Source organism: Acetobacter papayae, assembly GCF_047721125.1.
In the GTDB taxonomy this organism is placed as follows: domain Bacteria; phylum Pseudomonadota; class Alphaproteobacteria; order Acetobacterales; family Acetobacteraceae; genus Acetobacter; species Acetobacter papayae.
Map to the genome: position 1 here is coordinate 55576 of NZ_JBDNWF010000007.1, position 42505 is coordinate 98080.

Annotated in this window: 31 protein-coding genes and 1 pseudogene (1 of these 32 cut by a window edge); 26 read left to right on the forward strand and 6 right to left on the reverse strand. The window is 55.9% G+C overall.

The window, feature by feature from the left end:
• Both ABF757_RS04020 and ABF757_RS04025 read left to right on the forward strand, forming a co-directional pair.
• A protein-coding gene (locus ABF757_RS04020; RefSeq protein ID WP_415481024.1) for a TonB-dependent receptor crosses the window boundary here: on the forward strand, positions 1-657 show its final stretch. 1581 nt of this gene lie to the left of the window's left edge; only the last 657 of its 2238 coding nucleotides appear in the window; its start codon lies beyond the left edge, outside the window; its stop codon occupies positions 655-657.
• A gap of 96 nt (positions 658-753) precedes the next feature.
• On the forward strand, positions 754-1896 hold the full coding sequence (locus tag ABF757_RS04025; RefSeq protein WP_415481025.1) for an acyl-CoA dehydrogenase family protein: 1143 nt from the start codon (positions 754-756) through the stop codon (positions 1894-1896).
• Between the two features lie 346 nt (positions 1897-2242).
• On the opposite strand, the gene ABF757_RS04030 is transcribed toward ABF757_RS04025, so the two are convergent.
• Positions 2243-2896, reverse strand: a complete 654-nt coding sequence (locus ABF757_RS04030) for a 2-hydroxychromene-2-carboxylate isomerase (RefSeq protein ID WP_415481026.1) — start codon at positions 2894-2896, stop codon at positions 2243-2245.
• 450 nt (positions 2897-3346) lie between these two features.
• Between ABF757_RS04030 and ABF757_RS04035 the strand changes: the two genes are divergently transcribed.
• Genes ABF757_RS04035 through ABF757_RS04075 form a run of 9 tightly spaced genes read left to right on the forward strand, consistent with a single transcriptional unit; the run spans position 3347 to position 14465 of the window.
• The gene (locus ABF757_RS04035) at positions 3347-5740 is read left to right on the forward strand and encodes a TonB-dependent receptor (protein ID WP_415481028.1); all 2394 of its coding nucleotides are present in this window, start codon (positions 3347-3349) and stop codon (positions 5738-5740) included.
• A 6-nt stretch (positions 5741-5746) separates the two neighbouring features.
• Positions 5747-6724 carry a LysR substrate-binding domain-containing protein gene (locus tag ABF757_RS04040; RefSeq protein ID WP_035370311.1) on the forward strand — a complete coding sequence of 326 codons (978 nt, stop codon included), beginning with the start codon at positions 5747-5749 and terminating at the stop codon, positions 6722-6724.
• Positions 6711-8168, forward strand: coding sequence for an NAD(P)-binding domain-containing protein (locus tag ABF757_RS04045; protein WP_415481029.1), 1458 nt, complete (start codon positions 6711-6713; stop codon positions 8166-8168). The genes ABF757_RS04040 and ABF757_RS04045 overlap by 14 nt, the downstream gene beginning before the upstream one ends.
• A complete protein-coding gene (locus tag ABF757_RS04050) occupies positions 8165-9169 on the forward strand; it encodes a membrane dipeptidase (RefSeq protein ID WP_415481030.1) in 1005 nt (334 codons plus the stop codon). The genes ABF757_RS04045 and ABF757_RS04050 overlap by 4 nt, the downstream gene beginning before the upstream one ends.
• Positions 9166-10227, forward strand: a complete 1062-nt coding sequence (locus ABF757_RS04055; protein WP_415481031.1) for an extracellular solute-binding protein — start codon at positions 9166-9168, stop codon at positions 10225-10227. Before ABF757_RS04050 ends, ABF757_RS04055 begins: the two co-directional genes overlap by 4 nt.
• Positions 10220-11296, forward strand: coding sequence for an ABC transporter ATP-binding protein (locus ABF757_RS04060; protein ID WP_415481032.1), 1077 nt, complete (start codon positions 10220-10222; stop codon positions 11294-11296). Before ABF757_RS04055 ends, ABF757_RS04060 begins: the two co-directional genes overlap by 8 nt.
• On the forward strand, positions 11293-12159 hold the full coding sequence (locus ABF757_RS04065; protein ID WP_025859791.1) for an ABC transporter permease: 867 nt from the start codon (positions 11293-11295) through the stop codon (positions 12157-12159). Before ABF757_RS04060 ends, ABF757_RS04065 begins: the two co-directional genes overlap by 4 nt.
• Complete coding sequence (locus ABF757_RS04070) at positions 12156-12950, forward strand: ABC transporter permease (RefSeq protein ID WP_415481033.1); 795 nt, start codon at positions 12156-12158, stop codon at positions 12948-12950. Before ABF757_RS04065 ends, ABF757_RS04070 begins: the two co-directional genes overlap by 4 nt.
• Positions 12951-12971: 21 nt before the next feature.
• Positions 12972-14465 carry a carboxylesterase/lipase family protein gene (locus ABF757_RS04075; RefSeq protein WP_415481034.1) on the forward strand — a complete coding sequence of 498 codons (1494 nt, stop codon included), beginning with the start codon at positions 12972-12974 and terminating at the stop codon, positions 14463-14465.
• A gap of 249 nt (positions 14466-14714) precedes the next feature.
• Here the strand turns inward: ABF757_RS04075 and ABF757_RS04080 are convergent, their stop codons facing one another.
• Together ABF757_RS04080 and ABF757_RS04085 are read right to left on the reverse strand one after the other, a co-directional pair.
• Positions 14715-16160, reverse strand: a complete 1446-nt coding sequence (locus tag ABF757_RS04080; RefSeq protein WP_415481035.1) for a sensor histidine kinase — start codon at positions 16158-16160, stop codon at positions 14715-14717.
• A gap of 1 nt (position 16161) precedes the next feature.
• Positions 16162-16860, reverse strand: a complete 699-nt coding sequence (locus ABF757_RS04085; RefSeq protein WP_415481036.1) for a response regulator transcription factor — start codon at positions 16858-16860, stop codon at positions 16162-16164.
• Between the two features lie 587 nt (positions 16861-17447).
• Here ABF757_RS04085 and ABF757_RS04090 point away from each other — a divergent pair.
• The 3 genes from ABF757_RS04090 to ABF757_RS04100 all read left to right on the forward strand — a co-directional run bounded on the left by ABF757_RS04090 (position 17448) and on the right by ABF757_RS04100 (position 22764).
• Entirely contained in the window at positions 17448-19733 is a 2286-nt protein-coding gene (locus ABF757_RS04090) for a TonB-dependent receptor (protein ID WP_415481037.1), read from the forward strand.
• Between the two features lie 524 nt (positions 19734-20257).
• Positions 20258-21775: an amino acid permease gene (locus ABF757_RS04095; protein WP_415481038.1), complete on the forward strand. Its 1518-nt coding sequence runs from the start codon at positions 20258-20260 to the stop codon at positions 21773-21775.
• A 50-nt stretch (positions 21776-21825) separates the two neighbouring features.
• A complete protein-coding gene (locus ABF757_RS04100; RefSeq protein ID WP_415481052.1) occupies positions 21826-22764 on the forward strand; it encodes a hypothetical protein in 939 nt (312 codons plus the stop codon).
• On the opposite strand, the gene ABF757_RS04105 is transcribed toward ABF757_RS04100, so the two are convergent.
• Positions 22748-23875: a multidrug resistance efflux transporter family protein gene (locus ABF757_RS04105; protein ID WP_415481039.1), complete on the reverse strand. Its 1128-nt coding sequence runs from the start codon at positions 23873-23875 to the stop codon at positions 22748-22750. The genes ABF757_RS04100 and ABF757_RS04105 overlap by 17 nt on opposite strands.
• A 161-nt stretch (positions 23876-24036) precedes the next feature.
• On the opposite strand from ABF757_RS04105, the gene ABF757_RS04110 reads away from it, so the two are divergent.
• The 3 genes and pseudogenes from ABF757_RS04110 (at position 24037) to ABF757_RS04120 (ending at position 28523) form a co-directional block, all read left to right on the forward strand.
• Positions 24037-24501: an Lrp/AsnC family transcriptional regulator gene (locus ABF757_RS04110; RefSeq protein WP_025859796.1), complete on the forward strand. Its 465-nt coding sequence runs from the start codon at positions 24037-24039 to the stop codon at positions 24499-24501.
• A gap of 184 nt (positions 24502-24685) precedes the next feature.
• A complete protein-coding gene (locus ABF757_RS04115) occupies positions 24686-26068 on the forward strand; it encodes an NRAMP family divalent metal transporter (RefSeq protein ID WP_415481040.1) in 1383 nt (460 codons plus the stop codon).
• A 247-nt stretch (positions 26069-26315) separates the two neighbouring features.
• Positions 26316-28523: pseudogene (locus ABF757_RS04120) on the forward strand (TonB-dependent receptor).
• Positions 28524-28564: 41 nt separating this feature from the next.
• Here the strand turns inward: ABF757_RS04120 and ABF757_RS04125 are convergent.
• Entirely contained in the window at positions 28565-29476 is a 912-nt protein-coding gene (locus ABF757_RS04125; RefSeq protein WP_415481041.1) for a LysR family transcriptional regulator, read from the reverse strand.
• Between the two features lie 242 nt (positions 29477-29718).
• Between ABF757_RS04125 and ABF757_RS04130 the strand changes: the two genes are divergently transcribed.
• The 9 genes from ABF757_RS04130 to ABF757_RS04170 all read left to right on the forward strand — a co-directional run bounded on the left by ABF757_RS04130 (position 29719) and on the right by ABF757_RS04170 (position 41239).
• Positions 29719-30198: a lipocalin-like domain-containing protein gene (locus ABF757_RS04130; RefSeq protein ID WP_415481042.1), complete on the forward strand. Its 480-nt coding sequence runs from the start codon at positions 29719-29721 to the stop codon at positions 30196-30198.
• A 478-nt stretch (positions 30199-30676) separates the two neighbouring features.
• The gene (locus ABF757_RS04135) at positions 30677-31636 is read left to right on the forward strand and encodes an ABC transporter permease (protein WP_415481043.1); all 960 of its coding nucleotides are present in this window, start codon (positions 30677-30679) and stop codon (positions 31634-31636) included.
• Complete coding sequence (locus ABF757_RS04140) at positions 31636-32547, forward strand: ABC transporter ATP-binding protein (RefSeq protein WP_035370312.1); 912 nt, start codon at positions 31636-31638, stop codon at positions 32545-32547. Before ABF757_RS04135 ends, ABF757_RS04140 begins: the two co-directional genes overlap by 1 nt.
• 15 nt (positions 32548-32562) lie before the next feature.
• Entirely contained in the window at positions 32563-33042 is a 480-nt protein-coding gene (locus ABF757_RS04145) for a CopG family ribbon-helix-helix protein (RefSeq protein ID WP_025859799.1), read from the forward strand.
• 71 nt (positions 33043-33113) lie between these two features.
• Positions 33114-33917, forward strand: a complete 804-nt coding sequence (locus tag ABF757_RS04150; protein WP_025859800.1) for an urea amidolyase associated protein UAAP1 — start codon at positions 33114-33116, stop codon at positions 33915-33917.
• Positions 33918-33937: 20 nt separating this feature from the next.
• The gene (locus tag ABF757_RS04155) at positions 33938-34567 is read left to right on the forward strand and encodes an urea amidolyase associated protein UAAP2 (protein WP_415481044.1); all 630 of its coding nucleotides are present in this window, start codon (positions 33938-33940) and stop codon (positions 34565-34567) included.
• Between the two features lie 45 nt (positions 34568-34612).
• A complete protein-coding gene (gene uca, locus ABF757_RS04160) occupies positions 34613-38152 on the forward strand; it encodes an urea carboxylase (protein WP_415481045.1) in 3540 nt (1179 codons plus the stop codon).
• 62 nt (positions 38153-38214) lie between these two features.
• Positions 38215-40026 (forward strand): allophanate hydrolase, encoded by a 1812-nt coding sequence (gene atzF, locus ABF757_RS04165; RefSeq protein ID WP_415481046.1) that lies wholly within the window; start codon positions 38215-38217, stop codon positions 40024-40026.
• 244 nt (positions 40027-40270) lie between these two features.
• A complete protein-coding gene (locus ABF757_RS04170; protein ID WP_035370325.1) occupies positions 40271-41239 on the forward strand; it encodes an ABC transporter substrate-binding protein in 969 nt (322 codons plus the stop codon).
• Between the two features lie 70 nt (positions 41240-41309).
• Here the strand turns inward: ABF757_RS04170 and ABF757_RS04175 are convergent.
• A partial coding sequence (locus ABF757_RS04175) for a PQQ-dependent sugar dehydrogenase (RefSeq protein ID WP_415481047.1) occupies positions 41310-42505 on the reverse strand: 1196 nt, incomplete at its 5' end.

Consider the following 42505-nt stretch of genomic DNA (forward strand, 5'->3'; position numbering starts at 1 on the left):
CGCGTACGTTTTAACGGTGCCATCTTCTGGAACCAGTTTGACGATATTCAGCTGACCGTACCCAATGCGCTGACAGGCCTGACCCAGCGCTATAATGCAGGTAATGGACATTCGGCCGGTGCCGAAATTGAAACCTCCATCAAGATTACAAAAGATCTCGACCTGCATTATACCGCCTCTTACCTCTATGCTGTTCTCGACAGCTACTCGGGAACGAGGCAACAGGTTACGCTGGCCAGCGGTCAGGTTTACAATACAACACCCTATGCCGGGGCTGCCCTGCCTTATTCTCCCCGTTTCCAGACAATGGGTGCGCTGACCTACCACATTCCGCTTAACCTGCCCGGACGGTTCGAAATTGGTGCGGATGTTTCCTTCCAGACTGCCGCCTATACCAGTTCGGCCATTAATCCGCAGACCCGGATCGCGCCACAGACTTATATCAATGCCATGGCCAGTTGGAGCAGCCCTGACAGGCGCTGGAGTGTTCAGGCGACAGGCCGCAACCTGCTCGATCACAGATATATCCAGTCTGAAAGCCTTGGGTTGATGAAGGAAACAACAAAAACCGGCGCCACTGTGTATGCACCGTATTACGAGGGCGTGTATTTTGCTGATCCACGCACGATTTTTGTATCAGCCAAATATTCATTTTGAACGTCAGATGGAATTTCTGAACCTGTCTGGCATGCACAAAACCGTTTTGACAGAAAATGGATCAATGGCAGTATGAACGGACCATGGATCAATACAATGCCTGATATTGCAAGCGATGTGCCAGATGAACTGGTAAGGCGCTTCGCCTCGCGCGCAGCCGATTCCGACCGTAAAGGTGAGATCGGGTTCGAAAATATCGAAGACCTGCGCAAGGGGGGGTATCTCGCTTTGGCTGTGCCACGGCAACAGGGCGGCGGCGGTGCCTCATTGCGCGAAATTGCGACTGTTGTGGGAAAGGTAGCGGAAGGTGACCCTTCCACGGCGCTTATTCTCGCCATGCAGTATCTTCAGACCGTCGCTATCGTGCGGTCTGAAAGATGGCCGGGCACCGTGCGTGACGAAGTTATTGAAACCATTGTCCGTTCCGGTGCGCTGCTCAACGCATTGCGGGTCGAGCCGGAGTTAGGAACCCCGGCACGCGGTGGTATTCCGGCTACGCGGATACGCAGGGATAAGAACCGTTATCTGCTTTCAGGCAGCAAGATTTTTTCCACCGGCTCCTCGGCGCTGCATTGGGGAGTCGTCTGGGCCGCCACAGCGGAAGAGACCCCACGCATTGGTCAGGTTCTGGTGCCGCTTGCCTCGCCGGGCATAAGGATAGAGAAAAGCTGGCACCATCTTGGGATGCGCGCTACCGGCAGCGACACCATTATTTTCGAAGATGTAGAAGTGCCCGAGCGCTATCTCATCAATTTCGAAAGCAATCATATCAATCCGGAAACCCCTGCGCTGGCGACCTGGCACATGGTTATTGTTCCTGTTCTGTATGATGCAATCGCACGTTCAGCCCGCAACTGGTTGATAGACTTTCTCGAAAGTCGCGTGCCGACTGCGCTGGGGCACCCGCTTTCGACACTACCGCGTTTTCATGCTGTGCTGGGAGAAATCGACGGGTTGCTGCTTACCAACCGTGCCTTGCTGGAATTCGCATTGGCACGGGCAGAAAATCTTATGATCAGTCCAAGCGAAGCCGCGCAAGTCAAGCGCCTGACAACTGAAAACGCCATTACGGCTGTTGCTCGGGCTGTTGAGGTGACAGGCAACCCCGGTCTCAGTCAGGACAATCCGCTCGAACGCCACTACCGTAATGTTTTGTGTGGGCGTATTCATACGCCCCAGGCGGATGCCGTTCTTGAAGGGGCCGGACGAGCTGTATTTGAAAACCAGCGCGGCAACTGAACAAGGGCAGGGGGCAGCCTGTTAGTCAGTGGACGTTACGGCAAAAAGGAATGGCTGGTGCCGTCCAAAACGGTAGCTTTCGTGTTCATTTTTCCTGCGTGTCTGCTCGGGAATGAGGTGAGTGGTTTATTTATGAATAATAGAGAATATATGTATAGAATGAAATTTATGGTGGGATTGAGTTGACAGAATACTTATTAAGTTTTGGTATTTTTCTCGGATTGTAATGAGCAAAATTCCAATTATATATTCAATACCTGGGGGTTTTATTGCTCTTTGTATTGCGTAGTTCCGACTTTGCGGTAAGCAAAGTCGGAGCGGGTATCGAACAAACACCTCGAAATGCTCAAACAGTATTTTCTTTTTCCATATCCGCATGACTGAGTGTTTTCATGCTCTGCAATTTACGCTGTAAAAAGTCCAAACGGTCCTGACCCCAGAACAGTTCATTATCCAAAACGTAAGTGGGCGTGCCAAAAATGCCCAGATGTTCAGCATCTTCAAGGTTTTTGAGCCACGCTTTCATGACTTCTGGTGTGTCTGATGCTGCCAGAAGGGTTTTCCCATCTGTACCCGTTGTTTCCTCCACCAATGCGCAGAGTGTCTCAGGGTCTGCTATGTCCCGGTCTTGCGCCCATAGTGCGGACTGGATGCCCCATGAAAGTCCGGCTCCATCCAGTCCCTGCAGATCAGCCGCAATAACCAGACGTGCAGCGGGTTCGATGGTTCGGCACGGATAAAACTTCGGGTCCAGATTCAGGGGGAGATTCAGGAAGTCACGCCACCGACGTAATTCCACACGGTGATATTCCTGACGTGCGACAGGCCTTGTGCGCAGAGGAATGCCTCCATTAGCCTGAATAATACGGATAGGCCGCAGAATCAGACTGGCTCCTTCCTGCGCAACGATCTGCCTGAGCTTGGGGAACCCCAAATATGCCCATGGGGAAGAGATGCCATAAAACGCTTCTACCACAGGGCGTGTATCGGTTTTGTTCATGATGGATGTCCTTATCATTACAGAAGACATTGTCTGAAGGGCGTGTATTCTTGCGTGGTTGAACGACTCCTTGCGTGAATTACCGCTGTTTGTCGCCCCCTCGCTTTTGCAGCCTCTGCCTCAAAGTGTTCGGTTCATAGTTTTGCCAGGCGTTTTGAACCTTCTTTTCATACAAAATAATCTTGGCATATAGATTCAGTGCAACACAATTACACTAATTAATAACGCATTAATATTTTGTAACTGTATGTTATAATTGTATTTTTTATGAAAAAATGACCCATTTCGTTTTCGATCCTCAACTGGGATGTGCCACGTATGTGCTTCCAGCGCATGAGGTTATTGAATTTATGTTGGCATGTCATTCATAAACATCATATACGTATGACGAAGGTGTATTGTTGATTTATATATTCACTAATTGTGAATGTGTTTTGTGGAGCCTGTGCCATGGTCTTTGTTACCGCGAAAGTGCATTTCATACCGGTAGCGTTCGCCCTTACTTGCGTAAGCTCGGTAGCGCTGGCGACCACGGCACCTACGAAAAAATCGGGAACAGACAAGATCAGCCATCCGGCGCATCGCACCGCGTCAGGTGTCGGGAACGCACATCCCAAGCCGGTTAACGGCCGCCAGGAAGATCTGTTTGTCGTGTCTAGCCGTGCGCCGAATGGTGTAAGCAATACCACGCCTGGTGGTGGGCTTTTGCCTATACAGACCGCGCCGCGGCTGCAAAGCGGTGTAACGCGGGATTTCATAGCCAAACAGGCGCAGACATCCAACGCGCTGAGTCTTCTCCAGATGTCACCCGGGGCCGTTGTCGGTAGTGCCGATCCTTTGGGCCTGTCAGATCATGCCGGTATCAGCGTACGTGGGATGGATGTCAGTGAACTGGGGCTTGTTTTTGAAGGTATGCCGGCTGGCGATCCAATTTATGGCATTGCTGACACTGCGGAATGGGCAGATACGGAAAATATCTCCCGTATTACTCTGACACAGGGCAGCAGTGATATCGCAACCCCGTCCTACAGTGCGGTTGGTGGGCAGATTTCTGCAGAACTTCGGAACCCTTCAAGAAGGCGCGGTGGCTTTCTGGAACTGAGCGGTGGCACCCATGCCACGAACAAGGATTTCCTGCGTTTTGACACGGGCGAACTAGGGCATTCCGGTGTATATGCTTTTGTTTCAGGCTCTTATACCCGTAACAACAACTGGCGTGGCCCCGGCACAAACCGCCGTTATCATGTGGATGCCAAGCTGACCAAGAGCTGGGGTGAGGGAAGTCATACTGCTGTAGTGTTTACGTGGAACACGGTAGATGAATCCCCCACACGTTACCTGTCGCTGTCTCAGTGGCAGCAATATGGCCGGTCCTATAACTACGCAGGACAGTACACCCCCGGTTCCACGGATTATTACCGGCAATTCCAGTACGACCGTACATCGGTCATGATCAGCGCGCCAACGCATTTCGTACTGACCAACAGCCTGAGCGCCGATGTTACGCCCTATTATCAGTGGATGAGCGGTTCTGTCCCCAGTGCGACAACGCTAAGCCCGGGCAAGATCTATTATGGCAACGAATCTGCCGGAACGATTGATTTTCCGACCGTTTACGACGGCAAAGCCGCCGTTGCGGCCATAGCGGGTTCCAATAGCTATAATGCAGGGTTCACGGGTAATCTTGCCCTGCATACTGGTATCAATACGCTGCGTGCTGGTTACTGGTATGGAAATCTGAATAAGAACTCCCTGTACGATTACGCTCCGATCAGCAGTAACGGCAACATTATGGATGGCACTATCCGCACCCAGTCCGGAGCCGTGCTGGCGACAAAGAATTTCCATCTTATGCAGCAGGTCAACGGTTTTTATATCGAAGATACACTCTCCCTGCTCGATCACCGTCTGGATATTACGGCTGGTTTTAAGGAAGTTCTGATGTCCCGGTCCGGCACGAACAATATTCCCGGGGCAACATATAGCTGGTCCACCAACACGGCTACGCCGCTGCCGCGCATGTCTGTCAGTTACAAGATCACGCCGCAGGATACGGTGTTCTTCAATGCCTCCACCGGCTTTCATGCGCCTGCGTCCGACGTGCCCTATTATGACGCATTCAACATGTCTACCGGCAAGCTTGCTACCCGCGGTCGTACCGATCTGAAAAATGAATATGCAATCAGCGAGGAACTGGGTTTCAGGCATACGGGGCTGGTCAATGTTTCCGTCGGTCTGTTTAACTATAACTTCACGAACCGTCAGGTATCCAGCTCAGTGTATGTCGATGGTGCCTTGACCACCAATTTCATCAACGCAGGCGGGCAGACAACCCGCGGTGCTCAGGCTGAACTCGCGCTGCGGCCATGGCACCATTTCAGCCCTTATGTGTCCGGGCAGTATCTGCATGCCACTCTCGACAACAATCTTGCCGTCGGGAACGATTATCTGCCGACAAAAGGCAAGACAGCGATCATGAGCCCCAAGTTTACGGCATCAATCGGCATCTCCTATGATGATGGTCGCTTTTTCGGGAATGTCTATTTCAATTATGTCGACTCCCAGTATTCGACATTCATGAACGATGAGAGCATTCCCGCTTACAAGACTGCCAACGCCACACTGGGCTATCGCATGAAATCCTTTGGCTTCCTGCGTAGTCCGCAGATTATGGTTAATCTGATCAATATCGGAGACAGCAATTACCTGTCGGGGGTTTATTCGGCAAAGACCAATGCCAAGACAACCCGGGGTATCTATGGTACATCCATCGCCGGGAGTGCTCCCACCTATTACCTTGGTGGTGGTTTTGCGACTGTTGTTGGAATTAGCACAGGCTTTTGATATTTCATGATAACGATGCGGCAAATCGAGGCGTTCCATGCTGTCATATCCATTGGCAGTATGACAGGGGCTGCAAAATATCTGGGACGAACGCAGTCCGCTGTCAGCCGCCTCATACTGGAACTGGAACAGGCTACGGGGCTGACGCTGTTCCAGCGCTCTGGTACACGGCTTCGCGCGTCGGAAGATGCCATGCTGCTTTACGAGGAAGTCCGGCGTTCGTTTATCGGCCTGCGCTCTATCGAGGACAAGGTGCGCGAAATTGCCAGCGGCGTGGGCCGCAGGCGGATTAATGTCGGGGCAACGCCGGCCCTTGCAAGTGGGATCGTTCCACGGGCCATAGCCCGCATGAATGATGACAGCACAACCACCCTGACAGCCATGACATCGGAAAGTGTATGCCATGCCGTGGCTGATGGCGGGATCGACCTCGGACTGGTCACGTTGCCTCTGGAGCATGAAAACGTGCACCTGCACTGGATCGGAGAAGCACCCTGTGTGGCGGTTCTGTCAGAGCAGGATCCGCTGGCACAAGAAGCCGTTATCTCGCTTAAACATCTTTCTAACCGGCAGATACTGACAGTCGCCAATCCTTTCCGGCTCAGGGGCGTGGTTGACGTTGCGCTGAAAGCCAACGGCATCAGCACACAGGCCAAGCTTGAAACCAACACCTCCCTGACAGCCGTTTTAGCGGCAAGGGAAAATCTGGGTATTGCACTGGTTGAGCCGGTTACGGCTTACGGTATTCCCGTGCAGGGTACGGTGGTGCGACCACTGGCCGAAATCATACCTTGGGTCTGGAGTGTTCTGACCCCTGTTTTCAGGCCCTTGAATACCGAGGTCGAACGTCTGATCGAAAGTATCGGCAGCCTTGCGGAAGACTTGATCCCGGGCTTTCACCGGCATCCGCCTGAAGATCTGGAAAAACTTCAAAAGCGACTGTTCAGAGCAGGCGCGGAGGACAAAGCTCGTGGCACACGATAATGGCCTGACCAGACTGGAAGAGCGGCTGAAACGTGAAATGGAAGAGCTGAATCTTCCTGCTCGTTCATGGGTTTCCCAGACAAGCCAAGCAAACAAGCCTGATTATGATGTCATTGTCATTGGTGGCGGTATGCTGGGGCTGTCTGCCACTGCGGCCTTGCTTTTTCAGGGCATAACATCCGTGATCTGCCTCGACCGTGCGGAGCAGGGGCGTGAAGGGCCGTGGTTGAATTACGCCCGCATGCCTACCCTACGAACCCCTAAAACTGCTGTGGGGCCAGCGCTCGGTGTTCCTGCCCTGACATTTCGTGCGTGGTTCAGTGCGCAATATGGTGCCGAGGCCTGGAACGCGCTGGATAAAATTCCAACCCCGATGTGGATGGCGTATCTTTGCTGGTACCGTAAGGTTCTGGATTTGCCAGTGCGCAACCAGACAAACGTGACGGATATCGCCTTTTGTGACAATGGGCTGATAGCAGTCTCGGTCAGGGGCAGTGACGCACCGCTGACGGCCCGCCGTGTCGTGATTGCTACCGGAATTGACGGGCTGGGTCAGCCCGCTCTGCCGCCGGTAAGCAGTAAAATGTCTAGGAAATTTTACGCACATTCATCTGACATGGTGAATTTCGAAGCCCTGCAGGGTAAACGGGTTGGCGTGGTGGGAGCCGGAGCTTCTGCCATGGACAATGCGGCGACAGCGTTGGAAGCTGGTGCCAGCAGGGTGGATCTGTTTGTTAGGCGAGCACAGCTGCCTGATATCGACAAGTTCAGCGGTATCAGCAATGAAGGGCTGATTGTCGGGTACGTGGGCCTGCCGGATGAAATTAAATGGAAAATCATGCGCTCAGGATATGAGTTTCCGGTTCCGGCCCCGCGTGACAGCGTGCTGCGTGTTTTCCGGCATGCCAATGCCCATATGCGTCTGGATAGCCCGATTGTGGATGCGCGAGAGCATGCCGATGGACTGATTGTGCGCACTCCCCATGGCGAGGTGGAACTGGATTACCTTATTTTTGCAACCGGTTTTGCCTGCGCGCTAGACAAAAGGCCCGAACTGCGCAGGCTTGCCCCTCTGGTACGCCTATGGGAGGACAGCTTTACCCCCGCAGCAGGGGAAGACTGCGCCGGGCTTGCCGCACTACCCGATCTGGCAGACGATTTTTCATTTAAAGCCAAAAGCCCCGAACATGCTGCTGAGCTTTCGCGTGTTTACGCATTCAGTTTCGATGCGACACTCAGCCATGGTAAACTGACGAGTGGTGCGCCCGGGCTGACCGAGGCGGCCCAGCGTCTGGCGCGTGGTATTGTTTCCTCGCTGCTACGGGACGATGCAAAAATCATCTTGAAACAGTTCGAGGATTACAGTCGTTCCGAACTGCAGGGCAACGAATGGTCGCCAGAACAGGTTGTAACAACCGCCCACACAAAAGAGACAATGCCATGACACGTGATGTGCAAACGCTTTACAGCAATAGCCTGGTAATTGACGGTCTGCAGACCTGTGCATGGAGCCGACCTGTTTTTGAGGAAATGCGTTCTGCTGGCCTGACTGTAGTCAATGCCGCCTCCCTCCTGTGGGAAAACTTTAGCGAAGGCATGGCATATATCCGCACATGGGAGCAGCTTTTCGCCGATAATGCGGATCTGATCATGCCAATCCGCAATGTGGACGATATTGAAACGGCCAAACGCACCGGCCGGACCGGGATCAGCATTGGCTGGCAGAATACGTCTCCTCTGGAAGACAGGCTGGATTATATCCGCCTGTTCAAGCTGCTCGGTGTCAACATCATGCAGCTGACTTATAATACGCAGAATTATTCTGGTGCCGGATATCTGGAACTGCGCGACAGCGGGCTGACTGGTTTCGGGCGTGAGGTCATTGCTGAAATGAACCGCCAAGGCGTGCTGTGCGACCTCAGCCACGTGGGTGACCTGACGGCAGCTGAAGTCATTGAGCACTCACGTAAGCCGGTTTGCATTTCGCATGTGCTGCCCCGAGCCCTGCACGATGTAAAACGCAACAAACCTGATGATCTGTTCAGGGCCTGCGCTGCTAAGGGCGGTGTGATCGGTCTTAGCCTGTTCGCGCCCGGTTTGAAGGCTGGCAACGATGCCACGATAGAAGATTATCTGGACGCCATGTCTTATGTTCTGGACGTTGTGGGTGAAAACCATGTCGCTATCGGCACAGACTTCAGTACGGGGCATCCCCGCCCTGGCCCGTGGCAGGTATGGGCGAACCGCGATAAGGGCTATGCCCGGCAACTGACCAATTTTGCCCAGACGGTTATCCGTAAACCGGCAGGCATTGCAACAATTACAGAAACACCCAACCTTGTTCCGGCCATGCTCCGTCGCGGCTGGTCGGAAACGTGGATTACAAAAATTCTCGGGGAAAACTGGCTCCGTGTCTTCCGCGAAACATGGACAGCAGAAACATGACTACGCCTCTGCTCCTGAACCGGCGCGGTTTTCTGCTCGGGGGCACTGCGGCAGGTGCTACACTTGCTACAGGTGCCCGCGCGGAAAACATGACCGTATTGACGGTCGCCGGTTTCGCAGGGCCGTTTCAGAGTATTTTTCGTTCGGTTGTCATGGATACGTTCGAGCGCAAACGGCCGGGTGTCAGGGTCGTTTATAGACCGGTCATGAACTCTGCTCAGATGCTGGCCATGCTGCGTCTGGAACGTCAGGCCCCGCAGGTTGATGTGGCCATTACCGATATTTCAATCTCCTTTCTGGCGACGGCTGAAAAACTTCTGGCGCCACTGGCACCGGCAGCCGTGCCCAACCTTGCTGCACTGCCCCAATGGGCACAGCCTGACGGCATGATGGGCGTTGCATTTTCAACCGATAATCTGGCTCTTTTATACGATACGCGGGTTCTGAAATCGCCACCGCAAAGTTGGCTCAATCTGGCAAACCCGGATCTGTCTGATCAGATTTGTCTGCCTGTGGAAGACACAAGGGGGGTGGTGCTCCTGCCTTTGCTGACCCGCATGCAGGGAGGGGATTACCGGCAGAGCATAGAACCCGGTCTGGCCCTGATGCGCCGCTTCGCACCTCTGGTCGCGACATGGAACGCCCAACCTGATCTGTATACTCTTTTGCTGGCTGGAACCGTAGCGCTAGGCGTTGGCTGGAACGGGCGTGGAAGCATGATCGCACAGGCCAATCCGGGGACATTGTCCGCAGTGATCCCGCGAGAAGGTAGTGTCGCGCAGATCAATACACTCAACCTGACCGCCCATGCGCCTGCGGGCGATCTGGCTCAGGCGTTTATCGATCACGCCCTTTCAGCGGATGTTCAGGCAGCGTTTGCAGCCCGGGCGTATTATGGGCCAGTGAACAGCCGTGTTGTACTGCCCGAAGTCCTGAAACTTGCCATATCAGGTCCGCCGGGTGTCGCGGCAAAAGCCATGCAACTCGACTGGCATTTTGTCAGCGCGCATTACAGTGAATGGGTACGCCGTATCCAGCGAGAGGTTATCAGTGGTTGATGCTGCATCCTACCTGACTATCAGGAACCTGCACAAAACCTATCCCGGTTCAGCAGTGCCAGCCGTAGCGGATGCCTCCCTTACGCTCGAACGCGGGCGCATGCTCACACTGCTGGGTCCATCGGGCTGTGGCAAGACCACATTGCTGCGGATGCTGGCCGGGCTGACACTGCCGGAATCAGGTCTGGTGCTGGTCGGTGGCCGCTCCATGATCGGTGTGCCCCTGCACAAACGCAATATGGGCATGGTGTTTCAGTCCTATGCCCTGTTTCCGCATCTGGATGTTACGCGCAATATCGCCTTCGGGCTGGAGGTGAGGGGGCTGAACGAGACTGCCCGCCGCAAGCGCGTAGGGGACATGATAGACCTTATGCATCTGGGCGGGCTGGAACACAGGCGCGTTGCCGATCTTTCAGGCGGGCAAAGGCAGCGTGTCGCTCTGGCCCGTGCTCTTGCGATCGAGCCTGATATTCTCTTGCTGGACGAGCCTCTGGCCAATCTGGATGTCAAGCTGCGGGGCATCATGCGTGATGAAATCCGTAGCCTGCAACGCCGTCTGGGTATTACCTCGGTATTCGTAACACATGATCAGGAGGAAGCTCTTTCGATTGCGGATGTTGTGGCCGTTATGTCTGGCGGGCATATCCGCCAGATCGGCACTCCTGTCGAGATTTACGACCGTCCTGCCAGCCGTTTTGTGGCATCCTTTGTTGGGCGCGGCAATTTTCTATCAGCCCACTTCGTACATGCGGGCAGTGCTGATATTGACGGTTTAGGCCGCATGCCCATTCCAGAGGACATCATACCATGGGATGGCGCGGGCACCCTGTTTGTACGCCCGCACCATATCCACCTTGGCGCACCACAGGCCGGAGCTTACACATGCACCGCCAGAGTGGAAGATATTGTCTACACGGGAGATCGCTACCTTATCACCGCACAGGTTGGTCAGTATCGCTTGTGCGTGGAACAACCGGTCCCCCTGCCAGCCGGAATAAGCATCGGGCAGGATGTGCCTCTTTCATGGCTGCCAAGGGACATGCGCTTTGTCGCGGAGGACAGGACATGAGCGGGAGCATGCAGGCGTATCCCCGCTGGTTGCGCGGGCTGCTGCTTGCTCCGGGTCTGCTGGCACTAGCTGTCACCTTTATACTGCCGCTCATATGGCTGGGCCGGATATCGGTTTTACCCAGAAGTGGGGATGGTGTGACCCTTCCCGGGTTTACACTACAGGCTTACCAGCATGTGCTTGGTGACGGGTTTTACTGGTGGGTGCTCTGGAAAACGGTCTGGCTTGGGGTGCTGACAGCAGCCCTTGCCGTACCTATGGCTTTTCCTATCGCACTTTTTCTTGCTCGCACGACAACGCGCTGGCGTGGGGTTCTGGCTGCTCTGGCAATAGCGCCGCTTCTGACATCAACAGTTATCCGCACCTATGGCTGGATGGTCATTCTGGGGCGGCATGGCATGATTAACGACATGCTTTTGTGGTCGGGGTTGCTGGCCACGCCTGTCCGGCTTGATAACGGCACACTGGCGACGGTTATCGCATTGACAGAAATTCTGATGCCTTATGCCATTATATCGATCCTGAGCAATCTGGGGCGTCTGAATATGGAAATCGAACAGGCCGCAGCCCTGTTGGGGGCAACCCCTGTACAGGTGTTCCGCCGCGTTGTTCTGCCTTTGGTTCTGCCCGGGTTGATGACCGCAGCATTGCTGGTTTTTGTTCTTGCTATCAGTTCGCTTGTGACCCCCCAACTCATGGGTGGAGGGCGGGTGTTTGTGCTTGCGACTGAAATTTTCAACGAAACAACAGTAACCCTGAACTGGCAGGTTGCCGGAGCGCTCTCCATTCTGCTGCTGCTCCTGTTCGGTGGGGTTATTTCTGTCTACCAGCGCATTCTCAGTCGTATGGAGGAGCGGTTTTGAAACGCTCTGTCGGCCTGTGGTGCTGGAGGGGGCTGATTGTCGCCCTTTACGCGTTTCTGCTGGCTCCGCTTGTAGTCGTGCTTGTGGTCTCGTTCGATACCAGACCCTACCTGCGTTTCCCGCCCGAGCACCTGTCTTTAGGGTCTTATGTTGCGGTTTTGCACAATACCGCGTTTTTGCATGCGGGGCTGCTCAGCATTCTGGTTGGAGGGGCTGCGGCTTTGGTATCGCTCGCTGTCGGTACTGCGGCGGCCTTTGCGTTGGGTGGTAAGGCTTTTCCCGGCAGGGCTGTTGTGCAGGCCGTGCTTTTTTCCCCCATGGTGGTGCCCCATATCGTACTCGCGGTCGGGCTGATGATGACATTGCAGCCGTTTGGGCTGCTGGATACGCTGAGCGGTCTGGTTATCGCGCATGTTGGCATTACTCTGCCCTATGTTGTGCGCATCGTACTATCAGGACTGAAAAGCCTCGACCCCGCATGCGAGGAAGCTGCCCGCCTGCATGGCGCGACACCTTGGCAGGCATTCTGGCGTGTGACGTTGCCCGGATTACGTATGACACTGCTTGCCGCCGGGCTGATCGCCTTTCTGTTTTCGTTTGACGAGGCCGTTATCGTTCTGTTCATCGCAGGACATCGGGCCACGACTTTGCCGCTTGCAATCTATCATTATATCCAGTTCAGGACAGATCCACAGGTGGCTGCCCTGTCCGTTCTGGTTGTCCTCGCCAGTATGATCCCTGTGGTCATAATCGAGCGCGGTATCAACATTCGTCGTGCCCTAGCAGGATAGAACGGGAGAAATTCAGGACCTATGGCTAACGTAACACATGTGCGCACGCAGTATGGTCTTCTGGAAGGCCGTGTGGTTGATGGGGTTCATACTTTCCTGGGCGTTCCCTATGCCGCCTCTCTGCTGCCCGGCAGACGCTTTGCCCAGCCGCAGGAGCCAGATGCATGGACGGGTACCCGCCCGGCCCTGACACATGGGCCTGTATGCCCGCAGGTTCCTACCTATGGGCCGGTGGGGCATGGCGCAACATCCGTGCTGAACGCAGGAGAAGACTGCCTGACACTGAATATCCGCACGCAGGATATCCATGGCAAAGCCCCTGTGCTGGTCTGGGTGCATGGGGGTGGGTATGCCGTTGGTTCGGCAAACGAGCGCGTTCTCCAGAGTGGTGCTTTTGCCGCCAGCGGCATTGTGGAAGTTACGCTGAATTACCGATTGGGGGCTCTGGGCTTTCTGCATCTGGACGATGCACCGGACAATCGTGGGCTGCTCGATATCATCCGTGCGTTACAGTGGGTGCGTGACAATATTGCCGGTTTCGGGGGCGATCCTGCACGTGTGACCCTTGCTGGCCGGTCGGCAGGTGGCTTTGCCGTAGCAACCCTTATGGCCATGCCAGAGGCGCAGGGGCTTTTTTCCCGCGCCTTGATACAATCCGGCGCGACACCCGCTGTCCTACCCACGCATTGCGCTCAACGCACAACAGAGCGGTTCCTGTCCCGTCTTGGCACCAAGGCCAGCGCACTGGAAACGGCAGACCTCATACAGATCCTGAATGCTCAAAAGCAGATATGCGATGAATCCTATAACAACCATGACTGGCAACGCGATGGTTCCGTCACGGTTGTTGGTATTCCCTTCCAGCCTGTTATCGACCCGCATACCCTGCCAGAGCACCCCGAGCAGGCGGCAGCACAGGGGCGCGTAGCGCCCGTGCCAGTCATGATCGGCACAACATCGGCGGAATATCTCACGCATTCACGCATGCACCCGCACCTGACCTATCATGATCTTGTCCCTTTGCTGGACCCACGTGTGCGTCCTCTGGGTACAAGCGGAAAAACCATGGTCGAACGCTACCGCCATGCATTGCCCGAGCACAGCCCCATAGGGCTGTGGCGCGCTATCGCAGGCGATCTGGTATTCCAAAACCCCACAACACGCTATGCGTCTTTGCTCTGCCAGACCCAGCCGGTCTACAAATATCTGTACGGGGATATCCTTCCCGATGAAACGGGCGCCGCGCATGGAGCTGAACTGGCAGAAGTCTGGTGGCGGGACGGTCTGCGCGTTCAAGATCTTCCCCAAAGCTATCATGGGTTGAACGCAGTTTCTGCACGGCGGGTGCATGAGATATGGCGTAGCTTTATTGCCGATGCGGCACCAGTTCTACCACAAGGGTCGTATTGGCCCTCTTATAACCTTTCAAGTCCGATACTCCTTGCTATTTCAGATAGTGAAGTGCGTCATTTGGAAGACCCTTTTGTTGCAAGGGAGTCTCTATGGCATTCTTGATCGCCTAAGGGTGAGGCGGATCAAGAACCTGATGCGCCAATGATGGGCTGTCATGGCGGAACAGAACTGCCCATCCAGAGCGACATCATCCAGATGCGGGTTGGGATCGGCTATTATGTACAGGAGCACGGACTTGCCTGAACTAGGTGCCCCGGTAATGGTCAAACATTTTCCGGCGGGCACGTCGAATGAAAAAGGCCCGTCTGTGTATTGGAAAAGTTTTGTTCAGAAAAATCGTTTGGAAAGCAGTTACTTCCCTGCATTGCTAGTAGCCTGTACTCTTATTACAGGTGGGGGGACATCACGCGTGAGTTTCCGTCCGGCTTCCGGTAGCCGGATTTCGCATCGCACACCGGGTTCGTTATCCAGCAGTCTGACAGTTCCCTGATGCAGCCGGACAACGGCTCTAACCATACTCAGGCCAAGGCCGGTGCCGGGTATTGATCGACTGCGGTCAAGACGAACCATTTTTTCAAAAACACGTTCGCGCTCCTGCGGTGGAATGCCCGGCCCATCGTCTGCAACCGCGATCATGACAGCATTACCCGCCATGCCTGAAGAAACAGTAATCGTGCTCCCGCGTGGGCAGTGATTGGTGGCATTTTCCATAAGATTGGCCAACATCTGCATGAGAAGGACCCGGTTGCCTGAAAGAGGCAAGGCTTTGCGATCAAGCCTGAGGGTCAGCTTTTGTCCCCGCTCTTCGGTAATGGGCCGATAGAGCTCGGTAACGGAGTGCAGGATTTCATCAAGCACAATGTCCTGAGTGTCTGGAATGCCTTCTCCAGATTCTATCTGGGCGATTTTCAATAAGGTAGAGAAAATTTCGAGGGCTTCGTCCAGATTGACCTTAGCAAGGTTCAGGGTGTGTTGCTGAGAGTGCGATAGCCCTTCATGAGCGATCTCATCAAGGTGCTGGCCAAGATGTGCGAGGGGGCGCCTCATGTCATGAGCGATATCATCTGTAACCTGACGGATACTTTCGATCAGCCGTTCGTTTTTATCGAGCATCGCATTCAGGCTGGCTGCCAGATGCTCGAACTCATCATTTGTCGTATTCAGCGTCAGCCTGCGCGATATGCTGCCTTTCATGATATCGCGGGCTGTCTGGCTGATTGTCTCGATCTTGTTCAGGACAAGGCGGCTGACAATAAACCCGCCAGCAAAGCCGATTACGATAAAACCGGCAGCACTCCATGCGAGTGTGAACCAAAGGTCACGGCGTAAAGTCTGCACAGGTTCCGCGTCGATCCCGACAAATAGATACCCGCCGTCATCCAGAAGTACACCATATCCAATTACAGGACGATGATCGCGGGGGAGTGAACGGTGGGTCCATGAAAGTGTGCGCCAGCCAGTCTGTGGCCTGAGAGGCAGCATGTTACCCACGACGATATGCTTTTGCGCGTCTTGCAGAAGGTAATAGAAACCGGGCTCATTCCTGACCAGTTCGGTCATGACCGGACGCAGATGCGGGATATCATGAATGACAGCATCGGAAAGCGCTTCATCCCGTTCGTTGGAAATGACCTTCTGTAACTGCTGCCTGAGAAGATGCAGGCTATGATACCCTGAAACAGCCATGACGGTAATGCCGCAGACCACAAAGCATCCAGCAAACATTGCCATGATACGGAATGAAGAACTGCGGAAAACCGAAAACGGGTAAGGGGATGTACCCTGCTTCTTGTGCATGTTATGGGGTCCGCAAAATATAGCCATGTCCTTTGACTGTATGAATCAAGGGTGTTGCGTCCCTACCCAGTCTTTCTCTTAGGCGGCTGATATGGCTTGCAAGCAGGTTGCTGTGGATTGGAAAATTAATGTCCCAGACGGTCTGTAACAACATTTTATGAGAAAGAATAACGTTTGGGTTCCTCATGAAATATTCGAGTAATTTCAATTCCTGTGCTTGAATGTAAAGTTTTTCTCCGGCTCGTCGTACTTCGCGGTTCAGTAGGTTGATTTCGACATCGGCGAATGTCAGGGTCACTTCATTCTGGGGCTCTCTGCTGCGCCGTAGCAGGCTCTCTATCCGTGCGGAGAGTTCCATCAGGGCAAACGGCTTTACCAGATAATCATCTCCTCCATGCCGGAGGCCGGTAACACGGTCATGAATGCCATCCATCGTTGTGAGAAAAAGCACGGGGGTCTGAATATTGTGGCTGCGCAGGTGGGTCAGGATAGTCAGGCCATCAATGCCCGGAAGTCGGCGGTCGAGGATGATACAATCCCATGATCGGGTTATAGCCAGTTCCTGACCGCGGAGCCCATCAACAGTGGTTGTGATGTGGATATGTGAATCCTGAAAGAAACGCTCGATATATGTAACTGTCATGCTGTCATCTTCGATAAGAAGGACATCAGCGGCAGGGCTGAATACAAGCTCGCTCATACGCTGCTCCCAAGAGACCTCTTTAAGCATGTGCAGTTGCACGAACCACAACGCCAGCAGCAAGGTGAGGGGAACATTACCAATCGATGGTGCAGGAACATGTGCGCGCCATAAAAACGTCAGTGAGTGTCGCTTGCCATGACAGCAAGCGAATGATGAGCCGTATGTATGCGGTGTGGCAGTGGTAACGCATTAACGTCAGCGAAAGTTATATGAAAGAGCATGATGCAAACCAGTCTGCCATTGCGTAAGTCGTTAAAAAAGTAATTGCTGTGGGAGTTTTATCAATAAAATATGGTGTAAATTTTATTTCAATATTTTTTAGTTTTTGTGGGAATTTTTACTGCTTAATCTGGTGGGTATAATCAGGCTGTCCACACAAATAGTGTCGGTTTGTTATGTCCGAACATGCAGCGCTGAGAGAATTATGCCAGAGTGTGTTCTGGTCGTAAATCGAGTTTTGGCATCATACGTAAAGGGGGAGGGTTTCTATAATTAACAATTCCCAACACTGCGAGAACTGGATTGTCGAGACAAAAAAATAAAAATAGAGAATGAGATGCGTTCTCATAAAATGGTTTGGCGATATGTCGGTTCTTCGTGGTTTTTCTCGTGTGTTTTATTGCTCTTTCATGACGGGATGTCTCGCCGGGACAGCGTTGCAGTCTCAGGCTTATGGTGCAGAGACCCTTGTGCAGAAAGCGAAAGCCACACAGGAGTCAGGTTCCGTGCCGGCTCCAGGTGGAAGTGCTCAACCACACGATAAAAAGACTGCCGATAGCAAGAAAACGGAAGCGCAAGAACACCTGATCGTTTGGGGTAAAGCCAGACCGAAACTGACCGGGAATTCTCCGAATAAAAAATATACCGCGTCATTGCTCGACACCCCGCGCTCTATCTCTGTGGTGACTCAGGAGCAGATGAAACTGGTTAATGCGACCTCATTTGAAGAGGCTATGCGCACCGTGCCTGGTGTCAGTTTCCGAGCGGGTGATGCCTATGCCGTTCCGGGGGGTAACTACCCAGTAATCCGGGGTTTTGGTTCCTATAGTAATATGTTCATTGATGGCCTGCGCGATAGTGGTGTTACCCAGCGTGAAGTTTTTGACGTTGAGGAAATGGAGGTTCTGAAAGGCCCCGGTTCAGTATATGGTGGCCGTGGTGGTCTGGGCGGGCAGATCAATATTACCACGAAGAAAGCCCAGCTTGGAAACCTGACTTCCGGGCAGATCGGTTTTGGAACGGCGGCCTACAAGCGGGGCACGATCGATATCAACCGCCAGATAGGTTCATCCACAGCATTTCGGCTGAACGCCATGGGAGATGACGGCTATACGGCTGGCCGTGCGCCGGTTGGTGGCCATAAATGGGGTGTTGCGCCTTCATTGTCTTTCGGGCTTGGCACACCAACACGGCTGACCGTAGGGTATTATCATCTCTCGTCATATGACATGCCCGACTATTCTGCCCCTTACAGCAAAACCACACACGAACCGCTTGATATTCCCCGTCATACTGTTCTCGGATTAAAAGATCGAGATTTCGAGCGTAGTACAACAGATATGGGCCAGATTATATTCGAACAGGATATCTGGCGTGACTTTGTTTTTCGTAACACGTTGCAATGGACGAGCACACAATACGATTATATTGCCACAAACCCGCAATGGCAGAGCACTTCGCCCGCGAGCCAGATTATCGAGCTAGAAGCAAAATCGGGTCTGTTTCATACGGATAATTTTCAGGAACAGGCTATGGTGTCCGGGACGTTCAATACAGGCCCGATCCATCATTCCATCAATACAGGTATAGAAGTATCGCGTGAGCGTTCCACCCGTAACGAATATTACATCAAGGATGCTGCAGGGAATAACCTGCGTAACGGCGGGCCGTGCTCCATAGCGTATAACTGCGTTCTGGCATCGAATATAGGAGGGTGGAATCCGTCAAACCCCTGGACTGGTTCTTACACCATTGGAGAGCCGGGGATAGCGGCACTGAATACCAATGTGGATACAGGTTCGGCCTATGCGTTTGATACCATGAGCATGTTGAACGATCACCTGCTGATTAATGGAGGGGTGCGTTTTGATCGTTTCATGACTTCGGCCGTGCAGGGTAATGTCGGGCTCAGTAACAATCAGAGCTTTATCAACTATCAGGCGGGCGTGGTTTATAAACCGATCAAGCCGATCAGCCTGTATTTTTCCTACGCGACAGCGTCCAACCCTGTTGGCGTCGATGCGGGTGCCGATGGCCAGATTGCCCTATCAACCGCGAACAACAAACTGGCGCCTGAAAATGGCAGGAATATTGAAGTCGGTGCCAAGGCGGATCTGTTCGATGGCCGGTTTTCTATTACCGGCTCCCTGTTTGATGGAAAAATGACCAATGCACAGGTTTCGGATGGGTATGGCAACCAGATAGACGCAGGAACGCAACGCGTTCGTGGTGCTGAGATCAATGTTGCCGGTAACATTACACCGCGCTGGGAGGTATTCGGTGGATGGACCTATCTCGACAGCACCGTGGTGAGTGGTGGGCCGACCAATGCCAATGTGGGCAAGAGATTCCCCTATACGCCGGGGAACTCCATAGCCTTGTGGAGCACATATCGTCTGCTGTCACATCTCAAGGCGGGTGGGGGCATCACTTATATGAGCAAGCGCTATACGAACGTAAATGATTCAACATGGGTTCCGGGGTATGTGCGGATTGATCTGGTAGCGGATTATCAGATTACACATGCGCTGGACCTGCAGGTTAATCTGCAGAAACTTACAGATAAACTGTATTATGATAGAATTTATACAAACTATTCACGCATTGCGGCAGGACGTGCATTGACATTCCAGTTGAGTTTTAAAATGTAATACGGCTTCTTTTGCGGTTTGTATTGATATGGCATAGCGCGTATGCGGGTTACTCTGTGTCATTCGCTGCGCGTCTGCCAGAGGCCTTGCGGGCCTCTTCAGTCTGAGTGGTGCGGGCTGTATGGAGGCACCGTCTAACTGGCCACTCCACATATAGGAACGGCCTGTGTAGTTGGTCTCTATATGGCGGCCTCAGGTGACTGGTGTCTGTATTTGATACAGCAGTGTGGCCCCGTGCTGCCTATCTGGAATGCCAGAGCTCTTTCTGCGTCCGGCGACGGGAATATGAAAATCATTCAATCTATTTGGTGATTCTTCTCCTGAAAATATAAAGGCTTTTTGGAATATTATTCTGCGGAATGTAAAAAATATTTCATTCCGTTGGTGAATAATGGAATGGTGTCACATATTTTTATCTTTTTATAAAATATAATAAAAAATTGAGATATTACTTTGAAAATACACATCATATAAATTCTGTTAGTGTTGATATTGTAACGAACACGCTCTCTGGCGCGCGGTACATGCAACATGGAGAAGAAAAATTGAGCTTCTTTAAAGAACCAGTGCAGAAATACCCGGCGCATAAGAGCGCGGAAGGGTATCATCTGGCGTTGGATAAACGACAGATCCAAATGATTTCTATTGGCGGGGCGATTGGCACCGGGCTTTTTCTAGGGGCGGGGAGCCGGTTGCAGGCTGTTGGGCCTGCTCTGGCCGTGGTGTATCTGGTCTGCGGTATTTTTGCGTTTCTGATGCTGCGTGCCTTGGGGGAACTGGTGATGTACCGCCCCACCAGCGGTAGTTTTGTGTCCTATGCACAGGAGTTTCTGGGGCCGCGTGCTTCTTATATGGCCGGAGCACTTTCATTTTTCAGTTGGGCTATGACTGGCATTGTCGATATTACCGCCGTAGCGCTGTACATGCATTACTGGGGTGTTTTTGCCGCCGTGCCGCAATGGGTCATGGCGTTGATGGCGCTTGTGGTCATTACCACCATGAATCTTGTCGGGGTGAAATGGTTTGGCGAGATGGAGTTCTGGTTCTCGCTCATCAAGGTGGCGGCTCTGATCGCATTTTTTGCCGTAGGCTCCATCGTTCTGGGTATGCATACGCCTGTGGCGGGCGTTATGCCGGGCTTTTCATTGGTGACGGAGCATGGCGGGCTTTTTCCTCATGGGGTCATGCCAGCGCTCACCCTTATGCAAGGTGTGGTGTTTGCTTATTTTGGCATAGAGATGATCGGCACGGCGGCGGGTGAATGTCAGAACCCGCGTGAAGTTGTACCTGCGGCTATTAATAACGTTATTTGGCGTATCGCTATTTTCTATGTTGGTACGGTTACGCTTCTGGTGTTGCTGCTGCCGTGGTCTTCCTATCAGGCAGGTGTGAGCCCGTTTGTGACATTTTTCTCCCGCCTGGGGGTGCCGGGCATGGGCGGGATTATGAATCTTGTCGTGCTGACGGCAGCACTCTCCAGCCTTAACTCTGGTCTGTATTCTACGGGGCGTGTGTTGCGCACCATGGCTCTGGATGGTGCGGCACCGCGTTACCTTGTGCGCATGAACAGGCAGTCGGTGCCTTCTGCGGCCATTTTGACAACGGTTGCCATTTATCTGGTTGGGGTAGGGCTGAATTACTTCCTGCCGGCCCAGATTTTTGAAATTGTGCTCAACATGGCCTCTTTGGGTGTTATCAGCACATGGTGCTTCATTCTGGTGTGCCAGATGAAGCTGCGGCAGGCTATTGTGGCAGGGCGTATTGCCCCAACCAGTTTTGCCATGCCCGGCGCACCCTATACCACATGGGCAACGCTGGTGTTTTTTCTGGGTATTCTTGCCCTGATGGCGTTTGACTACCCCACGGGCACTTACTCCATTGCGGCAGTTCCCGTGCTGGCTCTGCTGCTTGTGGTCGGATGGAAACTGATGGGTGGTCGCCCGCTGCCTATAGAGCCCCAGACAGAGTTTTCGGCCATTCTGACGGATGCCGCTCCCTCCCGCCCAGACTTATCCGCTACGGATGGGGAGCACACGCTATGAGCTCGAAAGTGAATATTCTGGCCCGCGTCAGAGCGCTGTGTCTGAGCGGTATGGCCGCAGTCATCGGTGGGTTTGTCGTGCAGGGCCATCCGGCCAAGGCGGAGCAGTGGTATACGGGGTCTCTGGTTTCTCCTTCAGGGCCTTTGTCCAAAAAAGGCATGTTTCTGCTCGAACCTTACATGTATTACGCGGTGCCGTCTGGCATGATCGGCCCGCATAATGATGCCGTGCCCATGAGTTCGCCCCGCCAGCAGTCTGTGACCAGCCTGACAATTTACCGATATGCGATTACGGACACACTGAGTATCCAGAGTGAGCCAACCATCAGCTATCGCTGGAAGCATGGCGAAAACACCAGCAGTGGCCTGAAACTGGGTGACGTGCCGGTGGATCTGATGTGGCGTTACCTGACGGCTGACCCTGCCCGCTATATCCCGACGTTGAACCTGATTACCGGTGTTTCCTTTCCCACGGGTGATTATTCCAGTCTGGGACGGGCACAGGATGGCGTAGGCACCGGGGTTTATACCTATCGCGTGGCGTTGACAGAGCAGTCCACCTACACATTGCCCAATAACCATGAACTGCGCCTGCGTGTCTGGGCGACGTTTCGGCGCGCACTCACGACAGCTCATCTGCATGACATGAGCAGTTACGGGACAACGCAGGGGTTTCAGGGGCGGGCGCAGCCCGGCATGTATGGCGGGGCTGGGTTTTCGCTCGAATACGGGCTGAACCAGCGCTGGGTGCTGGCGCTGGATGTGGCACGTGACTGGTCTAACGGCACAAAGCTACGCGGCACCTATACCAATACGGGGCAGGTGGTTTCTCAGACAGGTGCACCGTCTGGTGACTGGCAGATTGCCCCTGCGGTTGAATATAACTGGAGCCCCCGCTACGGCATTATTGCTGGTGTATCGGTCTATTATGCGGGGCATAATACCGAGCGGGTTGTATCGCCCCAGTTTGCGTTTAATGCCCTTTATTGAAGGGTGGGGCGGCGGCTTGGTGTTCCGGGAGCGTTTGTGTGCTCCCGGATGGTTCATGCTCAAGGCTCTGCGCGGCACTTTCCTCGCTCAGGGCAAAGCCTGTCAGCCCGCCCATAACGGCAGCCAGTCCGGCATAGTCCGCAAGCCCAAGGGACAGATGACCGGTCAGCAGGGTTTCGCCCAGCAGGGTAAAGGCGACTTCCCCCGCCTGTGTCGCATCAACCGCTGCGATCAGATAGGGGTTGGAGGATGTATTGCGCGCATGAATGAACAATGGCGTGGCGAGGCAGCCTGCTACCAGTGCGATAATACCGGTAGCGGTAATCTGCCCCAGATCGGGTGCGGGAGGACGAATGACGATAACCAGCCCGATAAGAAAGGGCAGGGCCCCCAGTGTCATCAGCAGCACGGCGGCCAGCGGGTCCTGCAGGGGGCGGTAGAGCGGTGCGGTATTGTGGCGCAGGCGGTTGAGCAACTGGTTGCCAATGGGGTAGCAGAAAGCGGCGATACAAAGTGGCACCACACCCGCCATAACCTGCTCCAGCGGCACACCGTCCAATAACCGGTTGGCGTTTAGCCCGATGATACCTATGAAAATCAGCCCCAGAAACACCAGCCCGCGGAGTGGCACTTTCTCCCCAAAGGCGCGCAGCACGATAGGGGTGGCGATAAGGGTGCTCTGCCATGTGGCCGCAACAATCCAGCCCGGCGCATGGTTGGCAGCAAAACAGCAGCATGCGTAAAACATGCCATAGCCAACACTGCCAGCCCCCAGCCAGAAACCGGCCCGGTGCACGAACAGGCGCCCAAGCATGGCCAGATAGGCGGGGCCTTTGCTTGCCAGCAACCACAGCGTAAGCAGGGCTGCTGTTTCGATATAGCGCAGGGCCGCGCTCCATACCCATGGCCCACCTTGCAGGCTGATGACGCGGTTTAGAATAAAGGTGGTGGAAAACAGTGCGGAGGCGATTAGCCCCTGACAGATCAGGCGTGGGGCACGCGTTGTATTTTGCGTGGTGGTATGCACCGCGTTCCGGCCAGTTGGTCTTGTAACCGGCGGGCTTGTATGAGAGGGAGAAACCGGATGACCGGAGGCAGGAAAATCTGGCATATCTGTGCTGGGGCTTCTGTAATGGCAAACAGGCAGAATATACCGGCAATCTATTGGAATGTGTTTTCGTTTTTTGCTGAAGTTTGAGCATATTAAACGAGAGTTTTTAAAAAGTTCGGAATAATCATGCAGATATATACGGAAATGCGGAAGATTTGATCATGGCGGACGTGCTGGACAGAACCGACCGGAAGATTCTGCGTCTTTTGCAGGGTAATGGGCGTATTTCCAACGCGGATCTGGCTGAGGAGGTCAATATCAGCCCGGCCACATGCCATCGCCGCCTGCAACGCCTGTTTGATGAAGGATATGTCAAAGGCGTGCGCGGCATGGTCAATGCCGACAAGGTCGATCTGGGAACGCTCGTGCTGGTGGGGGTTGTGCTCGATCGTTCGACACCAGACAGTTTTGCCGAGTTTGAGGCGGCTGTCAGCCAGATTTCCTCCATTCTGGACTGTTATCTGGTGGCGGGGGACTTTGATTACTTTCTCAAGATCCGGGTGCGTGACATGGCGGATTTCAACCGCCTGCACGCGACAAAACTTATTACCCTGCCATCTGTCCGGCAGACACGTACGTTTTTCACCCTGAAAACCGTAGCAGACACGCGGCCACTGGATTTCTAGCCCCTTGCTTCCATCACGCCTGTGCAGGGTGGTGGTTGACGCTTGCGATCGCGTGCTCGTGGTAATGTCATGCGCTTTGGAATGCTGCTGTAGTATAAGGCCACACATATAGCGACGGCTTCTGTCATGGTCTTGTGGTGTCTGAAAAACCATGTGGTGCCGGGCAAAGGAGCGCGGGGCAGGTATGGTGGATCAAGAAAACAGGCCGACTACTGTCGAAGCCGTATTCGCTTCCAGCGGGCAGGCTCACGGACCCGCTCCCGCAGAAGATAACGACCCCGAATGGCCCAGCCCGGTTGTAGGGCCGAGTCGGCCTCGCCTGTTCAGCGTGTTAGGGCCGGGGCTTGTGACCGGCGCATCGGATGATGATCCGAGCGGTATAGCCACTTACTCCCAAGTAGGGGCACAGTTCGGTTACGGGCTGTCTTGGTCTTTGCTGGTAACCTACCCGCTCATGGTTGCCATGCAGATGATCAGCGCACGGTTGGGGCGCACAACAGGGCACGGGCTGGCTGGCGTATTACGGCTTTATTGCCCATCCTGGCTGCTGAGTGCGATGGTTGTTCTGCTGCTGGTGGCTAATATCGTTAATCTGGGGGCAGACCTTGGCGCCATGGCGGATGCGCTAAACCTGCTTTTGCCAAGTGGCCGGGTGCTATATGTGCTGCTGTTTGCCGCCGTGGCCATTTCTATGCAGTTGTTCTTGCAATACACGCGCTACGTGGCAGTGCTGAAATGGCTGACACTCGTGCTTTTTGCGTATTTCGCGGCGCTGGCCTGTGTGCGGGTGGACTGGTGGACGCTGGGCCGCCAACTTGTCTGGCCGGATTGGCGCAGCACGCATACCGCAGGGTACTGGACAGCCCTTGTTGCCATTCTGGGTACAACAATCAGCCCGTATCTATTTTTCTGGCAGGCTTCCGAAGAAGTGGAGGACATGCATGTCTATCCCCGTCGGGTTAATCTGGTGGATGCACCCGCGCAGGGTAAAAATGCCCTGAAGCGGATCAGGATCGATACGCTGGTGGGCATGGCGTTTTCAAACCTTGTCGCGCTGGCCATTCTGGTTACGACCGCCGCCACGCTCAATGTGCATGGCGTGACAGATATCCAGACCTCCGCACAGGCGGCCGAGGCTCTGAGGCCGATTGCCGGACGTTTTGCATCCCTGATCTTTACCTTGGGTATTGTGGGGACAGGGCTGCTGGCCGTGCCGGTTCTGGCAGGCTCTGCTGCTTATGCCGTGGGCGAGGCCCGTCAGTGGCCAACCGGGTTGGAGCGCCGCCCCAAGGAAGCGCAGGCGTTTTACGCAACATTGGTGCTGGCGACACTGGTGGGCATGATCCTGAACTTCGCCCCTATCGACCCTATCAAGGCACTGTTTTGGAGTGCGGTTCTGAATGGCGTGGTGGCGGTGCCCGTTATGGTTGTGATGATGATTGTGGCCAGCCGTGCTGACATTATGGGGCGGTTTGTCATTCGTGGTCTGCTGAAATGGCTGGGCTGGGCCGCAACACTCATGATGGCGGGTGTGGTTGCAGGCATGCTGTGGAGCTTTGGCGGGTAGGGCGTATCGCTGTTTTTGGCGCGTGAGAACGGTCATTTGGTTGCATCAGCGGTGTGCCAACCCTGCTGATGCAGGCAGTGTGGGGGGTATGCCACGGTGTGGATGCAATGCATCAAATGATATTGACAATTATTCTTAATTAAGAGAAGGCTCACAAAATTTTCCAGTGTGAGTCTGTATCATGAGCTTCCGTGCCCTTTGCCTGAACACACTTTGCGTATCTGCTTTGCTGTCCGGTGTGGGGCCAGTGCGGTTTTTTGCTCTTTCCGCAGCCCATGCGCAGGACGGTAAAGTCCAGAACGCCACCCCGGCAAAGAACGTGGCAAATCCGAAACACACGGCCAGCCCTGTTGCCCAGTCTTCTGCTCCGTCACAGGTTGCTGCACCTGTGGTGGCCGGTAAGGAAGAGGATCTGGTGGTTAAGGCCTCGCGCAACAACCGCATGTATGTTTCCAGCGGTGGCGATTTGGGGGCGCTCGGGCACAAGAAAGGGCTGGATGTGCCCTTCAATATCCGCAGCTACAACGCCAGCCTTATTCTTAACCAGCAGTCCCAGACATTGGGGGATGTGCTGCTTAATGATCCGACTGTGAGAACAACGACAGGTTACGGTAATTACGCTCAGCTTTTTCAGATTCGTGGCTTTACCCTGTATGGTGATGATATCGCCATTGACGGCCTGTATGGCGTAACACCTCGCCAGCTTGTGTCGCCCCAGCTTTACGAATCAGTGCAGGTGCTCAATGGCGCAAGCGCGTTTCTTAACGGTGCGGCTCCCGGTGGCTCCGCCATTGGTGGTAATGTCAATCTTATCTCCAAACGGGCCGCAGCAACCGACATAACCCGGGTTACGGGCGATTATACCAGCAGTGCTCAGGGTGGCGGCGCGGTTGATATCAGCCGCAGGTTTGGTCAGGACCGGGCTTACGGTTTTCGTTTCAACGCCGCTGGTATGGATGGCGAAACCCCCATTGATGGCGAACGCCGTGCCGATATCGCGCTGGGTGGCGCGTTTGACTGGCACAATGACGATACCCGCATCAATATGAACATGAACTACCAGAAGCAGCAGGTTTTTGGCGGGCGTAGTGCTATTATCGTTTCCAGCCTTGCTACAGGTATGCCTGCCCCCCTGCCGACTTCGCCTTCAAAAAACTGGGGTCAGCGCTGGGCTTATACGGACCTGTCCTACCTGTTCGGCACGATGGGTATCGAGCATGACTTCGGAAAAAACGTGACTGTCTATGGAAAATTCGGTGCACAGAGTGGCAACGAAATGGGCAATTACGCCACCACCACCCTGACGAACTCCCGCACGGGCGCGGGTACTGTCGGGGCAATGGCTACGGCCTATAACGTCATGAACGAAGCAACGCAGGCCGGTGTGCGTGCCCATGTGGAAACAGGTTTCATCAAACACGAAATCAATGCTGGGGGATCGGCTATCTGGGAGGAGTCCGATTCTGCCTATGCTATGAGTCTGGTCGGGGTATCGGGTAACATCTATAATCCAACACAGTTTACCCCGAATGAAACCTATGCCCGTGGCAATATGAGCGATCCGGGGCGTGTTTCATGGAACAAGCTTTACAGCCTGTTCCTGTCAGATACGATGACCTTCTGGCATGACCGCATTTCTTTGACGGGTGGCTTCCGGTATCAGGATATTCTCTCCAACTCCTATGCGTATGGCAGTGGAGAGATGCAGACACATTATAATTCGTCCGCGTTCTCTCCGGTTATTGGTCTGGTCATTCATCCGGTCAAACATGTTGCCGTGTAGTTCAATCGTATTCAGGGGTTGTCTGCGGGCTCAGTCGTTGGTTCCACCTATGTCAATGCCGGGCAGGTTTTCGCACCGTATGAAAGCACGCAGTACGAAGTGGGGGCCAAATACGACATTGGCCGTTTTTCGGCAGGCGTTGCGTTCTACCAGACCTCCATGCCGTATGGGGTGGTGGAGGCCTACGGCAATACAGGCCAGTTACTCTATAGCCAGAACGGTCAGGAGAGAAACCGGGGTATGGAACTGACCTTTAATGGCGAAATCATACGTGGGCTGCGCTTTAACGGTGGCCTTACTTTGATTGATGCCAAACAGGTACGGGCGGCAAGTGAAGATAATAATGGTAAAACAGCTATTGGTGTTCCCAATTATACCATTAACGGCAACCTCGAATATGATGTGCCATTCGTTAAAGGTCTGACTTTGGTCGGGCGTGTTATCAGCACGGGCAAACAGCAGTTCAACAACGCTAATAGTGCACATCTGCCCGCATGGTCACGTTTCGATCTTGGCGCACGTTATACGTTCCTTGTGCGGGGCAAAGCGCTGACTACACGGTTTGAAGTCGATAACGTCGGTAACCAGCGTTACTGGGCCTCTGTTTATCAGAGCAATCTGATCATGGGTGACCCGGAAACCTTCAAGTTCTCGATCACGGCTGATCTTTAAGGCGTGTTGCCCGGCATGGTATTGATTGCCGGGCAGCCTGATCAGAACCCTCCAGAATTGTGCAGGAATTCTCGCAGGGCCTGCAAAAAGGTGCGGACATTGGCACTGGCGTTGTGGCGGGGGGGCATGACAGCGTAAAGATCCGTTTTTTCTCCATACAGGTCGGGGAATATACGGATCAGCTTGCCGCTTTCTATATCCTGCGACACATCGCAGAGCAGCTTGTAGGCAATGCCTTGCCCGGCCAGCGCCCAGTCATGGATAATTTCGCAACTGGTGGTCGACAGACGGGAAGGCACGGTAATGACATCGCGCTTTTCGTCGTCACCAATGGCCCAGCGGTTCAGCACGGTCATGGTCTTGTGGCGGCGCAGGCATAGGCAGTCATGGTGGATCAGCTCCTGCGGTGTGCGCGGGAGTGTTGTGCGGGCAATATAGGCGGGTGATGCACAAAGTACGCGCCGGGTCGTGGCCAGCAGGGTTACGGTGGCCCCCTGTGTGTCAGGCATGCCCAGCCGTAGGATGACATCAAGGCAGTCACTGAAATCGTGCAGGCCTTCACCCGCCAGCGCCAGGCTGATCTTGAGCTTTGGGTAGCGTTCGCTGAAGCTGGCGATAAAGGGTGCAATCTGCCTGCGGCCCAGTTCAACGGGAGCGCCAATGCTCAGCGTGCCCTGCGGTACCGTATTTGCGATGGACAGATCGTTCTGAAGCTGGTCAATATCGGCAATGATCTGCACGCCGCGTTCATAAAGCACCCGGCCTGTTTCGCTGGGGCGGAAGTGGCGTGTGGTGCGTACGATCAGGCTGGCGCCCAGACGATCCTCCAGCCGCGACAGGCGGCGCGAGACCACGGCGGGCGATGTGCCCATGCTGCGGGCTGTGGCGGAAATGCTTCCAGCCTCGACCAGCACCGTAAAGAAGCGCAGGTCGCTGATCTCGTCGTAAGACATGAAATGCTCCATTGTTGCATCAGACGCAAAAGCGTTTTTCCGGTTTTGTGACTACCGGCGCCATGCCGCTTCAAGACATAGTGATCCAGCGTAAAGGCCATTCTGTGGCGCACCCGCTTCTGATGCGCCGCCAACGATAGCGGCGGCACCCGGACAAGGGAACGCGGCGAATGACCGGACGCTAAACAGATAAGAACGATGCCGCCACATGTATGGCGGCACGGCACGTCCGCGGAGAGATCATGTCAGACCATAGCCAGACCATTACACCCTCGACCAGTACCCCCCTGACCGGTGCCGCCCTGAAAGCCGCTCTGGTGGGAACATGGGAACTTGTTTCCTATCAGGTAGAGGAAGAGGAAAGCGGCGCGCTGATTGATGCCATGGGAGACCATCCGCGCGGGCGCGTCGTTTTTACGCAGGATGACTGGGTGGCCTTCAACCTTGAGGGTACAGGCCGCACGCCAGCCAAGAACGATGCCGACCGTGCCCAGCTCATGCAGACACTCGTGGCCTATATCGGACGCTATCATATTGAAGACAATCAGTGGATCACGCAGGTGGAAACCGCATGGGCACCCGAATGGGTAGGCACCCAGCAACGGCGCACCGTGACTGTAAACGGGAATACCGCGGACGTGATTACGCCTTGGCGGCTTATGCCTAACTGGGGTGGCGGGCAGATGTCGCGTAGCATCATTCGTTTCCGCCGGGCCCGCTAATAAAGCAAGGCGCAGGCCGGGCGGCCATGCCCGGTTTGGGCTACATGGCGGTTCGCACCGTCCGTGTTGGTGAACACCCCTTCCGATACTGGATTCGGAAGGGGTTTTTTATATGGATGTGCTGGTGGCGCGCTCCGTGCCTGCGCAAGGTCTTGGGTGTGCGGGCAACGCCATATCCTTGTTTTTCAATAAAATTGATGCGGGAAAGCGGGGAAGGGAAGGGCGCTAAGACGCAGATTTATTCCCTATTCAGAACGATTTTTCTGGCAATCAGGCGGCGGTTTGCGCTAATGAGTAATACGATTTGTTGACACGGTATTACTAATTGAGCATATCCTTGGTGGCGCAGGGACGAAAAGCAGGGGGGAAAGAACCTTCTGCAACAGGAGTTTCGTTCTCAGATTGGCGCCGGGGAATGACATTGCGCCGTTGGGCCTGCTGGCACAGACGGTAGCGGGACAGTACGGGAGAGCGGGCGATGTCACGCATGTCCGGATGGGCACTATACGGAAAGGTCGGCCGGAAAAGCCGCGTGGTTCTGGGTGGGCTTTCCATCCTTCTGCCGCTGCTGCTCTGGAGCGCTGTCAGTTATGTGCCATTCATCTGGCACCCTCAGATACTGGTGACCGACCCGGGTGGGGAAGATTATCTGGAAGAAGGCATGCGCATGAAGCGTGCCGATTTCGAGCGTGCCGTGCAGGAAATGCACGCGGCAGGCCAGAAAGCGCCAGAAGGTGTGCCGGTCAACCCGGTTTACCTGCCTTCGCCCGGCGGTGTGTTTTCCGCTTTTGTTCAGGCTTTCATTCAGCCTGATTCGCGTGGGCCGGAAAAATCCATCCTTCAGGCGTTCTGGCACAGTATCCAGATCATTTTCTGGGGCTTTGTCATTTCTTCCGTCATCGGGGTGCCGCTGGGCGTTCTGTGTGGGGCTCTGCCTGCGCTTTCACGGCTTGTTGAACCCTCGGTGGACTTTCTGCGCTATCTGCCTGCGCCGGCTTTCGGGGCGCTTATGGTGGCTATTCTGGGTATTTATGATGCCCCCAAGATTGCCATTATTGTTATCGGCACGCTGTTTCAGCAGATTCTTGTTATTGCCAACACCACGCGCAAGCTCGATTTCGGCCTGATGGAGGCCGCCCGCACGCTGGGCGCGCGGGGCAAGAAGCTAATGTTCTGCGTGGTGGTGCCCGGTATTCTGCCCGATCTCTACCGCGACCAGCGCATTCTGCTGGGTTGGGCGTGGACGTATCTTATCGTGGCGGAACTGATCGGCACATCCTCGGGTATTACGTGGTTTATTACCCAGCAGGCCCGGTATCAGCACTTTGCCAATGTTTACGCAGCCATGGCGCTGATCGGGATCGTTGGTCTGGGCACGGACATGCTGCTTGGCTTTGCCGCGCGCTTTCTGTTCCGCTGGAAGCAGGAGACTGAGTGATGAGTGCAGACAACGGTAAAACAGTCGACTATCGCGTGCTGCCTGCTGATGTGGCGGAGCGCATGGAGCGTATCAAGGCGCGCGATGTGGTGCTGCGGGTGGAAAACCTCGGCAAAATCTTCGCCCAGCGTGGCCGTGAGACGGTAGCGCTTGAAGATATCAACATGAATGTCCACCGCCGTGAATTCGTGTGCGTGGTCGGGCCTTCGGGTTGTGGCAAATCCACGCTGGTGCGGATTCTCGCCGGGCTGGAGCAGGCATCTTCAGGGCGGATTCTGGTGGATGACAAGCCGGTTGAAGGCCCCGGGCCTGACCGTGGCATGGTGTTCCAGAAATACACGCTCTTTCCGTGGCGGACTGTGTGCCAGAACGTCATGTTCGGGCTTGAAATGGCTGGCATCAGCAAGGACGAAAGCCGGCGGCAGGCCATGCAGTGGCTACAGGCCATCGGGCTGGAACGCTTTGCGGAATCGCTGCCGCACCAGCTTTCGGGTGGTATGCAGCAGCGCGTGGCCATTGCCCGTGCTCTGGCGGCCCAGCCCCGCGTATTGCTGATGGATGAACCCTTCAGCGCGCTGGACGCCCAGACTCGCGTGCGGATGCAGACCCACCTGATGGAGATCTGGCGCAAGATCGACATCACCATCGTCTTTATTACCCATGATCTGGATGAGGCCATTTATCTGGCAGACCGGATTCTGGTGCTCAAGGCGCATCCGGGCCGGGTGGAAGAGGTGATAGAAGTGCCGCTGTCGCGCCCGCGCCGGGCAGAGCAGATGACCAGTGCAGAGTTTCAGGCGACCAAGGCTCATCTTGAATCGCTCATTCATGCACCGGCAGAAGAAACGCCCGATGAGTTCGAGGGTACGGAAGTGCCTCTCCTGACACTCGTCACGGATGTTGTGGAATAAAAGGGAGCACGGCAGATGGCCCGCAAAAAAGCAGAAGAGCAGGTCAGCCGCATCAGTGTCTCTCTCCCGCCGCACATCCTGCGTGAACTGGATGGCATGGTGGCCGACAAGGGATATGTCAGCCGTTCGCAGGCCATCCAGCATATCCTGCATGAAGCCCTGACCGACTGCCGTCAGGAAGATGATAACGAAATCATGGCTGGTGTAATCGTGCTGTTTTATAACAACTCGACAACCGGCCTGCAGCAGAAACTGGCAGATATGCAGTATGAGAACGTGGCGGAAGTCATAAGCTCCCTGCACGTCAACCTGATCCGGCGGCAGACCCTTGAGGTTGTTCTGGTTCAGGGGCGGGTTGCCAAGCTGCATGAAATAGAAAACAGGTTTTCAACCCTGCCGGGCGTTATTTCCGGCCGTATGCACCTGATTGCTTCCCTTATTCCCCCGTTGCACGAGGTCGGACGCGAGGCCTTGGTGGATGTGGGGCCTGTATAAGTTCATGGTGATGCCGTGATGTGAAACCCGCTGTGGGCACGGCATTCTTTTCGGATAAAGAGGACAGAACCATGCAGATCGATCAGCAAAGTCCGGAATGGTACCGGGCCCGTTACAACCAGCTGCGTGACCGCGCTCTGGGTGAAGAGCGTGCGGAGCGCTCCGGGCAGGGGTTTATTGCCATGGACGACACGGCTGTACTGCACCGTGAAACCGTGCCGGGCGGGTGGTACTGGAGCACGTTCGTGCCGCGCGGTCAGGCCCTGCGCCTGATCAATACCGCAGGCAACAAGGGTGTGTCCGTCATGCTGTGGAACGCGGATGACCTGAGTGAGCGCTTTAATGCCGGTGATACGCTCAAGCTGCAGTGGACAACCCAGCTTAGCACGGGCCGTGTGCTGTTTTCCGATATGGGGCGCGTTCTGGCCTCTATCATTAACGATACCTGCGGCACGTCCGATACCATCATGGGGGGCAGCACGCCGTCTTCCAACGCGCGTAACTTCGGTAATCCTGCCCTGCGCAACACCCGTAACAACATGCGCCTGATTGCGGGCAAGCATGGGCTGGATGTGCGTGACGTTCCTGCCTGCATCTCGTTCTTTTCCCATGTGAGTGTCGGGGCCGAGGGCGGCCTGTCATGGGTGGATGGCAGCGTGCAGCCCGGCGGTGTGGTGGACCTGCGCGCGGAAATGAACCTCCTTGTCGGGGTGTCCAACTGCCCGCATCCCTTCAGCCCGGACAGCACATTCGCACCCGGCCCCATTGATGTGGTGCGCTGGCAGGCTCCGGCCCCGGCTGCGGATGATCTGTGCCGCACGTTCTGTGAAGAAGCACAGCGCGGCTTCGAGAACACCGACCCTCTTTTCGCCTGATAACCGAAAGGCACGAAATCATGAGCAATGTTTCCTCTTCCGTCGTGCTCGATCAGGTTGTGCCCGCGCGCGCACCCTGGTCTGCGGTGGTGAAAAAAGGCCAGACCCTGCGGATCATCGATCTGGAAAGCCAGCAGGCGGTGGACGCCCTTTTTTATAATGCCCACGCCTATTCCGAGCGCTACAGCGCACAGGAAACGGTGATCGCTCAGGGTTCTGCCTATATTGGCAAGGGCACCGGGCTCTATTCCAACGAAGGGCGTGTGCTGATGACGCTGGTGGAAGACACCTGCGGCCGTCATGACACGCTGGCCGGTGCCTGCAGTTGTGAATCCAACACCGTGCGCTTTGGGCATGAGACAAAATACATGCATGCCTGCCGTGAAAATTTCCTGATCGAAGTAGGAAAATACGGCATGGGCAAGCGCGATATTGTCGGCAATGTCAATTTTTTCATGAACGTGCCGGTTCTGGAAAATGGCGAGCTGGTGATTGACGATGGCCTGTCAGACCCCGGCGGGTATGTTGACCTTCTGGCAGAAATGGACACGCTGGTGGTGTTGTCCAACTGTCCGCAGGTCAACAACCCCTGCAACGGCTTTGTACCCACGCCTATCCGCGTGATTATCAGCGAAGCCGTTCCGGCCTGAAACTGCCGGGGCTCCGGCGTGTAAAGTTTGTTGGAAAGACCTGACATGTTCTCGAAAGTTCTGATTGCAAACCGTGGTGAAACCGTCCGCCGTATCGGCCGCACCCTGCGCCGGATGGAAATCGGCTCGGTTGCTGTCTGCTCCGAAGCGGATCGCTTCGCGCCACCCGTTCTTGAGGCAGATGAAGCCGTGCTGATCGGGCCTGCGGCGGTTGCACAGAGCTATCTGAACATGGATGCCATTTTGCAGGCCTGCCGCGATACCGGCGCGCAGGCTGTGCATCCGGGCTATGGTTTTCTGAGCGAACGCGCGGAGTTTGCCGATCGTCTGGCGGCAGAGGGCATCCGCTTCATTGGCCCGCGGCCCGAGCATATGCGTGCGTTTGGTCTCAAACATACGGCGCGTGCTCTGGCGCAGGAAAACGGGGTGCCGTTGCTGCCGGGTACGGATATTTTGTCTACGGCGGATGATGCGGCGCGTGAGGCTGAGCAGATCGGTTATCCGGTCATGCTCAAAAGCACTGCGGGCGGTGGCGGTATCGGCATGCAGGTCTGTCAGGACGAGGCGGCCCTGCGCACCTGCTTTGAGGCCGTGTCGCGTCTGGGTGGCAACAACTTTGGCGATGCCCGCGTCTTTTTGGAAAAATTCATTGCCAGCGCACGGCATATCGAAGTGCAGATTTTTGGCGATGGCCGCGGCGGTATTCTGACACTGGGTGAACGTGACTGCTCCTTGCAGCGGCGTAACCAGAAGGTGATCGAGGAAACTCCCGGCCCCGGTCTTGATGAAGCCACGCGGCAGGCCCTGCGGCGTGCGGCCAAGGCGCTGTGTGGCGCGGTGCAGTATGAATCGGCCGGAACGGTCGAATTCATTTACGATACCCAGAGTGGCCGCTTCTACTTCCTTGAGGTCAACACCCGCCTGCAGGTGGAACACTGCGTGACCGAAGAAACCTTCGGGGTCGATCTGGTGGAGTGGATGATCCGTCAGGCGGATGGGTCCTTTACCCTGCCTGAGCAGGATAGTCTGGTGCCGGTTGGTGCCGCGGTGGAAGCGCGTATTTACGCCGAAAATCCGGCTGAAAACTTCCGTCCTTCTACCGGGCGGCTGACACAGGTTTCCTTCCCCGCTGGCGTGCGGGTGGATGGCTGGGTTGAAACCGGCACGGAAATTACCCCGCATTATGACCCCATGCTGGCCAAGGTGATTGCAACCGGGGCCGATCGGGCGGAGGCGCTGCGTAACCTGCATAACGCCCTGTGCGCGACCCGGCTGGACGGGCTGGAAAGCAATCTTGATTACCTGCGCGCTATTACGGCGCACCCGCAGGTGATCGCGGGGGCCGTGACGACAGGTTTCCTCAACGTCTTCTCCTATATGCCCAACACCATGGAAGTGCTGGCTCCGGGCCTGCAATCCACCGTGCAGGACTGGCCCGGTCGCGTTGGTTACTGGGATGTAGGCGTGCCACCCAACGGGCCGATGGATGACCGTAACTTCCGTCTGGCAAACCGGATTGTCGGGAACGCACAGGGTGCGCCTGCTCTGGAACTGACAGTTTCCGGGCCGGTACTGCGCTTCAATGCCCCCGCCACCATCGCGCTGACAGGCGCGCTCATGCCCGCCACACTGGATGGCGAGGCGGTGCCTTACTGGCTGCCGGTGGCTGTAAAAGCCGGGCAGGTGCTCGCTCTGGGGCAGATCAAAGGGGCAGGGCACAGAACCTATCTGGCGGTTGCGGGCGGGCTGGATGCGCCGCAGTATCTGGGCTCCAGCTCCACCTTCATGCTGGGGCAGTTTGGTGGACATGCCACGGGGCAGCTACGTACGGGCGATGTACTGCGTTTCCATGCCAGCACCGCGCAGCCCGAGGGTGAAACGGTGCCCGAGGGCGAACGCCCGGAGCTGACCAGCGAGTGGGAAATCGGGGTGCTGTACGGCCCCCATGGCGCACCTGAGTTTTTCCAGCCTGACGATATTGCCGACCTGTTTTCCAGCACTTACGAGGTGCATTTCAACAGTGCGCGCACAGGGGTGCGCCTGATCGGCCCCAAGCCGCGCTGGGCGCGGACCGATGGGGGCGAGGCCGGGCTGCATCCGTCCAATATTCACGATAATGCCTATGCTATCGGGGCTATCGATTTTACCGGCGATATGCCCATTCTGCTGGGGCCTGACGGGCCGAGCCTTGGTGGGTTTGTCTGCCCTGCCGTGGTGGTGCGCGACGAGTTGTGGAAACTCGGCCAGCTTCACCCCGGAGACAAGGTGCGTTTTCGCAGGGTGATGCCGCCTGCGCTGTCCCTGCCGTTCCTTTCCGCGCCGGTTGAGGGGGATAACCCCGTGCTGCATCGTTCGGAAGGGACGGTGCCGGTTGTGTATCGTCGGGCGGGTGAGCAGTATCTGCTGCTGGAATTTGGCGAGCCGGTGCTCGATATTCCCCTGCGCCTGCGTGTGCAGCTTATGCTTGAGGCTCTGCGGGCGAAAAACGTGCAGGGTATTGTAGACCTGACACCGGGCATCCGCTCTCTTCAGGTGCATTACAACCCCGACGTACTGCCCCTGCCGGAGCTGATGACGCTCCTGCATGAAATTGAACAGGCACTGCCCGAGAATGATGATGATATCGAGGTGCCCAGCCGTATCGTAACCCTGCCGCTGTCGTGGGATGACGAGCAGGCGCGTCTGGCCATGCAGCGTTATCAGGAACTGGTGCGGCCCAATGCGCCATGGTGCCCGTCAAACATCGAGTTCATTCGCCGGATCAACGGGCTTTCCTCGATTGAGGATGTGAAGGACATTATCTTCAACGCCTCTTATCTGGTTATGGGGCTGGGCGATGTTTATTTGGGCGCGCCGGTGGCGACACCGGTTGACCCCCGGCACCGCCTGGTCACCACCAAATACAACCCGGCGCGTACATGGACACCCGATAACGTGGTGGGCATTGGCGGCAGCTATATGTGCATTTACGGCATGGAAGGGCCGGGCGGGTATCAGCTCTTTGGCCGTACCATTCAGGTGTGGAACACATGGCGCAGCACGGATGCGTTTGCGCCCGGTCGTCCATGGCTACTGCGCTTCTTTGACCAGATCCGCTTCTACCCTGTCTCGCATGATGAGTTGATGGAAGCGCGCGCCGCCTTCCCGCATGGGCGTTTTCCCGTGCAGATCGAGGAAACGACGTTCAGCCTGAAGGCATATCGTGCGTTCCTGAGCGAGCATGAAGAGGAAATCCGTATCGCCAAGGATCGCCAGCAGGCGGCGTATGAGGTGGAGCGGCAGGACTGGATTACCAAGGGGCTGGATACGTTTGAAGAGGAAGTCACCACCCCTCAGGCGGAAGAAAGTGCCCTGCCCGAAGGCCATGCCGCTGTGGATAGCCCGGTGCCGGGCAGCGTGTGGCAGATTCCCGTGGCCGTGGGCGATCGCGTAGCCGTGGGAGATGCGGTGGTCATTATCGAATCCATGAAGACGGAAATGAAGGTGGTTTCTCCCGTCGCGGGTGAGGTGGTGGAAATCCTGTGCCGCAAGGGGCGCGAGGTGCGCGGTGGTGAGCGCGTTATGGTGATCCGCACAGAAAACTAGCACAAACCCATGGCGCGGCCTGCTGTCGCGCCATGGTGGACAGGGAATCAGGAGAGGGCATCATGACTTTGCCAGCCATGCTACAGATTGATGAAATCCTTGCCGCGTACCGCTCTGGTGCGCTGCGTCCGACCGCGCTGGTAACAGAGGTGCTGGAGCGGGTTGACGCCTATGCCCTCAAGGACCCCGCAGTGTGGATCACCCGTGCGGGGCGCGAAAAGCTTCTCGCCCGTGCGGCGTTTCTTGAAACCCAGCCGGTAGACAGCCTGCCGCTTTATGGCATTCCCTTTGCGGTCAAGGACAATATCGACGTTGCAGGCTACCCCACTACGGCGGCCTGTCCCGATTTTGCCTATGAGCCGCAGGCCAGTGCCGAGGTTGTGGCCCGGCTGGAAGCCGCGGGCGCTATCATGATTGGCAAGACCAATCTTGATCAGTTTGCCACCGGGCTGGTGGGCACGCGCTCACCTTACGGCCAGCCGCATTGCGTGTTTGATGATCGGTACGTCTCCGGTGGTTCCAGCTCCGGCTCGGGTGTTGCTGTGGCTGCGGGGCTTGTCTCGTTCTCGCTGGGGACAGATACGGCGGGTTCGGGCCGGGTGCCTGCGGCTATTAATAATATTGTCGGCCTCAAACCCACACGCGGCGCGCTAAGCTCGACCGGCGTGGTCCCTGCCTGCCTGTCGCTGGATTGTGTGTCCATTTTCGCAACCAGCGTTGCCGATGCCCTGAAGGTGGAGGCGCAGGCCGCCGCGTGGGATGCCGCGGCACCCTATTCACGCCCGATGGCGCACCATGCCCTGCCACAGCAGACCTTCCGCTTTGGTGTGCTGGCGGAAAAAGACCGCTTTTTTGATGGTGATGCGCAGAACGCTGCCCTGTACGAGCAGGCGATCAGCCGGTGCGAGGCCCTTGGCGGCACCGCAGTAGAACTGGATTACACCCCCCTGCGCGAAACAGCGGAACTGCTTTACGGCGGGGCGTTTGTGGTGGAGCGTCTGGCGGCGATAGAGCCTTTCTTTACCGCGCATGAGGCGGCCATGGACCCGACTGTTGCGGGTATTATCGGCTCTGCCAGACGTTATAGTGGTGCGGATGTGTTCCGCGCGGCTTACCGCCAGCATGAATTGCAGCAGGTAGCAGCCGATATGTGGCAGCAGTTCGATGTCATGCTGCTGCCCACCATGCCAAGGGTTGTCAGCCGTGAGGAAGTGGCGGCACAGCCGGTAGCGGCCAACAGCCTGCACGGGGTGTATACCAATTTCGTCAATCTGCTGGACATGTCCGCCTGTGCGGTGCCTGCGGCTTTCCGCGATGATGGTCTGCCCTTTGGCGTAACCTTTGTGGCACCCGCTTTTGCCGATCATGATCTGGGCCTGCTGGCCGGACGTTTCCATGCCGCCAGCCAGACCGGGGCGGGGCTGGCGCGTGTAGCCATTGGTGCAGGTGATGAGGCTCCCCGCCCCGCGGCGGAAGGCACGCTGCGCCTTGCTGTTGTGGGGGCGCATCTCAAGGGGTTGCCGCTGCACTATCAGCTTGAGCAGGAAAACGCCGTTCTGGTGCGCACAACCCGCACAGCACAGGATTACAAGCTGTTTGCTCTGCCTGCCTCCGTACCGCCCAAGCCGGGCCTGTTCAGGCAGCCCGGTTTTGAAGGCCCCGGTCTGGAAGTGGAAATTTACGAACTGTCAGCTTCTGGCTTCGGGCGGTTTGTTGCCTCGGTTCCGCAACCAATGGCTATCGGGCGCATTACCCTTGCAGACGGGCAGGAAGTGGATAGCTTCCTGTGTGCCGAGGCGTTTGCCAGCAAGGGGCAGGATATTACGGAACTGGGTGGGTGGAAGGCCTACCTGAAGACCGTGCAGGCCGGATAAGGCCAGCGAGCTAATACCCCATGGCGGGGGAAGGAGCCACCTGCGCATAGGTGGCCCTTTCCCTGCTGGGGCGAATTGCTCCATGATGGCGTCAGGCCGCCATGGAGGATGGTTTTTCCCGGCAGGTTTGTGGGCCTGTATGGGGGAATGGTTTGTCTATATTGTTCCTTTTACGGAATAACATTGAAGGAGAGTCATGCAGATGAAGACCAAGACCATGGGATCCAGGTTTCGCAACTTTCTCATGACCTGCTGCCTTGTCGCGGTAGGTGGCGTGGCAGGCAGTCTGGCACAGGCCGAGGCCGCGCCGCTCCAGGTTGGTTACAGCGACTGGCCGGGCTGGGTGGCCTGGCAGGTTGCGCTGGACAAGGGCTGGTTCAAGGAAGCCGGCGTGGATGTTTCCTTCCAGTGGTTTGATTATTCTGCCTCGCTTGATGCCTTTGCCTCGGGCAAGCTCGATGCCGTAACCGCTACCAATGGCGATGTGCTGGTAACCGGTTCCGGTGGCCATAAGGGCGTGATCGTTCTGGTGGATGATTATTCCAACGGTAACGACATGATTATCGGTGCGCCGGGTGTGACCAGCGTAAAGGACCTCAAGGGCAAAAAGGTTGGCGTTGAACGCGGTCTGGTGGACCACCTGCTGCTGCTTAACGCCCTGCAGACCGCCGGGATGAAGGAAACCGACATCACGCTGGTTGATACCAAGACCAACGAAACCCCGCAGGTTCTGGCTTCGGGCGATGTGTCGGCCATTGGTGCGTGGCAGCCCAGTGCCGGGCAGGCGCTGCGGCAGGTGCCGGGCTCACGCCCGATCTATACCTCTCATGACGCACCGGGCCTGATTTACGACGTGCTGGCAGTTGACCCGGCAAGCCTCAAGGCCCACCCGGATGACTGGAAAAAGATCGTAGGCGTGTGGAAGCGCGTTGTGGCGTTTATTGAAGACCCCAAGACCCAGCCGGAAGCACTGGAAATCATGTCCCGCCGCGTGGGGCTTGAAGCGTCCAGCTACAAGAAGCTGCTCAAGGGCACGCATCTGCTGACGCTCGAAGACGACGTGAAGGTTTACGAACGGAACGACACGCTGGCTTCCATTTATGGTTCGACCCAGAATGCCGATAACTTCAACGTGAAATACGAGGTCTACAAGACCCCGCAGAACATCGACACCTATATTGACCCGGCCCTGATTCACGCACTGGTCAAATAAGCCTTTTCCTTGCAGGATATGGTCTGGGGCGGGGTTGTATAAACCCCGCCCTTTTTGTTTTGGTAGGGGCTCAGGGCGCGGCTTTGACCTGCCATACAACGCCCCCCACATCGTCTGCCACCAGCAGGGCCCCCAATCCATCAACCGTTAGGCCCACGGGGCGGCCATGAGCATGGCTGTTGTCAGGGCTGAGAAAATTCCCGAGCACTTCTGTTGGTGGGGCCATGGGCTGGCCGTCGGCAAAGGGGATGTAAATCACCTGATAACCGCTTTTTGGGCGACGGTTCCATGAGCCGTGCTGGGAAATGAAAACCCCATGCCGCCATGTTTCGGGCAGGGCTATGGCATTGGCGGAAAACGCCAGCCCGAGTGAGGCCGTATGTGGCCCAAGCGCGTAATCGGGCACAACGGCGCTGGCCACGAGGTCGGGCCGCTGCGGTTGCACGCGCGTATCCACATGCTGGCCGTAATAGCTGTAGGGCCAGCCATAGAACGCACCGGGCCTGACGGAGGTAATGTAGTCAGGCACAAGGTCACTACCGATTTCATCGCGTTCGTTCACCGCAACCCAGAGCGCGCCGGTCTGGGGTTCCCATCCCAGACCGTTGGGGTTGCGCAGGCCTGTGGCGTAAGGGGTTAGCGCACCTGTTGCCAGTTCGAGCCGGGCGATCTGGGCGCGGCCTTCTTCGGCCTCTATGCCGTGTTCGGCTACATTGCTGTTGGAGCCGACCGTAACATACAGGAACCGCCCATCCGGGCTGGCCAGCAGGTTTTTGGTCCAGTGGTGGTTATAGCCTGCTGGTAGGTCGGCCACCTTGGTGCCGGGGTCATGTACGAAGAGCGTGCCCGGCGTGTAGGGAAACGCCACGATGGAATCGGCATTGGCGACATAGAGCGTCTGCCCCACCAGTGCCATGCCAAAAGGGGAGCGCAGATGGTCAAGAAACACCGTGCGCGTATCGGCGGTGCCATCGCCATTCGTGTCCCGTAGCAGAACGATCCGGTCGGGGCTTTTTTCTCCTGCTCCGGCCCAGCCCATGACAAAACGGGCCGCTTTGTTTTTGAGTGTATCGATATCCGTGCCGGGCGAATTGGTTTCAGCCACCAGAATGTCGCCATTCGGCAGGGTATAAAGCCAACGCGGGTGATCCAGCCCGGTCGCAAAGGCATGAACCGCCAGCCCGCGGGCCGGGTGCGGTGTTTGCTCCTTTTCCCAGCCAACGGGGGTTGCGACATTGATTGTGGGAACCAGCGTGGGGTTGGGGG

Coding starts and splice junctions, on each gene's coding strand:
- ABF757_RS04025 (WP_415481025.1), top strand. CDS start 754: ATGCCTGATATTGCAAGCGATGTGCCAGATGAACTGGTAAGGCGCTTC.
- ABF757_RS04030 (WP_415481026.1), bottom strand. CDS start 2,896: ATGAACAAAACCGATACACGCCCTGTGGTAGAAGCGTTTTATGGCATC.
- ABF757_RS04035 (WP_415481028.1), top strand. CDS start 3,347: ATGGTCTTTGTTACCGCGAAAGTGCATTTCATACCGGTAGCGTTCGCC.
- ABF757_RS04040 (WP_035370311.1), top strand. CDS start 5,747: ATGATAACGATGCGGCAAATCGAGGCGTTCCATGCTGTCATATCCATT.
- ABF757_RS04050 (WP_415481030.1), top strand. CDS start 8,165: ATGACACGTGATGTGCAAACGCTTTACAGCAATAGCCTGGTAATTGAC.
- ABF757_RS04055 (WP_415481031.1), top strand. CDS start 9,166: ATGACTACGCCTCTGCTCCTGAACCGGCGCGGTTTTCTGCTCGGGGGC.
- ABF757_RS04065 (WP_025859791.1), top strand. CDS start 11,293: ATGAGCGGGAGCATGCAGGCGTATCCCCGCTGGTTGCGCGGGCTGCTG.
- ABF757_RS04075 (WP_415481034.1), top strand. CDS start 12,972: ATGGCTAACGTAACACATGTGCGCACGCAGTATGGTCTTCTGGAAGGC.
- ABF757_RS04080 (WP_415481035.1), bottom strand. CDS start 16,160: ATGCACAAGAAGCAGGGTACATCCCCTTACCCGTTTTCGGTTTTCCGC.
- ABF757_RS04085 (WP_415481036.1), bottom strand. CDS start 16,860: ATGAGCGAGCTTGTATTCAGCCCTGCCGCTGATGTCCTTCTTATCGAA.
- ABF757_RS04090 (WP_415481037.1), top strand. CDS start 17,448: ATGTCGGTTCTTCGTGGTTTTTCTCGTGTGTTTTATTGCTCTTTCATG.
- ABF757_RS04095 (WP_415481038.1), top strand. CDS start 20,258: ATGCAACATGGAGAAGAAAAATTGAGCTTCTTTAAAGAACCAGTGCAG.
- ABF757_RS04100 (WP_415481052.1), top strand. CDS start 21,826: ATGGCCGCAGTCATCGGTGGGTTTGTCGTGCAGGGCCATCCGGCCAAG.
- ABF757_RS04105 (WP_415481039.1), bottom strand. CDS start 23,875: ATGCCAGATTTTCCTGCCTCCGGTCATCCGGTTTCTCCCTCTCATACA.
- ABF757_RS04110 (WP_025859796.1), top strand. CDS start 24,037: ATGGCGGACGTGCTGGACAGAACCGACCGGAAGATTCTGCGTCTTTTG.
- ABF757_RS04115 (WP_415481040.1), top strand. CDS start 24,686: ATGGTGGATCAAGAAAACAGGCCGACTACTGTCGAAGCCGTATTCGCT.
- ABF757_RS04125 (WP_415481041.1), bottom strand. CDS start 29,476: ATGTCTTACGACGAGATCAGCGACCTGCGCTTCTTTACGGTGCTGGTC.
- ABF757_RS04130 (WP_415481042.1), top strand. CDS start 29,719: ATGTCAGACCATAGCCAGACCATTACACCCTCGACCAGTACCCCCCTG.
- ABF757_RS04135 (WP_415481043.1), top strand. CDS start 30,677: ATGTCACGCATGTCCGGATGGGCACTATACGGAAAGGTCGGCCGGAAA.
- ABF757_RS04140 (WP_035370312.1), top strand. CDS start 31,636: ATGAGTGCAGACAACGGTAAAACAGTCGACTATCGCGTGCTGCCTGCT.
- ABF757_RS04145 (WP_025859799.1), top strand. CDS start 32,563: ATGGCCCGCAAAAAAGCAGAAGAGCAGGTCAGCCGCATCAGTGTCTCT.
- ABF757_RS04150 (WP_025859800.1), top strand. CDS start 33,114: ATGCAGATCGATCAGCAAAGTCCGGAATGGTACCGGGCCCGTTACAAC.
- ABF757_RS04155 (WP_415481044.1), top strand. CDS start 33,938: ATGAGCAATGTTTCCTCTTCCGTCGTGCTCGATCAGGTTGTGCCCGCG.
- uca (WP_415481045.1), top strand. CDS start 34,613: ATGTTCTCGAAAGTTCTGATTGCAAACCGTGGTGAAACCGTCCGCCGT.
- atzF (WP_415481046.1), top strand. CDS start 38,215: ATGACTTTGCCAGCCATGCTACAGATTGATGAAATCCTTGCCGCGTAC.
- ABF757_RS04170 (WP_035370325.1), top strand. CDS start 40,271: ATGACCTGCTGCCTTGTCGCGGTAGGTGGCGTGGCAGGCAGTCTGGCA.